44 protein-coding genes (2 of these 44 cut by a window edge) are annotated in these 57,671 nt (G+C 60.6%); 13 read left to right on the forward strand and 31 right to left on the reverse strand.

Annotated features, from left to right (window positions below):
* On the reverse strand, positions 1 to 186 hold the 5' end (the start) of the coding sequence (locus OOT43_RS03460; RefSeq protein ID WP_266023310.1) for a PEP-CTERM/exosortase system-associated acyltransferase. 663 nt of this gene lie to the left of the window's left edge; the window shows 186 of its 849 coding nt (coding positions 1-186); it begins with the start codon at positions 184 to 186; its stop codon lies off the left edge, out of view.
* Between the two features lie 470 nt (positions 187 to 656).
* On the reverse strand, positions 657 to 1,298 hold the full coding sequence (locus tag OOT43_RS03465) for a hypothetical protein (protein ID WP_266023311.1): 642 nt from the start codon (positions 1,296 to 1,298) through the stop codon (positions 657 to 659).
* 225 nt (positions 1,299 to 1,523) lie between these two features.
* Here OOT43_RS03465 and OOT43_RS03470 point away from each other — a divergent pair, with 225 nt between their 5' ends.
* From OOT43_RS03470 to OOT43_RS03495, 6 genes are all read left to right on the forward strand, one after another.
* Positions 1,524 to 2,543, forward strand: a complete 1,020-nt coding sequence (locus tag OOT43_RS03470) for a ribonuclease T2 family protein (RefSeq protein WP_266023312.1) — start codon at positions 1,524 to 1,526, stop codon at positions 2,541 to 2,543.
* 1 nt (position 2,544) lies between these two features.
* The gene (locus OOT43_RS03475; RefSeq protein ID WP_266023313.1) at positions 2,545 to 2,919 is read left to right on the forward strand and encodes a hypothetical protein; all 375 of its coding nucleotides are present in this window, start codon (positions 2,545 to 2,547) and stop codon (positions 2,917 to 2,919) included.
* An 86-nt stretch (positions 2,920 to 3,005) separates the two neighbouring features.
* Positions 3,006 to 3,515, forward strand: coding sequence for a DUF1269 domain-containing protein (locus OOT43_RS03480; RefSeq protein ID WP_266023314.1), 510 nt, complete (start codon positions 3,006 to 3,008; stop codon positions 3,513 to 3,515).
* A 72-nt stretch (positions 3,516 to 3,587) separates the two neighbouring features.
* Positions 3,588 to 4,064, forward strand: a complete 477-nt coding sequence (locus OOT43_RS03485) for a hypothetical protein (protein ID WP_266023315.1) — start codon at positions 3,588 to 3,590, stop codon at positions 4,062 to 4,064.
* A 193-nt stretch (positions 4,065 to 4,257) separates the two neighbouring features.
* Positions 4,258 to 5,514 carry a hypothetical protein gene (locus tag OOT43_RS03490; RefSeq protein ID WP_266023316.1) on the forward strand — a complete coding sequence of 419 codons (1,257 nt, stop codon included), beginning with the start codon at positions 4,258 to 4,260 and terminating at the stop codon, positions 5,512 to 5,514.
* A gap of 11 nt (positions 5,515 to 5,525) precedes the next feature.
* Positions 5,526 to 7,349 (forward strand): N-acetylmuramoyl-L-alanine amidase, encoded by a 1,824-nt coding sequence (locus OOT43_RS03495; protein WP_266023317.1) that lies wholly within the window; start codon positions 5,526 to 5,528, stop codon positions 7,347 to 7,349.
* 677 nt (positions 7,350 to 8,026) lie between these two features.
* Here the strand turns inward: OOT43_RS03495 and dnaE are convergent.
* The 9 genes from dnaE to OOT43_RS03540 form a co-directional block, all read right to left on the reverse strand.
* Positions 8,027 to 11,527 (reverse strand): DNA polymerase III subunit alpha, encoded by a 3,501-nt coding sequence (gene dnaE, locus OOT43_RS03500; protein WP_266023318.1) that lies wholly within the window; start codon positions 11,525 to 11,527, stop codon positions 8,027 to 8,029.
* Positions 11,528 to 11,878: 351 nt separating this feature from the next.
* Positions 11,879 to 12,781 (reverse strand): dTDP-4-dehydrorhamnose reductase, encoded by a 903-nt coding sequence (rfbD, locus tag OOT43_RS03505; RefSeq protein WP_266023319.1) that lies wholly within the window; start codon positions 12,779 to 12,781, stop codon positions 11,879 to 11,881.
* A complete protein-coding gene (gene rfbC / locus OOT43_RS03510) occupies positions 12,778 to 13,335 on the reverse strand; it encodes a dTDP-4-dehydrorhamnose 3,5-epimerase (protein WP_266023320.1) in 558 nt (185 codons plus the stop codon). Before rfbC ends, rfbD begins: the two co-directional genes overlap by 4 nt.
* Positions 13,332 to 14,219: a glucose-1-phosphate thymidylyltransferase RfbA gene (gene rfbA / locus OOT43_RS03515; RefSeq protein ID WP_266023321.1), complete on the reverse strand. Its 888-nt coding sequence runs from the start codon at positions 14,217 to 14,219 to the stop codon at positions 13,332 to 13,334. The genes rfbC and rfbA overlap by 4 nt, the downstream gene beginning before the upstream one ends.
* A complete protein-coding gene (rfbB, locus tag OOT43_RS03520) occupies positions 14,216 to 15,289 on the reverse strand; it encodes a dTDP-glucose 4,6-dehydratase (RefSeq protein ID WP_266023322.1) in 1,074 nt (357 codons plus the stop codon). Before rfbB ends, rfbA begins: the two co-directional genes overlap by 4 nt.
* A 5-nt stretch (positions 15,290 to 15,294) precedes the next feature.
* Positions 15,295 to 16,098 (reverse strand): ABC transporter permease, encoded by an 804-nt coding sequence (locus OOT43_RS03525; protein WP_266023323.1) that lies wholly within the window; start codon positions 16,096 to 16,098, stop codon positions 15,295 to 15,297.
* Positions 16,095 to 16,838: an ABC transporter ATP-binding protein gene (locus OOT43_RS03530; protein WP_266023324.1), complete on the reverse strand. Its 744-nt coding sequence runs from the start codon at positions 16,836 to 16,838 to the stop codon at positions 16,095 to 16,097. Before OOT43_RS03530 ends, OOT43_RS03525 begins: the two co-directional genes overlap by 4 nt.
* Positions 16,835 to 17,824 carry a YVTN family beta-propeller repeat protein gene (locus tag OOT43_RS03535; RefSeq protein WP_266023325.1) on the reverse strand — a complete coding sequence of 330 codons (990 nt, stop codon included), beginning with the start codon at positions 17,822 to 17,824 and terminating at the stop codon, positions 16,835 to 16,837. Before OOT43_RS03535 ends, OOT43_RS03530 begins: the two co-directional genes overlap by 4 nt.
* Positions 17,790 to 19,055 carry an ABC transporter substrate-binding protein gene (locus OOT43_RS03540; RefSeq protein WP_266023326.1) on the reverse strand — a complete coding sequence of 422 codons (1,266 nt, stop codon included), beginning with the start codon at positions 19,053 to 19,055 and terminating at the stop codon, positions 17,790 to 17,792. The genes OOT43_RS03535 and OOT43_RS03540 overlap by 35 nt, the downstream gene beginning before the upstream one ends.
* Positions 19,056 to 19,250: 195 nt before the next feature.
* Between OOT43_RS03540 and OOT43_RS03545 the strand changes: the two genes are divergently transcribed.
* The gene (locus OOT43_RS03545) at positions 19,251 to 20,651 is read left to right on the forward strand and encodes a TolC family outer membrane protein (RefSeq protein WP_266023327.1); all 1,401 of its coding nucleotides are present in this window, start codon (positions 19,251 to 19,253) and stop codon (positions 20,649 to 20,651) included.
* A 114-nt stretch (positions 20,652 to 20,765) separates the two neighbouring features.
* Here OOT43_RS03545 and murI read toward each other — a convergent pair whose 3' ends face one another.
* From murI to OOT43_RS03560, 3 genes are read right to left on the reverse strand one after another with little or no spacing between them, the layout of a single operon-like run.
* The gene (gene murI / locus OOT43_RS03550) at positions 20,766 to 21,581 is read right to left on the reverse strand and encodes a glutamate racemase (protein WP_266023328.1); all 816 of its coding nucleotides are present in this window, start codon (positions 21,579 to 21,581) and stop codon (positions 20,766 to 20,768) included.
* Between the two features lie 20 nt (positions 21,582 to 21,601).
* Complete coding sequence (locus tag OOT43_RS03555; protein ID WP_266023329.1) at positions 21,602 to 22,666, reverse strand: AI-2E family transporter; 1,065 nt, start codon at positions 22,664 to 22,666, stop codon at positions 21,602 to 21,604.
* A 26-nt stretch (positions 22,667 to 22,692) separates the two neighbouring features.
* The gene (locus OOT43_RS03560) at positions 22,693 to 23,868 is read right to left on the reverse strand and encodes a pyridoxal phosphate-dependent aminotransferase (protein ID WP_266023330.1); all 1,176 of its coding nucleotides are present in this window, start codon (positions 23,866 to 23,868) and stop codon (positions 22,693 to 22,695) included.
* A gap of 159 nt (positions 23,869 to 24,027) precedes the next feature.
* On the opposite strand from OOT43_RS03560, the gene OOT43_RS03565 reads away from it, so the two are divergent.
* Genes OOT43_RS03565 through OOT43_RS03585 form a run of 5 tightly spaced genes read left to right on the forward strand, consistent with a single transcriptional unit; the run spans position 24,028 to position 28,548 of the window.
* On the forward strand, positions 24,028 to 25,344 hold the full coding sequence (locus tag OOT43_RS03565; protein WP_266023331.1) for a TRZ/ATZ family hydrolase: 1,317 nt from the start codon (positions 24,028 to 24,030) through the stop codon (positions 25,342 to 25,344).
* A gap of 13 nt (positions 25,345 to 25,357) precedes the next feature.
* Positions 25,358 to 26,083, forward strand: a complete 726-nt coding sequence (gene ubiG / locus OOT43_RS03570; RefSeq protein ID WP_266023333.1) for a bifunctional 2-polyprenyl-6-hydroxyphenol methylase/3-demethylubiquinol 3-O-methyltransferase UbiG — start codon at positions 25,358 to 25,360, stop codon at positions 26,081 to 26,083.
* Between the two features lie 13 nt (positions 26,084 to 26,096).
* Positions 26,097 to 26,867, forward strand: coding sequence for an SDR family NAD(P)-dependent oxidoreductase (locus OOT43_RS03575; RefSeq protein ID WP_266023334.1), 771 nt, complete (start codon positions 26,097 to 26,099; stop codon positions 26,865 to 26,867).
* Positions 26,854 to 27,402 carry a putative Fe-S cluster assembly protein SufT gene (gene sufT, locus OOT43_RS03580; RefSeq protein WP_266023335.1) on the forward strand — a complete coding sequence of 183 codons (549 nt, stop codon included), beginning with the start codon at positions 26,854 to 26,856 and terminating at the stop codon, positions 27,400 to 27,402. The genes OOT43_RS03575 and sufT overlap by 14 nt, the downstream gene beginning before the upstream one ends.
* A 3-nt stretch (positions 27,403 to 27,405) precedes the next feature.
* On the forward strand, positions 27,406 to 28,548 hold the full coding sequence (locus OOT43_RS03585) for a D-alanine--D-alanine ligase family protein (protein WP_266023336.1): 1,143 nt from the start codon (positions 27,406 to 27,408) through the stop codon (positions 28,546 to 28,548).
* A gap of 226 nt (positions 28,549 to 28,774) precedes the next feature.
* Here OOT43_RS03585 and OOT43_RS03590 read toward each other — a convergent pair whose 3' ends face one another.
* Genes OOT43_RS03590 through OOT43_RS03615 form a run of 6 tightly spaced genes read right to left on the reverse strand, consistent with a single transcriptional unit; the run spans position 28,775 to position 36,187 of the window.
* On the reverse strand, positions 28,775 to 29,173 hold the full coding sequence (locus OOT43_RS03590; RefSeq protein ID WP_266023337.1) for a YkvA family protein: 399 nt from the start codon (positions 29,171 to 29,173) through the stop codon (positions 28,775 to 28,777).
* Between the two features lie 14 nt (positions 29,174 to 29,187).
* Positions 29,188 to 30,810: an ABC transporter ATP-binding protein gene (locus OOT43_RS03595; RefSeq protein ID WP_266023338.1), complete on the reverse strand. Its 1,623-nt coding sequence runs from the start codon at positions 30,808 to 30,810 to the stop codon at positions 29,188 to 29,190.
* The gene (gene serB / locus OOT43_RS03600) at positions 30,807 to 31,649 is read right to left on the reverse strand and encodes a phosphoserine phosphatase SerB (protein WP_266023339.1); all 843 of its coding nucleotides are present in this window, start codon (positions 31,647 to 31,649) and stop codon (positions 30,807 to 30,809) included. The genes OOT43_RS03595 and serB overlap by 4 nt, the downstream gene beginning before the upstream one ends.
* A gap of 10 nt (positions 31,650 to 31,659) precedes the next feature.
* Complete coding sequence (locus OOT43_RS03605; protein WP_266023340.1) at positions 31,660 to 33,048, reverse strand: ABC transporter permease; 1,389 nt, start codon at positions 33,046 to 33,048, stop codon at positions 31,660 to 31,662.
* Positions 33,048 to 34,025, reverse strand: a complete 978-nt coding sequence (locus tag OOT43_RS03610) for an ABC transporter permease (RefSeq protein WP_266023341.1) — start codon at positions 34,023 to 34,025, stop codon at positions 33,048 to 33,050. The genes OOT43_RS03605 and OOT43_RS03610 overlap by 1 nt, the downstream gene beginning before the upstream one ends.
* Positions 34,022 to 36,187 carry an ABC transporter substrate-binding protein gene (locus OOT43_RS03615; RefSeq protein WP_266023342.1) on the reverse strand — a complete coding sequence of 722 codons (2,166 nt, stop codon included), beginning with the start codon at positions 36,185 to 36,187 and terminating at the stop codon, positions 34,022 to 34,024. The genes OOT43_RS03610 and OOT43_RS03615 overlap by 4 nt, the downstream gene beginning before the upstream one ends.
* Positions 36,188 to 36,315: 128 nt before the next feature.
* On the opposite strand from OOT43_RS03615, the gene OOT43_RS03620 reads away from it, so the two are divergent.
* Positions 36,316 to 37,098 carry an enoyl-ACP reductase FabI gene (locus OOT43_RS03620; protein ID WP_266023343.1) on the forward strand — a complete coding sequence of 261 codons (783 nt, stop codon included), beginning with the start codon at positions 36,316 to 36,318 and terminating at the stop codon, positions 37,096 to 37,098.
* 92 nt (positions 37,099 to 37,190) lie between these two features.
* On the opposite strand, the gene OOT43_RS03625 is transcribed toward OOT43_RS03620, so the two are convergent.
* The 11 genes from OOT43_RS03625 to OOT43_RS03675 all read right to left on the reverse strand — a co-directional run.
* Positions 37,191 to 40,151 carry an RCC1 domain-containing protein gene (locus OOT43_RS03625; RefSeq protein WP_266023344.1) on the reverse strand — a complete coding sequence of 987 codons (2,961 nt, stop codon included), beginning with the start codon at positions 40,149 to 40,151 and terminating at the stop codon, positions 37,191 to 37,193.
* A gap of 38 nt (positions 40,152 to 40,189) precedes the next feature.
* Positions 40,190 to 41,266 carry a 3-oxoacyl-[acyl-carrier-protein] synthase III C-terminal domain-containing protein gene (locus tag OOT43_RS03630; protein ID WP_266023345.1) on the reverse strand — a complete coding sequence of 359 codons (1,077 nt, stop codon included), beginning with the start codon at positions 41,264 to 41,266 and terminating at the stop codon, positions 40,190 to 40,192.
* Between the two features lie 184 nt (positions 41,267 to 41,450).
* Complete coding sequence (locus tag OOT43_RS03635; protein WP_266023346.1) at positions 41,451 to 43,007, reverse strand: lactonase family protein; 1,557 nt, start codon at positions 43,005 to 43,007, stop codon at positions 41,451 to 41,453.
* Between the two features lie 337 nt (positions 43,008 to 43,344).
* Positions 43,345 to 44,754, reverse strand: coding sequence for a choice-of-anchor Q domain-containing protein (locus OOT43_RS03640; protein WP_266023347.1), 1,410 nt, complete (start codon positions 44,752 to 44,754; stop codon positions 43,345 to 43,347).
* Positions 44,755 to 45,149: 395 nt separating this feature from the next.
* Positions 45,150 to 45,854, reverse strand: coding sequence for a right-handed parallel beta-helix repeat-containing protein (locus tag OOT43_RS03645; protein WP_266023348.1), 705 nt, complete (start codon positions 45,852 to 45,854; stop codon positions 45,150 to 45,152).
* Between the two features lie 425 nt (positions 45,855 to 46,279).
* Positions 46,280 to 48,382, reverse strand: a complete 2,103-nt coding sequence (locus OOT43_RS03650) for an InlB B-repeat-containing protein (RefSeq protein ID WP_266023349.1) — start codon at positions 48,380 to 48,382, stop codon at positions 46,280 to 46,282.
* A gap of 446 nt (positions 48,383 to 48,828) precedes the next feature.
* Complete coding sequence (locus OOT43_RS03655) at positions 48,829 to 49,605, reverse strand: response regulator transcription factor (protein WP_266023350.1); 777 nt, start codon at positions 49,603 to 49,605, stop codon at positions 48,829 to 48,831.
* 218 nt (positions 49,606 to 49,823) lie between these two features.
* A complete protein-coding gene (locus OOT43_RS03660) occupies positions 49,824 to 51,377 on the reverse strand; it encodes a histidine phosphatase family protein (RefSeq protein WP_266023351.1) in 1,554 nt (517 codons plus the stop codon).
* Positions 51,378 to 51,611: 234 nt separating this feature from the next.
* The gene (locus OOT43_RS03665; protein ID WP_266023352.1) at positions 51,612 to 52,025 is read right to left on the reverse strand and encodes a hypothetical protein; all 414 of its coding nucleotides are present in this window, start codon (positions 52,023 to 52,025) and stop codon (positions 51,612 to 51,614) included.
* A 221-nt stretch (positions 52,026 to 52,246) separates the two neighbouring features.
* A complete protein-coding gene (locus OOT43_RS03670; RefSeq protein ID WP_266023353.1) occupies positions 52,247 to 55,348 on the reverse strand; it encodes a hypothetical protein in 3,102 nt (1,033 codons plus the stop codon).
* Positions 55,349 to 55,661: 313 nt separating this feature from the next.
* Positions 55,662 to 57,671, reverse strand: the 3' portion of a protein-coding gene (locus OOT43_RS03675; RefSeq protein WP_266023354.1) for a hypothetical protein. It continues 1,617 nt past the right edge of the window; the window shows 2,010 of its 3,627 coding nt (coding positions 1,618-3,627); its start codon lies beyond the right edge, outside the window; its stop codon occupies positions 55,662 to 55,664.

Raw genomic sequence — 57,671 nt, forward strand, 5'->3', positions numbered from 1 at the left:
ATTTTCGTACTCACACTCTTGACAGTATATCTGATATCTAAGAGACATTACCTCTCGAATCAGCTCCGGCGTGTCAGCCAATTCCACATAAAAATACTCGAAGAATCTTTCCCTCCAGCCATCCATACCATCCTCCCAGCCGCTGTCAAGACATTCGCCAAAACCAGGATTGCAGGCAATCCTCATTGCTGGCTCGGTTTAGTGCTTGTGATAAATCGAGAGAATGGCCGCTGTCCTCGCCATTCAGAGCAGAGCACTTACGATACTGCAACCCACAAGGAACGGGAAATCATTGCGTCACGGGCGTCAAATTAACAGATGCTTGTTACTCTTGAACGATAGCCGGGTTACCGTTTCATTGCGTTTTCCCGCAACCAGCGACTGGCGACTGACTGTACGCACCGTACTCTTGAGAGCATCGGGATGCACATGCTTCGATGTCAATGGCGACACCAGCGCCTCCTCCACGTAACTGGAGTCATATTTGAATAAGCCAAGACAGGTTACGTTGATAATATTCCAAGATCATTCAGATAACCCTTCGTAATTAACCAATACCTGGACATTAAACCAGTTCTTTTGAGATCAAACTCTAACCTGTAAAGTAGACGAAGGCGAGGCTACGAACGATCCGAAAACCTCGCCTTTTATATGCATCAATACTGGAATTCCCCTTGTAAAATAGGCGCGGAATCTACCGATACGGCGGCGACATCTCCGCCATTTACCACTGGCACGACCTTGGCGGCGCTGGTTCCTTCCGTGCATCTGCCAATCTTGGCCGTCACTTTTCCCGAACCGCCGGGCTGGAGTGGAACGTTCACCGTCCCGGACGCGGTGCCCGTCGAAGTATTACCTCCGGCACTCGCGCTGGAACCGGACCTATAGGATACGTCTTCGTCCCTATAGGACACGTCTACGGCGTAGCTCGCGTACTGTAGTCTCGTGCCGTCCGGCTGGTCCTTCCAGGAAATCGCGCTGATCGGGAGAGTGCAGGAAAATTTTCTCCCAACAGTTGACATTGTCAGCACGACGGAAGCACTCGTCGCCGCCATCTGGTCGGCCAATACCCGGCCGTCAAGCGGTAGCGTCACCGTGGCAACGAACGTGCTGGACGCGGTTACTCTCCTGCCGGTCTTGGAGTTCGTGAAGGTGGACGTAGCGCTCCCCGTCCCCACCTCACCCGTGAGGTCTGCGGTAAGTAATCTCGTTTGAGTCGCGGCAAGCGCGGATTCGCCCGCCATGAGCGCCAAAGCCATGGAAAATACGATCGCTTTGGAAGCAGATTTGGTGTTCATACAATATCTCCTTTTTTCGGTAAAATCGGATCAATTTTCAAACACGTCTTCTGGAAAGGGATTTCACTTGAGCGGAGCAAACCCTCGATATTCAGGCTAGTTTACAATCGGCACATGTCAAGGGAGGCAATTGAAGGCGGCAGACATTCTTTCCCGGACCGCCGGCGCCACTGCAGGGTTTATCGCCTTAAGAACCGGTCTAGAAAAAATTCAGGCGCATTTAGCTTGCTCAAACCTCCAATGATCTGCAGGTTCTGGTTCACCTTCGTCCTGTCCGTCGGACTTGCACACGCCGCTCGGCCCGCAACCGCTCAAGCCGCATTCATTGCTGACCGCAGTTGCCCTGCCTACGTCTCGAAGAACAAGCAGACCAACCCGGATGGCGCCCGCATCGCTGCGGGACAAGCTTATCCGGTGATCGAAGCCAACAGGCCGGATGGCGCCGACTGGTACAGGCTCCGACTGCCAGCGGCCAACCCGCCCGAGCGCTGGGTCAGCCGGGACTGCGGCCGGCTGGCGCCGGACGCGGCTGCCGAACCGGCCGGAAAGCGATGCGATCTTGCGGGACAAGCTGATGCTTACGTGCTGGCGCTGAGCTGGCAGCCGGCCTTCTGCCAGCTCAATCCCGACAAGCCGGAATGCCGCGTTGCCGATCCGGCGGGCTACCCCGCCCGCAATTTCAGCCTGCACGGGCTGTGGCCGAACAACGCGAACTGCGGGACGGACTACGGCTTTTGCGGGGAGGTGAAGCAGCCCAGACGCGACTTCTGCGACTATCCCCCCGTCGCCCTCGGACCCGCCGGGAAGGCCGCTCTGGCCGAGGTCATGCCCGGATCCGCATCCTGCCTGGAACGCCACGAATGGCATAAGCACGGCACCTGCCAGACCGTATGGTCGAGCGATGTCTATTTCGCCCTGGCCGCCGACCTGACCCGACAGTTCAACGGCTCCGGGATTGCCGAGTTTGCCGCGGCCGGTATCGGACGAACGGTGCGCACGGAAGATTTTCTCGCTAGACTGGATGCAGTCTTGGGCACGGGCACCCGCGACCGGATTTGGCTGAACTGTGAGCGCGGAATGCTGATCGAGGTACGCGTAAACCTGCCTCCCGAAATTGAACCCGGCGCCGGACTCGGATCCCTGCTTCCGCTCGCCGGCAAACGCGGCGGGTCGAGCTGCGGAAACAGCTTCCGGCTGGACCCGATGGGACGCCAGCCCCTATCCAGAATCGAAACAGGAGGCTGACATGATGCGTCTGGTCGTTGCGATGTTCGGCATGCTCATCGCCTCGTTCGGGGCTTTCGGGCTGATCAGGCCGGCGGATTTCGTCGGGCTCGCCCGGAATTTCTGGGCGACGCCGAAAGGCGTGCATTATGCCGCCGTGCTGCGCCTGGCACTCGGCATCGCCCTGCTCCTGGCTGCCGCCGATTCGGCCTACCCCCGCACGCTCGCCGCGCTCGGCTATCTGTCCCTGGCCGGTGCCGCGATCATCGCCTTCCTCGGCCACGCCCGGCTCGCGAAGGTCGTCGAATGGTGGGCCCAACAGCCGGAGACCGTCATCCGCCTCTGGGGGCTCATCGCCCTCGCCTTCGGAGTCTTTCTCGTTTCTGCAATACGCTGACGACTCCGATCCGGCTACTATAGCGGCGACGCGGAGCCCAGGGCGCGCTCGATCCCTACGACCATCATTCACCAAGGAGTCCACGAATGGCAGAACTGATCTCGATCGTCTACCCCGACGAATTCCGCGCGGCCGAAGTGATGGCCACGCTCAAGCGCCTACAGCGCGGCTACCTGGTCGATCTGGAAGACGCATGCGTCGTGGTACGCGACAAGGAATCGGGCAAGATCAAACTCCATCAGTCGGTGGACCTCACCACCATCGGCGCCACTTCCGGCGCGCTTTGGGGCGCGCTGATCGGCCTCATTTTCCTCTCGCCGCTGGCGGGCATGGCGGTCGGCGCCGCCGCGGGCGCGATCGGCGGTTCGTTGAGCGATTACGGCATCGATGACGGATTCATCAAGAACCTCAGCGAGAAGATGCGGCCCGGCACCTCCGCCATCTTCATGGCGCTCCGCAACATCACGCGGGACAAAGTCGAACCCGAACTGGCCCGGTTCGGGGGCGAGATTCTCTATACCAGCCTGCCCAAGGAAAGCGAGGAAGCGCTGCAGCAACTCCTCGCCGAACACCGCTCGGCCAATCTGTCCGCCTGAGCCCCGGCGGCGGACGGCCGCAGCTGCGGCCCCGCCCGCCTTTCCCGTTCATCCCGCAATTTTCGACCCGCCGTGCTGAAGCAGCTTTTCCTATCCGTCCTCGCCGTCCTGGTTCTGTTCGAGGAATGGCTCTGGGATCTCCTGACCGTTCTCGGCCAAGGGCTCTCCCGCCTGCTGCAATTGGAGCGCTTCGACGTCTGGCTTTCGCAGGCTTCTCCGAAGCAGGCGCTGACGGCCTTCGCCATCCCTCTGGCCGTGGTCGCGCCGCTCAACGTCGGCGCGGTGATCCTCATGGTTCACGGCGCGATGACCGCCGGCATCCTGGTGGAAATTGCCGCCAAACTGCTCGGAACGCTGCTGATCGCACGGGTCTTCAGGCTGACGCGACCAGCTCTTATGTCGTTCTCCTGGTTCGCCCGGCTATACGAATCCATCATGCGGCTGCTGCGTTGGGCGCACGCGCTGGTCCAGGAATCGCAGCTCTACCGCTCGGCGCTTGCCTTCAAGAAAGCCATGAAGCGCTACAGTCGGAAGGTGCTGGAAGGCTGACAAAACGCCGATACCCCCGTTGCGGCGGTTTCAACGACCGGGAACGAATCGAGGATATCGCCGTCGGCACATTTCCGGCTAAACTGCATTTGCGCCCATTCGGCAAGCGGCTCATCCAACAAGGAAAGTTCGGATATTTCAGCCGGGCCGCACAACCCAGCCCGGCATTTCCCGCCAATCGGAGGATTCGGCAATGCTGAAGACCATCGACATCCTGCTAGGGATTTCCGTCGTTATGCTCATCGCCAGCATGGCGGTGACCGTGCTGACGCAGCTCATCTCCGATTTAGCAAACACGCGGGGGAAGCATCTCTCACGCGGGCTGGCCGACCTGCTGCGGCAAATCGATCCCAGCCTGAGCCGCGAGATGGCGGAGCAGGTATCCCGCGCCGTGCTGACCCACCCCATGATCAGCCGCGCGGGACAGAGGCTGGGCGCCACCATACATCGCGAGGAACTCACCAAGCTGCTGCTGGACATAGCGAGCGGCCAGACGCCGAGGGACGACAGGAATCGCTTGTCCGACTCCGCCAGGCAGATTCTCGTCAAGACGCTGGAAAGGAACGGCATCGAGGACCCCGCCGCCACGCTCGAAAACGTCCGCGCCTATGCCCTGCAGCTCGAACTGAGCCGTCCCGAGCTCGCGACCAACGTGCGCCACAACATGGCGCTGCTGCAAGAGGCCAACAGCCGCCTGGTGGCCAAGATCAACGGCTGGTTCGACCAGACCATCGACCGGGTTTCCGAACGTTTTACCGCCAGTACGCGGCTGATTACGGTAGCCTGTTCGATCGTCGTGGTCTCCGCGATTCAGCTCGACACCATCGACATCATCAACCGGCTGTCCGTCGACGAAGGACTCAGGAACGCCTTGGTCCAAAAGGCTTTGGAGCTGGACCAGCGTCCGCGCGACGCCGGTAAACCGGGCGAGGCCGCCAGGCCAAAGACCCCGGCTCAGCCGCCCGGCAACACCGTTCCCGCCCCGAATCCGCACACAAAAGGACCCGATGGCACAACTGCCGTTGCGGCCCGGACAGAGGAGCCCAAAGGCAAACCCTCGGTCGCTCCGACCGCGCCGGCAGGCATGGCGGCACAGCCGTCCTCAGTTATCTCCCAGGTCGCCATGGCCACTCCGGTCGGCGTCAGAACCGACCTGGCGTATCTGCAAGATCTCGGCCTCATCAACGTCCTGGGCAGCAGCAAGGGATGGCTGGGACGATGGCGCGAGGTCAATCCGATCGGCATGATTCTCTCGGTGTTTCTCCTCAGCCTCGGGGCGCCTTTCTGGTACGCTGCGCTGCAGAACCTGCTCAAGCTTCGCGGCGTCCTGGCGGTGAAGGATGACGAACAGCGGCGCGAGCGGCAGAGCCCTCAGACGTCTGCAGACCAGTCCGCCGGGAGTACGCCGGCCGTACCGCCACTCACCGGCGAGCGCGGCATACTGGGATAGGAGAGCCTGCCATGCTCAAACAATGGATCGGCTGCCCGCCGGACAACTTCACCCGAGGCCGGCGCGGCCAGGAGCCCCAGGCCGTCGTCATCCACGCCTACCCCAGCCTGGAAGCCGCCGACGCCCTATTCGCCAACCCCAAGTCCAGCGAATCCTGTCACTACGTCGTGGCCCCCGGCGGCCTGATCCATCAGTACGTGGACGAAGCGGACACGGCCTATCACGCTGGCCTGGTCGTCAACCCGAGTTGGGCGCTGTATCGCCGGGGCATCAACCCCAACCTGATGACGATAGGCGTCGCCGCCGCCGTCGGGCCGGGCGAAAACTGGTCAGAGGAGATGTACGGCGCCACTGCGGAACTGATACGGGAGATAGCCGCGTACTGGGGTTTCCCGGCGGACGCGGAGCACGTCGTGCTGCACGCGGAGATACGGGCTTCGCGCGACTGCACCGGCCACGGATTCGACCGCGCCGAACTGCTGAAACGGGTCGCCTCCCAGCCCGCCCCGGCCCGGCCGGCGCCCGGTTCGACTCCGCCCACTACAAATTTGGAGCAGAGCTTCGTGCGGCTCCTCGGAGCCGCAAATCTCCGCGAAGGCGCGCCGAACACCCGCGCCCGCATCCTTCGCACCCTGCCGCCAGGCACCGACGTGGCGGTCACGGGCTTCACCGACCGCGGCGAACGGATCGAAGGGAACGCCGTCTGGTACGAAACGCAGGAAAACGCCTTTCTCTGGGCGGGCGCCACCGACACCCCGCAGCCACTGGCGCCGGCTCCACGGCCGGCGCCGGCCGCACCGCCGTCGCCGCTGCCGGAATCAGGCATCGAGTGCGGGATTCTCCGGATCGACACCCTGTTCCGAGGGCAAGGCGGCGCTGCCATCGGCAGCCCCGAGCCGGCGGGCGATGCCGTCGGCGCCATCCAGGATCTGCTGTCGGGCCACGGCCACACCGGCCTGCCCGGCCTCCTCTCCACCGCCTACGGACGGTTCGGCAGCAAGACCGCAGCAGCACTGCAAAGCTTCCAGACCCATCACGGGCTTCCCGCTTCGGGCGAAGTCGATACTGCGACCCTGCGGGCTCTGGCAAGAACACCCGCGAGCAAGCCCAGGATTTCCCAAGCCTACCTCAGTCTGGTTCTGGGCTTGCCTTATCGAGGCCTGCACAAGATTCTGAGTATCGTCGCGCAGATGGAAGGGGTGGGAAAATTCGGCGCGCTCAATCTCAACACCGACGCCGCCGGTCTGTCCTACGGCATCATCCAATGGGCCCAGCGTCCGGGCCGTCTGCCGGAATTGCTGCGGGCGTTTTCCGCCGCCGACCGGGAACGTTACATCGAAATCTTCGGCGACGGTAACGCCCGTCTGGCCGACGGTCTCATCGCTTATACCAGCAGGGCCAACGGCGGTGTAGATGCCCGAACCGGGCTCACTCTCGAACCGGCGTTCGATCTCATCCGTTCGCCCTGGACCGGACGCTTCGAAAAGGCCACGCTTCACCTACCCTTTCAACTGGCCCAGGTCCAAACCGCCGCCAACGCCTTCCGCCAGTCTCTCAAGAAGATGCAGGGCTACGCTCGGAACCTCCGCACGGAACGCGGCGTCGCCTTCATGCTGGATGTCGCCAACCAGTTTGGCGACGGCGGCCTGAAGAAGCTCTACCTGGCGGCTCAGCGCGAGGACATGTCCGAAATGGACCTTCTGGAAGCCATCGCCGACGAAAGCGTGGAGCGCATGCCGGACAAATTCAAACAAGGTGTCCGGGCCAGACGCGACGGCTTTCTCCAAACGGCTCGACTGTCCGACGACGCCGTCGACATGGATAGCATGGGATAAGTCTAGGGTCCGCCGCTGGGCCTTCGGACGGATTTCGCTAAGGGGTCGGCTCTTGATCTCGAATCCGCCAAGATAGCGCTCGAACCGGCGGCTTGCACTGCCTGTGATACATAACAGCTGTCGAATGCTGCTTTGTTTACCTAGAATAAACGTCAAGCATGGACGTCATAAGAAACTCTGATACTAAAATGGATTGGATTCGGTATAATTTATCCAACCTCAACGGAACGATGCGGTGCGGCTTAACCAGTGATGGTTGTTGCGCAGTTTTTGTTCTCCTCCTCCTGGGCGACTCCTAAGGTCGCCTTATCCACCCTCCCTGGCGGGCATAAGAAAGCCCGCCAGGGGCGGGCTTTTTTAGCGTTTTTTATTATTTTTGTTGTTTCAACGCTATCGCCGAGTTTACCTGCGAAGCGCATCGGTAGTTGCGTTATTGTTGTAATTATCAGCTGCCCCGAAGGGCTCTCCTCCTCATTGACGACTCTCTCTGAGGCCCCATCCCTGACGGCTGGGCAAAGTATAGCGGAAAAGTTCCCAGTGTCCAGATATTTTTACAAATTTGAAACAACCTCTTTCCTGAAGAATTTCACGCTTATAATTCAATACGTTGAGCCAGGACCAGGCATCGAAGAACGCCATTTCCCAGTCCGATACCGGGTAATTTTTCCGTCGACACATTACTTGTACACGACGTCGACCCGACCACTGCCGACGCATTTTCGCAGGCGACCGATCAACTCGTCCCGGGGTTGAACCCGCCAGCGCTCGCCGAGCCGAAGCAGGGTCCGAGCGCCTCTCCCCAAGTAGGCGATATGGACGGGACAGCCGCCTCCGGCGAACTGGTCCAGCAAGGTCTTTAATTCGGTCAGGAATGTCTGAGGGACGCCATCGGCTGCGCTCGCGGCGGGCCATTCGATCCGGAGACAGCGGGCATAATGCGCCCGTGCCTCCTCAATGCTGAAAATCCGTTCGGCGGTGATGCGGGTCTGCCCGGCATACTCGTCGAATCCCAGCGTCCCCTCGGCGACGACGAGGCCGTCTTTCGCCAGATGGTGCCCGTCGCGTTGGAAGGTCTCCGTGTAGACGGCCAGCTCCATACGCCCGGTGCGGTCGTCCAACGCGACGAAGCCCATCTTCTGGCCGTTGCGGGTGAGGCGGGTGCGGATGTCGACGATCAAACCCGCCACCACTACCCGAGTTTCCCCCCGGCTGCCCTCGCCCTCTCCCATGATCGGTCCGAGCCGGGTGGTGACGATCTGCTCAAGTTCGCGCTCGTGCGGCGTGATCGGATGGCCGGTGAGGTACAGCCCCAGGGTGGCTTTTTCCTGGGCCAGCCGCTCCGCTTCGGTCCAGGGCTCGACCTCGGCCGAAATCAGGCTTGCGCCCGCGGCCAAGGGATTTTCCGCCATGAAATCGCCGAAAAGATCGTCCTGACCGGCCGCACTCATGGCGCCGTGCTGTTCCGCAGCCTTCAGCGCATCCGGCAAAGCAGCGAACAAGGCAGCCCGGTTCCGGTCGAAACAATCGAGCACGCCAGCCCGGATCATCGCTTCCAGCACGCGCCGATTGGCTTTTCTGAGGTCGATGCGCCGGCACAGGTCGAGCAGATCGGCGAACGGCCCGTTTTTCCCCCGCTCCTGCAGGATGTCTTCGATCGCAGTCTCGCCCACGCCCTTGACCGCGCCCAGGCCATATAGGATCTCCCGCCGGCTCTGGACGGTGAAACGGTATTCGGAGAGATTGACGTTGGGCGGCTGGATGGCCAGCTTCATCCCGCGGCACTCGTCGATCAGCACCACGACCTTGTCGGTGTTATCCATGTCGGCGGACAGGACGGCGGCCATGAATTCGGCCGGATAATGCGACTTGAGCCACGCCGTCTGGTACGACACCAGGGCGTAGGCGGCTGAGTGGGATTTGTTGAAGCCGTAGCCGGCGAACTTCTCCATCAAGTCGAAGATGTACGAAGATATGGCCTGATCCACTCCCTGCTCGGTAGAGCCGGCGACGAAGATTTCGCGCTGCTTCGCCATCTCCTCCGGCTTCTTCTTGCCCATGGCGCGCCGCAGCAGGTCGGCGCCGCCCAGGGTGTAGCCGGCCATGTCGCGGGCGATTTGCATCACCTGCTCCTGGTACAGGATGACGCCGTTGGTCGGCTTGAGGATGGGCTCAAGCACCGGATGCGGATATTCCGCCTTGGTCCGGCCATGCTTGACGTTGATGTAATCGTCCACCATGCCCGATTGCAACGGGCCGGGGCGGAACAGCGCGACCAGGGCGATGATGTCTTCGAAGCAGTCCGGTTTTAGGCGCTTGATCAAGTCCTTCATCCCGCGCGATTCGAGCTGGAACACGGCGGTGGTCGCGCAGCGCCCCAGCAGCTCGTAGGCCTTGGGATCATCGAGCGGAATCCGGTTGATGTCGACCGGCTCCTCCCCAGCCGTTCGGCGCTTTCCGTTGATGTCGGCCAGCGCCCAATCGATGATGGTCAGCGTGCGCAACCCCAGGAAGTCGAACTTGACCAGGCCGACCGCTTCCACATCGTCCTTGTCGAACTGGGTCACCAGGTTGCCGCCGCCCGGCTCGCAGTACAGCGGGCTGAAATCGATCAGCCGGGACGGTGCGATCACCACGCCGCCCGCGTGCTTGCCCGGATTGCGGGTGATGCCTTCGAGCGACTGGGCCAGGTCGAGCAGGGCCTTGACCTCCTCGTCCTCCTGGTACAGCTTGCGCAGGTCTTCGCTGTCGTCCAGCGCCTTACTGAGGGTGATGCCGAGCTCGAACGGAATCAGCTTGGCGATGCGGTCGACGAAGCCGTACGGGTGGCCCAGCACGCGGCCGACGTCGCGCACCACGGCCTTGGCCGCCATGCTGCCGTAGGTGATGATCTGGGACACCTTGTCGCGGCCGTATTTGCGGGCGACGTAGTCGATCACCTCGTCGCGCCGCTCCATGCAGAAGTCGACGTCGAAGTCGGGCATGGAGACGCGCTCGGGATTCAGGAAGCGTTCGAACAGCAGCTCGAATTCGATCGGGTCGAGGTCGGTGATCTTGAGCGCATAGGCCACCAGCGACCCGGCGCCGGAACCGCGTCCCGGCCCCACCGGAATACCCTGGCTCTTGGCCCACTGGATGAAATCGGCAACGATCAGGAAGTAGCCCGGAAAGCCCATTTCCCTGATCACCGAGAGCTCCAGTTCGAGCCGTTGCCGGTAAGTTTCGGTCCGCGCCTCCAGCGGCCCTCGGCCGGACGGCGGACGCACGGCCAGCCGCTCCTTAAGCCCGTCGCGCGATTGCTGGATGAAGAAGTCGTCCGGCGTCATGCCTTCCGGCACCGGGAAATCCGGCAGGAAGTTCTTTCCCAGTGTCAGGCCGAGGTTGCAACGGCGCGCAATCTCGACGCTGTTTTCCAGTGCCTCGGGGAGATCGGCGAACAGCGCCAGCATCTCCTCCTCGCTGCGCAGATATTGCTGTTCGCTGTAATCGCGTGGCCGGCGCGGGTCGTCCAAGACCCGCCCCTGGTAGATGCAAACCCGGGCCTCGTGAGCCTCGAAATCCTTGGCCGAAATGAAGCGGACGTCGTTGGTCGCCACCACCGGCAGTTCGAACCGGGCAGCCAACTCCACCGCCGAGTCGATGTAGCGCTCCTCACTGGCGCGGCCGGTCCGGCACAGTTCCAGGTAGAAGCGGTTCCGGAACACCCCGCCCCAGTACTCCGCCAGCCGCTCGGCCTCCGCCGCATTGCCGCCGATCAAAGCCTGGCCGATGGCGCCTTCGCGCCCGCCGGAGAGCGCGATCAGGCCGGAATTCCGGTCCGCCAGCCATTCCGGCAACAGCATGGGAACGCCCTGGTGCTGGTTTTCCTGGTAACAGCGCGAGATCAGCTCGGTCAGCGCCAGATAGCCTTCCTCGTTCTGGACCAGCAGGGTGAGCCGGTGCGGAGCGCCGGCTTCCTGCGGATTCTGGACCCACACGTCGGCGCCCGCGATCGGCTTGATCCCGGCGCCCATGGCCGCCTTGTAGAACTTGACCAAGGAAAACAGGTTGGACTGGTCGGTCACCGCCACGGCCGGCATGCCGAGCTCGGCCAGCTTCTTGACCAGCGGCTTGATCCGGACCACCCCGTCGACCAGGGAATATTCAGTATGAACCCGGAGATGGACGAACTTAGGCTCCATGGAAGACTGCCGCCAAGTATTTCGATAGGAAAGATTGGTTAAGAAACGCTGCGCGAAGCTTGTTTAGATGTGGGTTTTCGGACCCACGGCCGACATACTTTCTTTTGTGCGGCCAAAAGAAAGTACGCAAAGAAAAGGCCGCCCGACTGCCGCGAAAGCCCTTGCGCTTCTCGCTTGCCAAGCGGGGTCGACAGAAGGGGCTTCCATGCCCCTCTGTCGACGCGCCGCCTCCTTGCGGCGCCCCTACGGGCTGATCCGCTCGGCAAGCTGCGATGCTCAGCGCGGCTGAATGGGATTTCAAGAGCAAGAGCGAAAACGGCCCCGCTTCGCGGGGCCTACGCTTAGCCGACTTTATCGACCGGCAAGATCAGCCAAACAAAGCTCCAGCGCCTGTTCCCAGCCCGGAGGCACAATGCCGAACCGCTCCTCAAGCTTCCCCAAATCCAGGACCGAATAAGCCGGCCGCTTGGCGGGAGTCGGATACTCCGAAGTCGGGATGGCCTCGACCCGGGCCGCGGTGCCGGGGAGCAATCCGGCGGCCACGGCCCGCTCCCGAATGGCGCAGGCGAAGCCGTACCAGCTCGTCTGGCCGCTGCAGGTGAGGTGGTAGATACCGCTATCCGCCAGATCAGGCACGCCGGACCGCATCGATTGAGCCACCAGAATCGCAGTCGCCTCGGCGATCATCCGCACCCAGGTCGGCGCGCCGAGCTGATCGTCGATTACCCGCACCAGCTCGCGTTCGGCCATGAGCCGCAGCATGGTCTTCATGAAGTTCTGACCGCGTACGCCGTAGACCCAAGCGGTGCGGAGGATGACATGGGTGGCGCCGGATGCGGCGATGGCCTGCTCCCCGGCGAGCTTGCTGCGGCCGTAGACGTTCTGCGGGCCGACCGGATCGTCCTCCCGATACGGCACGGCGCCGTCGCCGGGAAAGACGTAGTCGGTCGAATAATGTATCAGGCCTACGCCCAAACGCGCCGCTTCCGCCGCCAGCAACGCCGGCGCCTCGGCGTTCGCCTTCCAGACCAGCTCCGGCTCCTGCTCGGCCCGATCGACCGCGGTATAGGCTGCTGCGTTGACGATCAGATCGGGCCGGACGGCTCGTACCACGGCGGCAACGGCACCGGGCTCGGCCAGATCGATAGCCGGTTCCGAATGGCGATCGAGCGCGACGACCTCGCCGAAACAGGCGAGCGTTCGCCGGAGTTCCCAGGCCAGCTGCCCGGCTCTGCCTACGATCAATACCTTCATGGATAAACCGGCAGCCTGTCCTGCGGGACGTCCCGGAGCAGCAAGGCGTCCCGATCCTTGACCGAGAGCTCGGGCGCGAACGCCAGCGGCCAGGCAATGCCAATGTCGGGATCATCCCAGCGCAGCGAACAATCCGCGGACGGATCGTAATACTCGGTGCACTTGTAGGCGAACATGGCGGCCTCGCTCAGCACGCAGAAACCATGGGCGAAACCTTCCGGCACGTACATCTGCAGATGGTTTTCCGCCGACAGCACCGTGCCGAACCAGCGGCCGAATTGGGGCGATCCGCGCCGGATGTCCACCGCCACGTCGAATACTTCGCCCTGCAGCACTTGCACGAGCTTGCCCTGGGGGCGGGGATTCTGGAAATGCAGGCCCCGCAGGATGCCCTTGCGCGAACAGGACAGATTGTCCTGTACGAAGTCGCCGGGCAATCCTGCGTCCTGGTAACGCTGGCGACTCCAGGTTTCCTTGAAATAGCCGCGGGCATCGCCGAACACCTTGGGCGAAATCAGCACCACGCCCGGCAAGGAGGTCTGTTCGACTTTCAAACCGGCATCCCCCCTTCGATCAGCCGGCGCAGATAGGCACCATAGCCGCTCTTGCCCAGATTGTCGGCCAGCCGGCCGACTTCTTCCGCATTGATCCAACCCTTGTTCAGCGCGATTTCCTCGGGACAGCAAATCTTAAGGCCCTGCCGCTCCTCGATGGTCTGGATGAAATTGGAGGCCTGCAGGAGCGAGTCGTGGGTGCCTGTATCCAGCCAGGCGACACCGCGCCCCATCTTCTGGATGTGCAACTGGCCTTGCTCCAGGTAAAGCCGGTTGATGTCGGTGATTTCCAGTTCGCCACGCGCCGAGGGCTGGAGCGTCGCCGCCATGTCCGCGACCTGTCGGTCGTAGAAATAAAGTCCGGTGACGGCATAATTCGACTTGGGTCGGGCGGGCTTTTCCTCGACACCGATCACCCGGCCGGTCGCGTCGAATTCGGCGACGCCATAGCGCTCGGGATCGCGCACCCAGTACCCGAACACCGTGGCCCCTTCTTCCCGTGCCGTGGCGTCGGACAGGAACTCCTGAAAATCGTGGCCGTAAAAGATATTGTCGCCGAGAATCAGACAACTGCGGCGGCCGTCGATGAAATGGCGGCCGATGAGAAAAGCCTGCGCGAGGCCTTCCGGCTTCGGCTGGGCGGCGTAGGTGATGCTGACGCCCCACTGCGCTCCATCGCCGAGCAGGGCCTGGAACAGCGCGGCATCATGCGGCGTGGTGATCACCAGGATTTCCCGGATACCGGCCAGCATCAGCACCGACAAGGGGTAGTAGATCATCGGCTTGTCGTAGACCGGCAGCAACTGCTTGCTGACTACATGGGTCAGCGGATACAGCCGGGTGCCGGAGCCGCCGGCCAGGATGATGCCGCGGATACTGCTCATTCCGACTCCTTGGCGCTCTCGACGCCCAGACGCTCGCCGCCGTAGCTGCCGGATTTGACGTGCTCCACCCAGTCGCCGTTGTCGAGATACCAGCGCACCGTCTTGCGCAGGCCGGTCTCGAAGGTTTCTTCGGGCTGCCAGCCCAGTTCGCGGCCGATCTTGCTAGCATCGATGGCGTAGCGCAGATCGTGGCCGGGCCGGTCCTGCACGAACTGGATCAGCCGGCGGTGCGGTTTGTGGGGCGAAGCTGGCAGGAATTCGTCGAGCAGGGCGCAGATCGTCTCAACCACCTCGATGTTGGTCTTTTCATTGTTGCCGCCGACGTTGTAGACCTCGCCCGGCCGGCCGCCGGCCAGGACAGTTTCGATCGCCCGGCAATGGTCTTCCACGTAGAGCCAGTCGCGGACGTTGGTACCCGCGCCGTATACCGGCAGCGGCAGGCCCTGGAGCGCGTGATCGATCATCAGGGGAATCAGTTTCTCCGGGAACTGGTACGGCCCGTAGTTGTTCGAGCAGTTGGTGGTCAGCACCGGCAGGCCGTAGGTGTGGAAATAGGCTCGCACCAAGTGGTCGGAACCGGCCTTGGACGCCGAATACGGGGAGTTGGGCCGGTACGGCGTCTCCTCCGTGAATTTGCCGGTCGCGCCCAGCGTACCGTAGACCTCGTCGGTGGAGACATGCAGGAACCGGAACGCTTTCCGGCGCTCGTCGTCCAGCTGGCGCCAGTACCAGCGCGTGGCCTCCAGCAGCTCGAAAGTGCCGGTGACGTTGGTGTGGACGAAAGCGTCCGGGCCGTCGATCGAGCGGTCGACGTGGGTCTCTGCGGCGAAATTGACGATCGCATCGGGCTGATAGCGCTCCAGCAGGTATTCGACCAGCTCGCGGTCGCCGATCGAGCCCAGCACGAAGTCGTGGTTCGGATTGTCCTCGACTTCGGCGAGGGTACGCAGATTGCCGGAATAGGTCAGCGCATCCAGGTTGACGACCTCGACGCCGCCCCGCTGCATCTGCCTGAGCACGAAATTGCCGCCGATGAATCCGGCTCCGCCGGTAACGAGTAAGGTTTTCACTGGGTTCAAGCGCCGCCTTTACGCTGCATCATGCCTTTGGAAGGGTTGTAGCCGACGATCGCCACGGCGAGAAACAGCGCCGTGGCCCCGGCCGTGTAGCCGCATGCCAACCCGTTGAACTGTCCGTACAGCGCGAAGCGGATCAGCTCCACCGCCTGTGAGAAGGGATTCCATTGAGCCAGCGCATGCAGCAGCTCGCTGGACTCCTGGATCTTCCAGAGCGGGTACAGCGCCGTGGACATAAAAAACATCGGGAATATTACGAAATTCATCACGCCGGCGAAATTCTCCAACTGGCGGATGAAAGATGATAATAGCAGGCCGAGAGCGCCCAGCATCACGCCGGAGAGCAGCAACGCCGGCAGCACCGCCAGGTAGCCTTGGGCCGGCGCCTCGATACCATAGGCCCAGGCGACACCCAAGAACACATACACCTGCAGAATCGACACGGCGACGCCTGCGACCAGCTTGGCGGTCAGCAGGAACCAGCGCGGCAAGGGGCTGACCAGGAGCGTCCGCATGCTGCCCATTTCACGGTCGTACACCATCGACAGCGAACTCTGCATGCCGTTGAACAGCTGGATCATCCCCAGGAGCCCCGGCGTGATGTACACCTCGTACAGGATATAGGTCTCGTAGGGCGGGCTGATGGCCAAACCTAAGGTCGAACGGAAGCCGGCGGCGAACACAAACAGCCAGACCAGCGGCCGCACCAGGGCGGAGATGAAGCGCTCGCGCTGATGAATAAAGCGGTACAGCTCGCGGGCGACGATGCCGCGCAGCGCACGCAGATAATGCATGGGCCTCATGCCTCGCCCTCCGCCGTCAGCCGGTGGAACGCCGCGCTCACCGTGTCCGCGCCCGCCGCGGCCAAGACCTCGCCGACCGTGCCCAGAGCTCTAACCCGCCCCTGGTGCAGCACGATCAGGCTATCGTCCTCGCCGATCTCGTCGATCAGGTGCGTCGCCCACAGCACCGCCAGACCGCGGCTGCGGCACAGCTCGTGGATGTAGTCGACCAAGGCCTTGCGGCTGGGCACGTCCAGCCCCACGCTGGGCTCGTCCAGCAGCAGCAGGGCCGGGCGGTGCAGCAGGGCGCGGGCGATCTCCACCCGCCGCCGGTGGCCGCCGTTCAACTGCCGGACCTTCTCGTCGCGCCGGCCGTACATGCCCTGCCGCTCCAGCTCTTCCCGGGTACGAAACTCTGCCTCCTTGCGGCTCAGGCCGTGCAGGGCAGCGTGATAACGCAGATTCTGAGCGACGCTCAGGTCCAGGTCCAGGGTCGGCTGCTGGAACACGACGCCGAGCCGGGACAGCGCGGCACAGGAGTCCTGGCGCAAAGAACGGCCGGCGATGCGGATTTGCCCGGCGGGCGCATCGTAAAGCCGGGTGACCAGCGAGAACAGCGTACTCTTGCCCGCCCCGTTGGGGCCGAGCAGGATGGCGCACTCGCCCTGGTGGACGCGGAAGCCCACGCCGTCCAACGCCTTGCGCGGCCCGTAGGCGAACGAAAGATGCTCGACCTCGAGCGCCGGAACCGCAGTGCTCATGGCCGGACCGCGGCGCCCCAGGGATAATTACCCACCGCCACCGACTTGGTCACTTTGTGCGATTCCAGGTCGACGACGGAAATGTCGTTGCTGAGGCCGTTGGTGGTGTACAGCCGCTTGAAATCGGGCGAGAACTCCAGATTCCACACCCGCTGGCCGACCAGCAGGTAATCCTTCACTTCCAGCCTTTGCGCATCGAGCACCGCGACCCGGTTGGCCGGTCCCAGCGCCACATAGGCATAGCGCCGCTCGGGATCGATGCGGATGCCGACCGGCTGGACTTTCTCCTGAGTCACGCCGGGGACCTTGAACGGAATCGTCTTGACGGGCTGGCGGGTTTCCGTGTCGATCACCGTGACGGTGCCGGCGATCTCGGAACTGACCCAGAGCTGCCTGCTGTCGGCGGTGAAGGCCGCGGCGCGGGGACGCGGATCGACCAGGGTGTTGTCCACGACTTCCAGTTTGGCCCGGTCGATCCAGTGTGCCATGTTGGTGGTCTCGCTGGTGCTCACCACCCAGCGCCCGTCCGGGCTGACGGCGATGCCCTCCGGCTCCACGCCCACCGGAATCGTCTTGACCGCCTTGCGGGCGGCGATGTCGATCACCGTCACTCGGTTGTCGTCCTCGTTGGAGACGTAAAGGAACTTGCCGTACGGGTCCATGGCGAAGGTCTCCGGGTCCTCGCCGGAAGGCAGCGTGCCGGCGACTTTCAGCGTGTCCGCGTCGACCACCTGGATGGCGTCGCTGTCGCTGGCGGCGATGTAGAGGCTCTTGCCGTCCTTCGCCAGCAGGATGCCGCGCGGACGCTTGCCGATCTTGGCCGTCTTGATCCGGGTCCCGGTGGCGCCGTCGACGACGGCGATGGCGTCGTCCTTCTCCAGCGTGACGTAGACGGTATCGGCCACCGCGGCGCCGCAGGCCAGGGCGAGGACGGCGCCGATCAAGTGGCGGTTATTTCTTGGCACGGCACAGAGTTTCCGGTTCATCGTATCCCAAACTGTCCAATTCGTTCTTCGGATGGGCAAAGCCCTCCACCGGCGCGACCGCGACCAGGGAACGCTCCTGCGCCAGCAGCACCGGCTGCCGCAACTGGCCGTCCCAGCAGCGGAACGACAGCGGCACGCCTTTGAAGCCGGCCAACGCGAAATTATCGCCCAGCATATAGGCCCTGATCGCATCGAACTCCAGCGACCGGGTCCGGGTCGCAGCCTCGCCGATCGCCCGCACCGCCAGCCAGGCGCCATAATCGACCTCGGTCATCCGCCGCCCGGCCTGCTCGCGGAAGCGGTTCTGCAACTGGATAGCCCCCCAGGCCTCCAGGGTATGGTGCCAGGCGCTGGCGACCAGTCCCTGGGTGCCCGCAACCAGCCGCGGCTGCCAAGTCCGGTACAACAGGGCGTCGCCGAACAATCCGGCCTCGTCGGCCACCAGCAGCACATCGTAATCGCTGCCCTGGGTGAACACCGGCACTTCCGACTCCGGCGTCCGCCGGTCGTCGAAGCTGTGCTCCCAGTTCTTCTCGGCGACGATCTTCATGCCGAAACGCTTGGCCGCGCGCTTCAGCGCCCCGGCGAACAAGCGGTCCTCCGGCGTCGGCCCCACGGCCACGAACCAGCGCGTCCATTTCTTCTTCGCCAGATACTGGGATAGCGCATCCGCCCGCATGGCCCGGCTCGGCAGCAGGTGCAGCACGTTGGGCGCGCAGGCCTCCCCGCGCAGGGCATCGTCGCGGCTGGAGACGTCCAGCAGCAGGATGTCGCGCGCCTCCGGCAGGGCGGACAGGCGCTGCAATACTTCCGGCTTCAGGTCGGCCAGGATGAAACGGCGGCCCGCTGAGACCAACTGCTTGAACGCCGCCTCGGCGTCGTCCCCCGTTGCGAGCAAGGTTTCGGCGATGGCGAATTCCTGACGGGTGAAACGGCCGGTGGTATTGTCGTCCGCCAGCCCCAGCCGCGCGCCTTGAATACCGCGATCGGTCACCAAGGGATCGAAATACGGCGGAACGACGACCGTGTCAGCGGGCTGGCTGAGGTAGGCCAGCGTCAGGATTTGTGCTGGCCGGGGCGTGGCCGCCGGCACCGCGGTGTGCTGCGGGACTGGGGGCGGCGCGCGCCTGGCCGCCGTAGCGCCATCGGCCTGAAGGAGCACCAATGCGGCAATGACGGACCTGAGCACAGCTCGGCCGGAAAAGGCAGTGAGACGAATGACGCGGTTCAACGGCTGAATTCTGACTTGCGATTAAGGTGGAGCGGCTACCCGGCTTGGGCGCGGGTGGAATTCTATGGGATTTGTAAGGAACACACCATGACGTAACGAGATGGTAGATAATCCTAGCCCACGCTTGCCGAACCCGTCCGTTTGGCCAACCGTTCAAGTACGAGCCGCGCACTTCCCCTCCTGCTTTCAAGCTGCATGAATAGACCCGCGTTTGCCGCTTTGATTTTCTCTTTGTTCGCTCCCCCGGCTTCCGCCGTCGATCTGCTCGGCGCATTCGACCTGGCGCTGCAGTACGATCCCCGCCTGCACGCAGCCCAGGCCCAACGCGACGCAGCCTTGGAGAACAAGCCCCAGGCCGTGGCCCGGCTGTTGCCGACGGTGTCCGCCACCACCGGCCTGACCCGCCAGATGGTGCAGACCGGCGACTCGCCCATCCTGGTGTTCAACACCAAGAAGAACGTGGGCTTCTGGCTGGCGACCGGCATCGTGCAACTGGTGCAGCCGATCTACCAGCACGACCTGTGGGTGCGGCTGGCCCAGGCCGACAATGCGGTGGCCGAGGCCGAGGCGCTATACGCGGCGGAGCTGCAGAACGTGATGCTGCGGGTGACCCAGACCTATTTCGACGTACTGTACAAGGAAGCATCCCTTGAATTCGCCAGAGCCGAGTTGGAGTCGATCAACCGGGAGCTGGAGCAGGCCAACGCCCGCTTCGAGGTGGGGCTGTCGGCGGTGACCGACGTGAACGAGGCGCAGGCCGCGGCGGACCGGGCGCGGGCGGGCGTCATCATCGCCGAGAACGAGCTGAACAACGCCCGGGAGTACCTGCGCCAGATCGTGGGCGACGATCCCGGCGAACTGGAACCCCTGAAGCTCGAAGTGCCTCTGGAGGACCCGATGCCGGACGACATCGAGCGCTGGAACGATACCGCCCAGCAGAGTGCGCTGACGATTATCGCGGCGACCAACCGGGCCGACCGCGCCAAACAGGAAATCGAGGTGCAGTTCGCCGGCCACTACCCGTCGATCAACCTGATCGCCGACGCCCAGTTCTACGACAACGACCGCCCCCCCCGCCCCAACCGCTACCAGCAGCAGGACGTGGGCATGCAGATCAACGTGCCGCTGTTCGCGGGCGGCGGGGTCAATTCCAAGGTCCGGCAGGCGCGCTTCAGCTTCGAATCCGCCACCCAGCAGGTCGATCAGGAGCGCCGGGCGGTCCGCACCAAGGTGAAGAACGCCTACCGCGCGGTCCGCTCGGCCATCGGTCAGGCCAAGGCCTTCAAGACCGCGATCAAGTCCTCGGAAAGTGCGCTGGAGGCGGCCATCGCCGGCATGGAGGTGGGCACCCGCACCATGACGGACGTGCTGTTCGTGCAGCGCCAGTATTACGAAAACAAGCGCGACTTCGCCCTGGCTCTGCGCGACTACATCGTCAACAGCGTCGCGCTCAAGGAAGCCGCCAGCGTCATGCAGCGCGAGGACCTGGACCGCGTCAACGGCTGGCTGCAGGCACAATCCGCCGCACCGGCGCAGGATAAGTCCGACGCCCCCGCCGCTAGGCCGCAACTCAAGGCAAGCCGCAAGGCCGGCTAGAGCGCGGCTGCCGGTTCCCAAGCTCGAGCTTGGGAACAAAACGGGTGGGAGAAACCCGCACTAAGCGAAAAACCGCCTTCTCGAGGTTCTGCCCGATCTTCGGCGCAGGCTTTCCTACCCTCCGGCGGCAAAGCTGACCGGTAGCGGCTGGACACGATGTGCGGCGGCCCAAAGCAAAGCAATCGAACGCCCCGTCACGTCTTCCGGACCGCTGCTCCAGAACTGCTCGGCACCCGGGCCGGTCCGCCGCGACAACAGCCGGTCTACTTCAAGGCGGCACCGGAGCTGGCGTGCGACGGCGGTGCCGGTTTCGACGATGCACACTTCGGGCCCGGCGATGTCGGCGATAAGATCGCAGAGGAAAGGATAATGCGTACAGCCCAGCACCAGAGTGTCGGCGCCGCGCTCCAGCACCGGCTGCGTATACCTGTAGACCAGCGCCCGCGTCGCGGGGCTTGCCAGTTCGCCCCGCTCGACCTGCTCGACCCAGCCGGGGCAGGCTTGGGCGATCACCTCCACCGCCTCGCCGGTCCGGCCCACCAGGTCGCGGAATTTGGCGCTCTTCAACGTGCCCTCGGTCGCCAGCACGCCGACGATGCGCGACTTCGACAGCGTTATAGCGGGTTTGATGCCCGGCTCCATGCCGATGACGGGGATGCGGAATTCTGCCCGCAGCGCCGCGATCGCCGCCGCCGTCGCAGTGTTGCAGGCCACGACGATGGCTTTCGCGCCGCGGCTCAGCAGAAACCGTCCGATCGCCAGCGCGCGCTGTTCGATATATTCCGCGGGCTTGCTGCCGTAGGGCAGATGCCCCGAGTCCGCGACATACAGCAAGTTTTCATGCGGAAGCGCGGCCCGGATCTCGCGCAGTACGGAAAGCCCGCCCACACCCGAGTCGAAGACACCGATGGGATCGTCGTTGCCGGTCAAGCCTGGGAGTCCCTTCGCAATCAGGCCGCGGGCAGGCGCGTCTCGTCGTTCCAGTCGCGCCACAGCGAAATGAGGATGGCCATGACGGTGGGGCCGATGAACAGGCCGACGAACCCCATGGCCTCGACGCCGCCGAAGATGCCCAACAAGGTGGGCAGGAAGGGAATGTTGGCGGCACCGCCGATCAGCGTCGGGCGCACGTAGTTGTCTGCGATGAGGGTGATGATGAAGCCATACACCGCGAGTACGATGCCGGCCACGGCGTGGCCTTGCACGATCAGATAGATCGAGGCGGCACCGAACACCAGCTTGGCGGCGAAAGGCACCAGCGCGACGACTGCCGTCAGCGTGCCGAGCAAAACCGGCTGACTGAGCCCCACGGCCCAGTAGCCGATCCCGAGAATGACCCCTTTGCCGATGCCGACCAGCAGCATGCCGTTGACCGTACCGCGCACGGCGGTGACGGCATGCCGGGCATAGCGGGCACCGGCTGAGCCGAACAGGCTCACGGAACGGCCGAGAATCTGTTGTCCCAAACCGTGCCCGTCGCGGAAGATGAAGAACAGGGCGAGCAGGGTGATGAAACCCGACATGAAGCGGTGCAGCACCTGCGCCGCCAGATCGCGGGTATAGGTGAACACCGTCCCCATCCCCAGCGCATTGAGCGCGTTCTTGATCGTTTCCGGGTTGCCGAAAGTCTCGCTCCAGGTTTCCTGTACCCAGTCGCCGACCCAGGGCAACTGAATCAGCCAGTCCGGCGCACCGATGCCGGAACTCTGTACCTTGACCAGCAGGTGGTGGAGCATCTGCACCTCGTGGCCGAGGACGACGACACCGAAGGTGGCCGGAATCATCAGCAGCACCATCATCAGCAGGGTCATGCCCAGGGGCAGCCAGCCGCTGCGCATGCCGCAAGGCGTCCTCTGGTACAGATGCTCGTACAAGGGCCAGACGGCAAAGGCCAGCACCACCGCCCAGGCGATGGGCATGATGAAGCCGTGAAGCACCCAAAGGCCCGCCGCCAGCAACAGCAAGATCGCTAGGCCGGCCGGTTTGAAAACTGTGAAGAAATAGGAAGACATCATCGTGAATGCAGGTTTCTTATGTTTTGTTATCGACCGTCCATGATTGTTCGCAGGCCGTGCACCAGGCGGCCTATGCCTTCCTCCGCGGTCGCGGGTCCGAGCGCGCCGTAGGCGATCCGGAGGTAGCAACCGTCGCCGAGCCCGAAGGCGTTGCCGGGGATCACCGCCACGCCGAACTCCCGGATCAACCGCTCGGCCACGGCAAAGGCATCGCCGCCGCGCTCGATGCGGATGAGCACGTAAAACGCCCCTTGCGCTTCCGGAACACGGCAGCGTTCGTCCAGTCCCGACAGCGTGTCGAGAACGATGCGCCGCACGCGCGCAGTCGTCTGCAGTTTTTCCCGGCAGTACGCCGATCCGATTTCCATGGCTCCGACTGCCGCGTGCTGGGAAACCAGGGGCGCGCAGATCAGGTTGGTGTCCTGAACCTTGAGCACGGCCTGTTCCAGCGCCTGCGGGATCAGCATGTAACCGATGCGCCAGCTGGCGAATCCGTAGGCCTTGGACAGAGAATACAGGGAAATCGTATGCCCGGCGGAATCCGGCAGGGAGGCCGGCGAGAAATGGCGCGCATCATCGTAGACGAAGTACTCGTAGGTTTCGTCGGTGATGTGGAACAGCCCCCGCTCCCGGCACAGCGCGTTGACCGCCCGCAAAGCGGCTTCCGGGTAGACCGCGCCGGACGGATTATTGGGCGAGATGGTGACGACGGCACGGGTGCGCGGCGTGATGGCGCGTTCCAGGCGGTCCAGATCGAGCTGAAATTCGCCGTCGGTGGGCAGGGGGACCGGCGTGCAACCCAGCATGCGGACTGCCATTTCCTGGTTGAAATAGTAAGGGCTCGGCAGAACGATCTCGTCGCCCGCATCGGCGATGGCGAACAGCGCGTTCAGAAATCCCATGTTGGCGCCCGCAGTCACCAGCACCGAGCGGCCCGAGAGGGAAATCCCGTTCTCCCGCCCGAGCTTGTCGCCCATCAGCGCCCGCAGCTCCGGCAGCCCTTCCACCGGGCCGTAGCGGTGCTGGTCCGGCCCCTCGCCGAACTCCCGCATCCGCTCCAGCGCCCGCTGCGGCGGCCCGTACCAGGCCACGCCCTGCCCCAGCGAAATGACGCCGGGGTGCTCGCGGATCATCGCGGCGATGACCGGAATGATAGGCGCCTGCACCGCGCGCATCCGCCCGCTTACGGGGTTGTTCATCATGGAAAATCCATCGAACCGAAAAAATCTTCCCATTTTAGCGCCCCGCGGCACATTTACCCTCACGCCGTGAGCCGCTGAAGTCTCTCCGCGCCGAACCGGCACGCCACTCCGCCGGCGATACGGCGTGACAAAGCCAAGCGAAATGGTCAGAATTATCCGATGATTATCGACACTTTGATCACCGCGCGCTGGATCATCCCGGTCGAGCCCGACGGCGTCACTCTCGAACACCATGCCCTGGCCATCGACCGCGGCCGCATCGCCGACCTCCTCCCCACCACCGAAGCGCTGGTCAAATACCAGCCGCGGCGGATCGAACGGCTGGAACACCACGCCCTGATCCCCGGCCTGGTCAACGCCCACACCCATGCCGCCATGACGCTGCTGCGCGGCGTCGCCGACGACCTGCCGCTGATGCAATGGCTGCAGGAGCACATCTGGCCGCTGGAGCAGAAGTGGATCGGCGAAGCCTTCGTCCGCGACGGCGTGCAACTGGCGATGGCGGAGATGATCCGGGGCGGCGTCACCTGCTTCAACGACATGTACTTCTTCCCTGAGGTGGTGGCGCGCGAAGCGGTCCGGGCCGGCATGCGGGCGGCGGTGGGCATGATCGTGGTGGACTTTCCCACCGCCTGGGCCGGCGACGCGGATGAATATCTCCGAAAAGGCCTGGCCCTGCGCGACGACTACCGCCACGAACCGCTGATCGCCACGGTGTTCGCGCCGCACGCGCCCTACACCGTGAGCGACGAGCCGCTGGCCCGTATCCGCACCTGGTCCGAGGAGCTGGACTGCCCGGTGCACATCCATCTCCACGAGACCGCCGACGAAATCCACCGGAGCGGCCAGCAGTACGGCATGCGCCCGCTCAAACGCCTGGATCAGCTCGGTCTGGTCGGGCCGCACCTGATCGGCGTCCACATGACCCAGCTGGAAGACGGCGAGATCGCACGCCTGGCCGAAACCGGCGCCAGCGTGGTGCACTGCCCCGAATCCAACCTGAAGCTGGCCAGCGGCTTCTGCCCCGCCGCCAAGCTGCTGGCGGCGGGCATCAACGTCGCGCTCGGCACCGATGGCGCGGCCAGCAACAACGACCTCGACCTGCTCGGTGAAACCCGCACCGCAGCGCTGCTGGCCAAGGCGGTAGCCAACGACGCCGCCGCCCTCCCCGCCCATCAGGCCCTGCGGATGGCGACGCTGAACGGCGCGGCGGCCTTAGGACTGGCGGCGGAAACCGGCTCGCTGGCAGTCGGCAAATCCGCCGACGTGGTCGCCATTGGCCTGGAACATATCGAATCACTGCCGATCTACAACCCGGTGTCCGACCTGGTCTACGCCGCCGGCCGCCAGCAGGTCACCGACGTCTGGGTGGCGGGGCGCCAGGTGCTGAAAAGGCGCGAGCTGCTGACGCTGGACGCCGCGGAAATCCGCGAGAAGACGCTGATCTGGCGCGACAAACTGATCCATCATTCCTGACCGGTCGAGACCCATGGCAACCGACAACGTCCATATCGGCGAAATCGAGAAATTCGGCTCCCACGCCCACCGCTGGTGGGACCCGGACGGCGAACTGAAGACCCTGCACGCCGTCAATCCCCTGCGGATGCAGTTCATCCAGGCGCACACTTCACTGGCCGGCCGCAAGGCGGTAGACGTAGGGTGCGGCGGCGGCATCCTCACCGAAGCCCTCGCCAAGGCTGGCGCGACTGCCTTGGGCATCGACCTCAGCGAAGACCTTCTGGGTACCGCAGAAGAGCACTGCCGGGAGTCCGGCCTGACCGTGGCCTACCGGCAGATCAGCGCCGAAGCGCTGGCGGACTCGCAGCCCGGTGAATTCGACGTGGTGACCTGCATGGAAATGCTGGAGCACGTGCCGGATCCAGCGTCGGTGGTCGCCGCCTGCGCGAGGCTGGCCAAGCCCGGCGGCACCGTGTTCTTTTCGACCCTGAACCGGAACCTCAAGGCCTATCTCCTGGCCATCGTCGGCGCGGAATACCTGCTGCGCATGATCCCCCGGGGCACCCATGACTTCGGCAGCTTCATCCGTCCTTCCGAGCTAAGCCGCTGGGCGCGCGACCGCGGCCTGGACCTCGCCGGCATGGAAGGCATCGGCTACAACCCCATCACCGGCCAGTTCCACTTGACGTCCGACATCGGCGTCAATTACCTGGCCGCATTCCGCAAGCCCGGTGCGGAGAACGCCGGGGGCTGTTGAACGGCTGCCCGCGATGACTACCACTGCCCCCACACTCGAAGGCCGCATCGTCCTGATCACCGGCGCCGGAGGGGATCTCGGCGCCGTCGCCGCCGAAGCCTGTGCCGATGCCGGCGCGACGGTGATCCTGCTGGGCCGCACCCTCGCCAGGCTGGAAGCCACCTACGACCGCATCGTCCGGCAGGGCGACCCGGAACCGCTCCTGGCTCCGCTGGACCTGGCCACCGCTACAGCCGAAGAACTGTCGGCCATCGCCGGCTCGATCGAATCCCAGTTCGGCGCGTTGCACGGGCTGATCCATTGCGCCGCGCACATGGATTATCTGGGCCCGCTGCGGGACGTCACCGATACCCAGTGGAGCCAAGCGCTCGATGTCAACCTGACCGGAGCCTTCCGCCTGACCCGGACCCTGCTGCCCCTGCTGACGCGATCGGAAGCCGCCGCCGTGGTCTTCGTCAGCGACAGCGAAGCCGAGCGCCGGCGCGGCTACTGGGGACCTTACGCCGTCGCCAAGGCCGGGCTGGAAGCTTTTGCGCTTGTCCTTGCGGACGAATACGACGGCGCCGGCACGCTCAGAGTCAACCTGTTCACGCCCGGCGCGGTCCGTACGCGCCTGCGGCGCAAAGCTTTCCCAGCCGAAGCCACCACGGAACCCGCCGCCCTGGCGCCTTATTTCATCGACTTGATGCGCAGCGACAGCCCCTACGCCAACTGCGAACGGGTTGCCGCCGCCGCGCTCGAACCATCCATCATCGAGGAGGAAATTCAGCATGTACGGACGTGAAGACATCGTCCTGCGGCGGGATGTCAATGCGGTCCAGATTCCCGACGGCACCCCTTGTGTGCTGCCGCAAGGCCAGGTCGTCAGCCTGTTCCAATCGCTGGGCGGCAACTTCACGGTCACCACCGAGCGCGGCTACATGGCGCGGATTGCCGGCGCCGACGCCGACGCGCTAGGCAAGGAACCGCCCATCCTGCCCGGCATCAGCCCCGATGCCGACGCCGAATCGGTGGAAAAGAACGTGTGGGAAGTCCTGCGTACCGTGTACGACCCGGAGATTCCGGTCAACATCGTCGACCTGGGGCTGGTCTATGCCTGCCGCGTCATACCGGACGGCGCGGACGGCTTCAAGGTCGAAATCATCATGACCCTGACCGCACCCGGCTGCGGCATGGGCCCCGTGCTGCAAAGCGACGTCGAAAGCCTGGTGAAAAACCTGCCGTCGGTGTCCGCGGTCGAAGTCAGCGTCGTGTTCGACCCGCCCTGGGGCCGCGACATGATGTCGGAAGTCGCAAAACTGCAGCTCGGGATGCTTTGATCGATGGGCGAGCCCTCCTCCTCTCCAGACAGCGCCCGCAAACTACGCATCGCTGTGATTTTCGGTGGCCGCAGCTCCGAGCATGGAATTTCTGTGATCACCGCCGGCAGCGTGTTGCGTGCAATCGACCGGGAGCGCTTCGAGGTGCTGCCTATCGGCATCACCGCCGATGGCCGCTGGACGCTTACCGCCGATGAACCTTCCCGCATGGCCATTTCCGGCGCCACGCTGCCCGCAGTGGCGCAGCTCACCGAGACCGCCGACGGCCAAGTCAACCTGCCCGTCAGTCCGGTAAGCCGCGAGGTCGTCCACACCGCACCCGGCGCTCTGCCGAAAGACTTGGGCGAGATCGACGTGGTGCTGCCGCTGCTGCACGGTCCGTGGGGCGAGGACGGTACGTTGCAGGGAATGCTGGAGCTTTCCGGCATACCTTACGTCGGCTCCGGCGTGCTCTCGAGCGCCGTGGGTATGGACAAGGAATACACCAAGCGGGTGCTTCAGTCTTTCGGCCTCCCGATCGGCTCGTATACAGTCGTCCGACCGCGCGACTGGGAGACCGAAGCAGGGCGCGCCTCTGCCCGCGAGCGCATTGCCCGGCTTGGCTTCCCGGTCTTCGTAAAGCCCGCCCGAGCCGGCTCCAGCATAGGTATCACCAAGGTTGACACCCCTGCCGAACTGGAGAGCGCCATCCAGTTGGCCCGCGAGCACGATCCCAAGGTGATCGTCGAAGCAGCCTTGAAAGGGCGCGAACTGGAATGCGGCGTCCTGGAGTTCGAGGACGGTCCGCGCGCCAGCCTGCCCGCCGAAATTCTGGTCGCCGACGGCTACGCCTTCTACGACTTCGAGGCCAAGTACATCGACGCCAGCGAAGTGCAGATTCCGGCGCGGCTGAGCGAGGAAGAGACCGAGCGGCTGCGCAAGCTCGCCGTCGAAGTCTTCGAAGCGCTATCCTGCGAAGGGCTGGCTAGGGTGGACGTCTTCCTGTTGGAAAATGGCAGCTTCGTGGTCAACGAAATCAACACCATGCCCGGCTTCACGCCGATCTCGGCATTCCCTCGCATGTGGGAAGCCACCGGTGTCGGCTACCCCGAGCTGGTCGTCCGGCTGATCGACGCCGCGCTGCGCCGCTCAACGGGGTTGCGCTAGCGTTGGCGGAAACGGCTAGGTACAAATCCGCTCAGCCCATGGGCTTCTGCCGTTTGACAAGCGCCAGACTTGGCCCCCTCCGCTCAGGAACCACCCTCTGCATCGGACGACCATTCCCTGAGCGGAGTCGAAGGGAACCCGCCGAATCCGCTATCCCCAAATGCAAAAAGCAAATAGCTCCGTGCAATATCAGGGCAATAGATGATCGGCTGAGCCTCGCCAAGATTCACCGATCCGAAAGCGGCCAGGCCATCTCGTAAGCCCACAGCAAACCCAGCACCACCAGCGCCACCCAGATGCCCACGATCGCGAATCCGGCGGTACGGCTCACCGGCCTGCCGTTCGCCGCCATTTCCTCCGCCTCGGCCCGGCATTCGGCCAGCACCGGCGGCGGCACCAGCCTCACCGCCAACAGGATTCCCAAAGGAATCAGCACCAGGTCATCCAGATAGCCGAGGACTGGCACGAAATCCGGAATCAGGTCGATCGGGCTGAATGCATAGGCCACGATGAATGCGACCAGGAGCTTCGCGTACCAGGGCGTCGCCGGATGACGCGACGCGAGGTAGAGCGCGAAGGTTTCCGCCTTGAGTCGGCGGGCTTGGGATTTGAGGCGGGCCAACATGGATGAGAGCTGCGCTAAGAGGCTTTGCGCAGCACCGGCAACGCGTCGAGCAAGGATTGGGTATAAGGGTGCTCGGGCCGCAGCAGCACCTGTTCGGTCGGCCCGGTTTCGACGATTTGGCCGCCGTACATGACGGCGACCCGGTGGGCGATGTCGGCGACTACGCCGAGGTCGTGGGTGATGAATAGATAGCTGAGCTTCTCCCTCTCCCGCAGTTCCTTGAGCAGCGCCAAAATCTGCACCTGGACCGAGACGTCCAGCGCGCTGGTCGGCTCGTCGCAGACGATGAGGCGGGGCTCGACCGCCAGCGCGCGGGCGATGCAGATGCGCTGGCGCTGGCCGCCGGAGAATTCGTGCGGATAGCGCAGCCGGCTTTCCGGGTTCAGTCCGACCGACTCCAGCAGGGATTCGACGCGGGCGCGGCGCTGCCCGGCGCTCAGGCCCAGGTTTACCGCCTGCATGCCCTCTTCGATGATGTCGCCCACGATCATGCGGGGATTCATTGCGGCATAAGGGTCCTGAAACACGATCTGCATGGCCCGGCACAGCGCCCGGCGCTGCTCGCCGCGGGCGGCGGTGATGTCGGCGCCGTCGAATGTCACCCGGCCGCCGGAGGACTCGATCAGGTTGAGGATGCCCTTGCCCAGGGTGGTCTTGCCGCAGCCGGATTCGCCGACCAGGGCCAGGGTTTCCCCCGGCTGCAGACTGAAGGACACGCCGTCCACCGCCCGCACATGGTCGACCACGCGCTGAAATAAACCCTTGCGGACCGGGTAGTGCACCTTGAAATCACTGACCTCCAGCAAGGGACGCCCGTCGTGCGGCACCGGTTCGCGCCCGATGCAATGGCTCAGTCTGGGCAGGGCTTCAAGCAACTGGCGGCTGTAGGAATGCTGGGGCTGTTTGAAGAAATCGTCGCGGCTGGCCTCTTCGACGATCAAGCCGTTGCGCATCACCGCGATGCGGTCGGCCATGTTGTGGACGATGCCGAGATCGTGGGTGATCAGCCACAGCGCCATGCCGGTCTCCCGCTGCAGGCGCTTGAGCAGCTCGAGGATCTGCGCCTGTACCGTGACGTCCAACGCCGTGGTCGGTTCGTCGGCGATCAGGAGGTCCGGTTCGCCCGCCAACGCGATAGCGATCATCACGCGCTGGCGCATGCCGCCGGAAAGCTGGTGCGGATATTCGCCGAAATGCCGTTCGGGCCGGGGCAGGCCGACCAGGCCCAGCAATTCGATCACCCTGGCTTTCAGGGCGCCGCCGTTGAGCCCTTTGTGCAGCCGCAGCACTTCGCCGACCTGCTGGCCGACGCTCATGACCGGATTGAGCGAACTCTGCGGGTCCTGGAAGACGATGCCGATGCGGCGCCCGCGCACCGAACTCATCATCATCTCCGGCAGGGCAAACAGGTTGCGGCCTCTGAGGCTGACTTTGCCGTCGATGATCCTGCCGTTCTGCGGCAGCAGGCGCAGCACCGAGAGCGCCGTCACCGACTTGCCGGAACCGGATTCGCCGACCAGGGCGAAGGTTTCGCCGCGTTCGATGGCGAAGGACACGCCGCCGACGGCCTTGGTCAACGCCCCGCCCTGGACAAAGCCGGCCTTGAGATTCTCGACCTGCAGCAAGGGGCCGCTCATCGCGTGTCTTCCAGAAAATCGGCGACGGCGGCCAGATCGGCGTGTTCGATCACCGCATCGGCGATGGCCCGCAGGGCGGGCTTGGGCCGGAAACCGACGCCCAGGCCCGCGACGCCGAGCAGTTTGGCATCGTTGGCGCCGTCGCCCAGGCCGATGCAGGTTTCCGGCACGAGGCCGAGCCGGCCGCACAAGCTGAGGAGGAAGCCGGCTTTCTCCGCCCCGCCGCAGATCGGCCCTTCGATGCGTCCGGTCAGGAAGCCGCCGCGCGACTCCAGCCGGTTGGCGAGGGCGAAGTCCAGCCCGAGCCTGTCCTTCAGCCGGTCGACGAAGAAGTCGAAGCCGCCCGACACCAGAGCGATGCGGACGCCGCGCCGGCGGCAGGCGGCGACCAGCGCCTCCGCGCCCGGATTCAGCGCGACCTTCTCATCGTAGACCGCCTCCAGCACCGAGACCGGCAGGCCTTCCAGCAGGGCTACCCGGCGCTGCAGGGCCTGGGCGAAATCCAGCTCGCCGTTCATCGCGGCTTCGGTGATCGCCGCCACCGCCTGGCGCTGACCGGCGCGGTCGGCGATTTCGTCGATGCACTCGATGGCGATCAGGGTGGAATCCATGTCGGTGACCAGCAAGCCGACGGCAGCGCCGTCGAAGCCTGGCGGCAGCGGATTGATGTCCAGCCGGAGCGATGTGCGCAGAGCCTCTACGGCTTCGCGTTCCGCCGGCCGGTCATGGCGCAGCAGCCAGTGGGTATGCCGCGGTTCGAGCCGGCCGGGAATGGCGGCCAGGATTCGCTCGGCCTGCGCATCGGCAAGGCAGGCGCTATGGATCAGGGTTCGGTACACCAGGACTCCTTCAGTCGGCGCGGCGTGGATCGAAGGCGTCGCGCACTGCATCGGCGAACAGATTGGCCGCCAGCACCAAGGCGAACATGAGGGTGAAAGCGGCGGTGAGCGACCACCACACCGGCGGCTCGCGGGCCAATTCCAAACGGGCGCTGTTGATCATGTTGCCCCAGGAATCGGTGGTGGGATCGACGCCGATGTTGACATAGGACAGGACGGCCTCGGCCAGCACCAGCGAGCTGAAATCGAGCGCCACCGAGATCAGCACGATGTGGAACACGTTGGGCAGGATGTGGCGCAGCAGGATCGTCCCCCGCCGCACGCCCAGTGCCTGCGCGGCCTGGACGTATTCCATCTCGCGCAGCTTCAGGGTTTCGGCCCGCAGCAGCCGGCACAGCCCGGTCCAGCTCGTGATCCCGAGGATCAGGCACAGGAACAGCAGGCGCAAATCGGCGCGCAAGGCGAGACTGGCGAATTCCTCCTCGTGCTTGGCCATGTAGACCTGGGTGAGCAGGATCACCGCCGCGATCAGCAACACGCCCGGAATCGAGTTCAGGGTGGTGTAGACATACTGGATCACGTCGTCCACCCAGCCGCGGAAATAGCCGGCGAGGATACCGAGCAGCAGCGACAGCGGCAGGGTCACGAAGGTGGTCAGCGTGCCGATCAAAATGCCTGTGCGGATGCTCTTGAGGCTTTGGTAAAGCACGTCTTCGCCGACTTTATCGGTGCCGAACACGTGGTATTTCAGGCCCAACTCGCCCAGCACCCCGCCGACGACACACAACGCGATGACGGTGCCCAGCATGGCACGCCAGGGGATCTCGCTCTGGCCCGACAGCACCTCGCCGCCGACCAGGGAAAACGGCAGGCCCCGCACACGGGCGATCAGCGCCACGATCCCTAAGCCGAGGATCGCCCCTAAGCCGAAGCCGCCGGCCGCGCCCTTGAACCCGGTCCGCAGCACGTCGCCCAGCCAAGCCCGTTCGGGATCTTTGAGATGAGCGCCGCCGTGTTTGAGGCGCGGATAATCCCAGCGGGTGCTGCCGTCGGCCTCGCGCAGGTTTTCCCTGGCATAGCCTTGCGTCGCCAGCGGGGCCGAGTAAGTCTTCTCCACCCGCGTACGCAGCGGCATCAGACACCAGTCCAGCACGCTGACCGGTTCGGTCTTGAACTGGGCTCCGCCCTCCCCGTCCCGCGGCAAAAAATGGATGGAGTCGAGCACGGCGATCAGCAGATAGGCGATCAGGATCACCGCCGAGATCATCGCGCTGCGGCTGCGGGCGACCTTGCGCCAGGGCCGGCGCAGATGCTCGTGCCTGCGGGTCTGCCAAATGAGTCCGCTCAGCATGACGAGCAGCAGCAGGAATAAGGCATCGGTCCAGAACAGGGTCAGCATCAGTCGAGGCGCACGCGCGGATCGGCGAGGGTGTAGGAGATGTCGGTCAGCACCAACCCTAAGATGTACAGCACCGAGCCCAGGAATACCATGGCGCGGACGATGGCGAAATCCTGCTGGCCGATGGCGTCGATGGTGTAGCTGCCCAGGCCCGGAATGGCGAAGAACGATTCGGTGATGAGGCTGCCGATGAACAGCGAAGGCAGGATGACCACGACGCCGGTGAGAATCGGGATCAGCGCGTTGCGCAGCACATGGGTGAACAGCACCCGAGTTTCCGAGAGCCCCTTGGCCCGGGCGGTGCGGACGTAATCGCGCTCGACCTCCTCCAGAAACAGGGTACGGTACCAGCGCACGCCGGGGCCGATACCCGCTACTACGCTGATGAGTACGGGCAGGATCAGGAATTTGACGGCGTTCCAGCCGCCGTCATAGCCGGAAATCGGCACCAGCAGCAGAAGCTTCCCCAGCAGGAACTGGCCGCCGATGATGTAGAACAGCGAGGAGATCGACAGCAGCGCCACGCAGGCCGCAACGCCCCAGAATTCCAGATAGGTCAGCCGGAAAAACACCAACCCCACGGCCATCGTGATGTGCACCAGTAGCCCTACGATCAGGGCGGGCACGGCAAAGGCCAACGAAGGCCAGGCCCGCTGGGCGATGTCCGCGCCGATGTCGCGCCCGCTGTCGGAGCGGCCGAAGCGGAACAGAAACAGCCCCACCGATTTTTGGTAGAAGATGGTTTCGGTCAATTTGGCCGTACCTTCGGCCTCGCCGTTCCAGAGCTGCGGCAGATCGTAGCCGCGCTCGTGCTTCCACAGATCGACCGCTTCCTGGGTCACGTGCTTCTGGCCCAGATGCATGCGGGCCATGTCGTCGGGACTGTTGACCACGAAGAACAGCACGAAGGTGAGGACATTCACCCCGAGCAGCAAGGGCAGCGCGTACAGCGCACGCCGGATCAAATAGGCCGTCATAGCGCGGCAGCCCTCTGTCGCCGGCGGTAAGTGAGGTAGGCCGGAACGACCGCCGCGAGCAGCAGCGCAAGCCCCGCCAACAGCGGCCACCACACCGGCCGGTTCCACTCGGCGCGCCGGGCCGCGCGCTGCCGTGCGTCGATCTTCATATACTTGAGCTTGTTGTTGGCCATCAGGTTGGGCTTGAGATTGCCGTACCAGGCATGATGCAGCGAAAAGCCCTTGGGATGCAGCCCGAAGATCCAGGGGGCATCGTGCCGGACTTTTTCCTGCAGGGCTTCGATCAGCCTTAAGCGCTCCGGACCGTCGTCCAGATTGCGCATCCGCTCGAACAGCCGGTCGAAATCCTCGCTGACATAGTTGGAGGCGTTCTCCCCGCCGTTCGGCACCTTGGCGTTGCGCCCGTAGAGCAGGAAGAAGAAGTTCTCCGGATCGGGATAATCGGCGTTCCAGCCCCACTGGTAGATCTGGGCGTTGCCCGTGGCCATCTTCTGCTGGAACTGGTTATAGTCGGTGGCACGGAACACCAGTTGCACGCCGAGCTTTTCCAGTTGCTTGCGGTACCAGGCCAGCAACGGCTTGTCGTCCGCCCCATGGGTGGAAAGATCGAGATACAGCACCAGGGGCTTGCCGGTCGCGGCGTCGATACCGTTGGGATAGCCCGCCTCGGCGAGCAGGCGGCGGGCCGCTTCGATGCTCTTGCGCTGTGGAGCCCCGTCCACCCAGTCGTAGACGTAGGAATTGATTCCCTGCCGCCCCTCCCGGTAGCCATAGATGCCCGGCGGCAGCACCCCCTGAGCCGCCACGCCCCGCCCATTCATGAAGATCGAGATGAATTCCTCGTAGTCCATGGCGATGCTGAGCGCCTGGCGCAGCTTGCAGTGCGCCTCGTCCAGCCCGCCGACCACCGGGTCGCGCAGATTGAACCCCAGGTAATAATCGGTAGCCGCCACGGACGTTTCCAGCCGGATACCCCTCTCCAGCATCTCCGGCGTCAGTTCCGGACTGCCCGAGCTGCCGAACTGCACCGCCTGATCGAAGTTGTCCGAAGCGATGCCGGAATAATCGTAATAGCCCTGCAGAAACTTGTTCCAATAGGGGATGGTTTCCTTCTCCAGGTTCATCACCAGCCGGTCCACCAGCGGCAGCAGCCTGCCGGCATCGGCCAACAGGCCATTCGGCCCGTCCGCGGGATCGCCTTCAGCCGGATAGCGGTCCTCGTGGAAGACCGGATTGCGCTCCAGCACCATGCGCCGGTTGGGGTTGTTCTCCGCCAGAAGATAAGGACCCGAGCCCACCGGATACCAGTCCAGGGTGATGTTCTTCTCGATCAACCCCGGCTGGGCATAGAAGGCGTCGGCCTCCCAAGGCATGGGGACGAAGAAGGTCATCGCCAGCCAGAAGCGGAACTGCGGGTATTTGCCGTTCAGACGGATGACCAGCCTGTGCGGGTCGGGAACCCGGACGCCCTCCAGGGCATAAGGCCGCAGGTCGAAGAATTGCCCCTTGGGGGCGGCGAAATAATCGCGCTCGAGGGTGTCGCCCAGCGCCTTGAATCCGACGATGTGCTCTTTCATCAATTCGGCGATCGGCGAATGCAGCGCCGGATGCAGCAGCCGCTTGATCTGATAGGCGTAATCCTCCGCCGTCAGCTCGCGCGTCCCGGCTTCACTGAAATCCGCCAAGGTGCGAATGCCGGCGAGCTGCTCAGGGTTCAGATGCTGATAGAGATACGTTCCCCCCACACCACGCGCGAAAGCCGGATGCGGCTGGAAACGGATGCCCGGCTTCAGGCGGAAATCGTACTCACTGTAAGCGATGGCCGAATCGAACGCCCCGGCCGGCAGCACCTTGCCGTCGGCATCGAGATAGCGGATCTCTGGCAGGGCTTCGGCGGTCGCCGGCTCCAGGACATAAGGGCGCTTGAGGTAGTGGTATTGCAGCAGCGGCTCGTAGATCTGGCCGAGGATGAGGCTCTCGTCGGAACTGTAGGCGCGGGCCGGATCGAGGTGCTTGGGGCGTTCGGAAAACGAGGAATACAGGATGTTGCGCTCGGCATCGGCCGCAGGGTACGGACTGTTGAGCGGCCCCTCGCAGCCCGCCAGCCCCAAGGCCGCGAACAGCGTCAGGTAAAGCCCGAGTTGGTTCGATCCGGTACTCACTAATCCGAGCCCATGAAAAAGGTGGGCAATTATACGCGAACCCTACGGACACGATAGCGCTGGACAGCCCTTGGACCCTTGGCGATACTCTGCGCCTTTCCAAAGACCCCATCCCGAAGGAGCATCCCATGGGCTTCATGCAAGACAAGCGCGTACTCATCGTCGGCGTCGCCAGCAACCGTTCGATCGCCTGGGGCATCGCCGAAGCGATGAAGGCGCAAGGCGCGGAGATCGCTTTCACCTACCAGAACGAGAAGCTCAAGGAACGCGTGGAAAAACTGGCCGCCGAATGCGGCTCAGCCATCGTCCTGCCTTGCGATGTCTCCGATGACGCAGAAATCGAGCAGTTGTTCACCGATCTCGGCAAGCACTGGGACGGGCTAGACTGCATCGTCCACTCGGTAGCCTTCGCCCCACGCGAAGCCCTGGAAGGCTCTTACGTCGACTCGGTGACCCGCGAAAACTTCCGCATCGCCCACGACGTCAGCTCCTACAGCTTCGCCGCCCTGGCCAAGGCCGGCCGGGCGATGATGGCCGGGCGCAACGGCTCCCTCCTCACCCTGTCCTATCTGGGTGCCGAACGCGCCGTCCCCAACTACAACGTGATGGGCGTCGCCAAGGCCAGCCTGGAAGCCAACGTCCGCTACTTGGCCTATTCGCTGGGACCCGAAGGCACCCGGGTGAACGCCGTCTCCGCCGGCGCCATCCGGACGCTGGCCGCCTCAGGCATCGCCAATTTCAGGGAAATGCTGGCGAAGGCCGAACAGGCCTCGCCCCTGCGCAAGAACGTCACCATCGAAGAAGTCGGCAACGCCGCCGCCTTCCTCTGCTCGGACCTCGCCTCCGGCATCACCGGCGAAATTCTCTATGTAGACGCCGGCTACAACTTCGTCGGCTTGTCGAGTTTTTGAGCCCCAGGGGTGGGGCCGCAAAGCGGCTCCACCGGGTTCCCTGGCCCTCAGAGCGTCTTTCCTGCCCAGATAGGTTTCGACAATCGTAGGCGCTACAACTGGCTCTCCAGTGCTGCCCCTGCCGCCTGCTTATTGAGCGAATCCGGCCGTGGCACCAAAGCGTTGATGACGCGATCGAGATCATCGCCGCAGCGGGTAAGCGCGCCGCCAGGGGTAGTCTTGTTACGTTTAACCCCCTCATTCACCATCGAACCGGTGCACTGCGACTTTTCCAAATCTATGACGGGCCAGCGGTATAGCTCCTTGTCTTCATTAGGAAAATACGCCGTTTTGGACTTAAAGCCACGCCAGTCACAATGGGTAACCATTCGGCCATTAACGTAACTAGCGCTATCAGGAACCCAACAATACCAATAACCGTAAGCAGCGCCAAGCAGATTTCTATATTGTTGATATCGGTTATCTTCCCAGGAACGAGTCCCCACTTCAAAATTAACTTTATCCATTTTGTTTTTCCCCCAAGCCAAACCAAGCCTCCCAGCGATTTGCTTCACTTCAGCCTCACCACAAACCAGCCCCTGAACCCCTTTATCCACCGCGTACTTCGGCCCAATTCCGCTACCCACAAAACATTTCATATCGCGTATGGTCACGTCATCAACGTTAATCGGGGGGGGATCGAATATGCTAGATTGGCGACGATCATGGAAGTCCGCAACATTGTTCCATCTAACGTAGAATGTCTTTCCTGATGCCCACATGAGCCTATCGGTGATATTCTTGAAACCCGCGCGATCCTTCATGAGAACTGGCAAGTCGACCGCAGTTTTGGCGGCAAGCTGCTTAAGGAGGACGTGCTTGACATCCAACCAAGCTTGACCTGCCGGCTCCCAATTCCGGTAGAGCGTATATTCCTTCTCCTGATTGATTTGAGGCTGCGGTATCCCGGCCTTGAAAAGCCCCCGCGTATCGCCATAGGCATCCACATCGCGCACCCACAGCCAGGAGTCTTTGCCCCAGGGCACATTCTGTCCGATAAGTCTTGCCCCCAATGACAGCATTGTATCATCATCCGCATAGGGTGCGCCGGCCCGTTCGACCTGCTGCACCATTCGCTTATAGGTTCTCTCGGTAAGATTGGTAGTGTCATCACAGTATGCCTGGGCCTGCTGCCAAACTGCGGCTTGCGGACCGCCCGCTTTTCCGTTTTCTCGGATGACGGCGCAGAAGCCGAGCAGATCTTCCGCCTTATTTTCAACCTTCCCCCCACGCAATTTCTGTTCGGCGTGCCAAAGATTACTGTCTTGCAGCATGAGCAGCGCCATGCCTTGGTAAGCGAGGGCATATCCCAAGATTTCATAAATGGGCTGGTAGTAAACACGGTCGTCCACGAAAGGAATATTCGCCTGCGCTTTCCATTGCGATAAACTCTTTTCCATGCAGTCGTCGAACGCGCTGGATTTCGTCGAGAGCGCCGGCACTAGAGCCTCATGAACCGCATTCAGCGCCAGTCGCAATTTATTTTCGTATTCACCAACAAAACTCGCCATGTCCGGAGTGGGATCGGGCACGGCCACGGTAGGGTCATGCGCCCTCGCCGCATAGGCCTGGAGGACGATCTGAGCCTCAGTCATGCGTTGCAGATAGCTTTCCTGCGCGGTTTCGATCATCAATCCCGCATTAACCAAGGGCTGCAAGCTCACGTTGCAGGCCAGGGTGTTGAGCTTGGCCTGGATCTGTGCCATTTGAGCCTCGATGCGCCCTACGGCGGCTTTGAGTTCTTGAATGTCCGCCTCTATACGCTTCAATGCTTCCGCCACTGGATCGGGTGGCTGGGGCATGGATGTTTGCACTATGGCCAATACGAGTCCTGCAACCATGCAGATTGTCCGTATAACGGCGGCTTTTCCCTCCCAGGTATTAGTTTTGGTATCAATCGCTTTGCCCGTAGCAACCAACGAGGTTCCAAGAAAGCCGGCAATCTGCAGCAAGACGGGAATGACAGCGGCAAATTGGGGTTGGGCCGAACCGAGGACTTGCGCCCGCATTCCTTGCGATCTATCAGTCGCCTCATTCCCACCCCAGCATTGCCAGGAATCGTCCGAACGGATGCCACAACTGGTCATGCCGCCGGCGCTCAAAACCTTGAATCCCTCACCCACCGGGACGTTGCTCTGGCCTGCATCATCGCGCCCCCAACAGACCGAGACACCGTCGAAACGCAACCCGCAGGTGTGGAAACCGCCGGCGGTGAGGGTCTTAAAGGCGCCTTCCGGCGCTTTGATCTGGCCGTAGCCGTCATTACCCCAGCAAACCACGCTATCATCCTCGCGAATCGCGCAGGCATGGCTTTCTCCAGTGACGACTGCCTGAAAACGGCCTGCCGGCGCCGGATACGCGGTAAACGATTGCTCACCCCAGCAAACCAAACGGCCATCCCCCAGGAGTGCACAGGCATGGTTCCCTCCCGCGCTGACCGCTTCAAACTGGCCTTCCGGCGCATCGGTTTGCTGAAACGTATCGGCGCCCCAGCATTGCACCCAGCCATCATGACGAATGGCGCATGTATGGCTATTGCCCACGCTTACGGATTTGAATGTACCCTCCGCAGGTTCTTTCGGCCGCGCCCGCTCGCTCCCCCAACACAGCAGTTGCCCATCGAGACGGATCCCGCAGCTTTGCAGCATACCGGCCGCAACCCAAACGAATTGCCCCTCCGGCGGATTCGCCTGGCCAAACGTGTTGTCCCCCCAGCACAGCAAGGTGTCGTCATTGCGGATGGCGCAGCTATGGCCTTTGCCGACGCTAATGGCTTTCCAGCTCGCACCGCCATTCTCCGGCGGATTAACAAAGGCGGCGCGATTATTTTCGGTGACTACGTCCGGCAAAACGGTAAACTCGCCTGGCCCTCCAAAAATATTCGAACCCTGAGCCGCCAGCAACGGAGACATCACCGCTGGAGTAATCCCATTCGCATTGCCGGCCGAGAAACCCAAACACCCCACGAATATTACCAATACAGCGCTTACAATGGAGGGCTTTACCAAATTCATATACCGCCTCTCGTTGATTGAAATTGCAGGACTGGACCTCATCCCCATTGATAATACATAGCACCCAAGTAATATCCAGCGCCGAAACCAACGACCATTCCTTGGGTTCCTCGCTTTGACAATTTTTCCTCTGAGAAATAGCTATTAAGAACGAACAGGCAACTTGGTGCACTGAAGTTCCCGTATTGCTGAAAAAGTTCGTGAGACCTATCCAACTGCCCATCTGCCAATCCCAGCACACCTTTTTTAGAAAACTCATTCAATACAGCCGGGCCGCCTTGATGTATTGACCATTCGGCGATATCGTCCTTGTCCACCTGCAGTCTCTCGATAAAAGGCCTTACCAGTCGCCTAGAAACTAGCTTGGGCATTATCTCCTTAACCCCCTCTTTTGTCAGAAACCTCCCATTTACCATACCAACGTGACTCCCGGGATGGAACACTCGTTCAAAATCTTTAATTTCCATGAGAGGGTATTCGTATACGTCTCTAAGACTCTCTGGAATCAGGAGAAATCCGATGGCTCCGTCGCCGAACAGAAGAGCAGATCTCAAAAACGACTTAAAGTGCTTTTCGTCCGGATCGTATATCGGGTCAGCATAAGCCGCCGAGCACTGGTCGAATACAAAAACAATGGCAGCCTTTTCTGTCTCAGCACAGAAATCATACGCTGATTTCAGGGCATACAGCCCTCCAGCACAGCCATAGTTGGTCCACTCGATGGGGATCTGATCTAGGCGTAACTTAGCTCCCAATACAATTCGACTTGCAAGATTCGGCAATGTGTTCACGTTAAACGATGAATTGTACGCCAGGCTGAGGAACCCAACCCGTTCCAGACCAACGACATTCGACAGGCTTGTGGCAATTTTCGTCCCCCATTGCTTCGGATGATCCTTCTTGCGAGCAAGCCTCAATTTCGGCAGTTTGTCTACATCCAGTACGGATGGACGATATTGAATGTCCAGCGCCTTTTGGCTCTTTACCGCAAGCTTGTGAACTTTACGCGAACACACTTCTTCACTATAAAGCTTACCTATAACCTTTGCCGGATCATGCAGCTTAGGAAGTATCGTCTCTATAGCCGCCAAATATACCTTATGCTTTCCACTCATTTTATCAGTGACTCCGAGACGAACATTCTTCAAGGACAGGTCAAAGCCGAATGGCAATTCATTGGCCTTCAGAACGTTATATCGGAGACATGACAAGACTTCGGTCGCATCTGTTATGTTATGGTTAATTTGGCAGATAGAGAGTTCGCTACTGAGAATTTCAAATTATTTCTTTAATCAACGATTACCATGGGTAGATATGGGCGTTGACCTCAACTGTTCCTTGATTGGTTCCTGGGAATAATTGCACGGTCACCGGGTTTTTCGTACCGGCAAGGTCCACCCCGCGTCCCCAACCATTGGCCCGGAACCAATATCTGCGCTCACTCAACCTCGTAATGCTTACATCCATCTGTACATCGCCGATTTTTCCCCGATACACGAACTCCCCGAGTGGTTTTCTGCGGAAGAAACCGGCGGGTATCGTTATCGTGTATCGGCCAATCAATAGCGTTACCGATTCTACGAGAGGGTCGAAACCATGGCTCTCCCTGGCTAAAGTAAACGTCGATGTCATTGTGAATGCATGGCGATATATTGCAAGCTGCTGAACTTCGAAGGACCCAAAAGGTACCCAGCAGGCTTTTCCAGGGAAAGCCACCAGCGAATTCAGACCCCACGTTTCTGTGTCCACCGGAAACGGAGAGCCCGCAACTGAGGTCAAGGCACCATCGCCGGCGATACCGAACACATCAAGCTCTTTGGAACTATCTGCGACGAACAGAAATTTTCCTGCCTGGTCCAGCGCCATCCCGCCCGGTTTATAGCTCCCGCCAGATGGAAACGGCGAGCCCGGCACCAAGGCAAGGTCGCCGGCGGCGTCGACGCCAAAAACAGCGATCGTATTACTGTCCTGGTTACTGACAAACAAAGTCTTGTCATCCGGGCTTAGCGCCACGACACTCGAATTCTCCCCGAGCTCTGGAAACTCGAAGGGGGACGACGAAATCGGCGTCAGAACGCCATCAGACGCAAGTGCGAAAACGTTTACTCCGGTTCCGTCGGCATTTGCCACGCCAGCGAAAAGGCGCGTGCCTGCGCAGTTGATGTCCAGCCCCGTGAGCGCGCCTTCGTCTAGACTCGACGCGCCAAGAAACGGCGAGCCAGTAACCTGAGCAAGGGTGCCTTCGGCCCCGATGCTCCACATACCCACCGCTCCCGCAATCCCGACGTCCGGGAGTCCCGCCGCGAGGAACTTGCCGTTGGGGGAGATCTTTATGGAATAGACAACGCTTGGAGCGAGAAAAGGCGAGCCGTCGACAGGCGTTAACTGCCCGCTGTCGGCGATTGCGTAAACGTGGACAGAAGACCCGGCTGCCGCAATGAGAAACTTAGCATCCGGGGTAATTGCTACGGAGATAGCCCTCCCTCCCGGAGCGGGAAACGGCGAACCCGGAATGGGTACCAGCACCCCGGTGGCAGCGTCGACGGAAAAAACCGTGACATCTTGGCTAGCGCCGTTCGAGACAAATAGCAAATTCCGTACGGCGGTGCCCACGATACGGTTTGCCGAATAAAATCCCCCGCATGTGCCTTGCCCAGCCGTCGGGAACGGTGAGCCGAGAATGGGCGTCATTTCGCCTGCGACTCCCACGGAAAACCCAGAAACGGTATTACCTAGGCAGCCATCGTTATTCGTGTAAACAAAGCTCTCTGCAGAACTCGCGTCTGCCACCGGCGCGAAATATAGCAACCGCCCCCACAGCACGACAATAATCCATATAGTTCTTGAGGTTAACATTGCACCTTTCCTTATGAGTGTCCAACATACGAGATCGGTGAACCTCTCGTCGGCTTGCCGTCCTGCCGTCAGAGATCGCCGTCATATGGGGCAACACAATATGCAACCTCCTCCAACCGTCAATGGCACCCAATCTGTGCGGGTCCCTTGTCAACGAATGTTTACGGCAGACCAAACTCTCTCGTTGAACCGGCATCCCAGGCGAAACTGGACGAGCATCCGCTCGGGGAAGGTCGCGGAAGTTCATAGCCGGTGTGCTTCCTGACAACCAACACCGGGAGTCCCCTCTCGAGCAAGTCGCAGGATGTTCTACACCGAACGCCGGCGACTTATAAGATCAGCGCTTAGGGCAACCGAACTTCTCAATCAATACCTGAATCTGCGCAGCAAGAACCCCGGCATTCTTCCCCGTCACGAGTTGAAGGATCGTGAAATCCATAGGACCGCCGAAATGGATTTCCCGAAAGGTCTTGTCGAGCCCCGAACAGGCGCGAGCTTTCGCATTAGCCCGGATGTAGGCCTCATCCGAAACCAATTCCCGGCGAAACTCCTTGAGGGCGAACTCCGCAACAATCGCAGAGCCGATACCCTTTAGCGAGCCGTCAGCCACGCTCTTATCGAAGAAACCAACGATCGAAGAAGCCAGGCCCTCGGAAGACTGTACCGCTTCGACAGCCCCGATATCGCAGTGGGTACCCTGCGGCCGCGGTATTCCGCGCTGATCCAGATTGTTGGCCCCATATTCCTTCGCGCAAACCTCGTCATCGCCTGCATCTATAGCCGGGCTTCCCTCCAACAAGGCGAAAGTCTGCGTTGGCCCGCCGTTGTTGGCGAGCGGACGCAGCTTGGGGTCGCCAGTCAAGTTCGGGCTGGCCGCTTCGCAGGAACCATCTTCGATAAGATTGACGCCGCCAAGATATACGACACTGCCGTCCGCATTGTAGCAATCTCCACCCGCGTCATTGGCTAAGATCGAGTTGAATATCCTCGCATGACTCGATGTATAGTTATAAAGCCCACCTCCGGCCTCCGCGCTGTTGCCGTAAATCGTACTATTGAAAATATCAACTTTGCCATTCCAGCTGAATATAGCCCCACCGAAACCATCTTCTGCCGTATTATCTGAGAATGTGCTGTTGATCAAGGCGATCTCGCCGCCGCTGGAATAGACGCCACCACCGGACTTCGCGTGATTTCCAGATAACGTACTGCCGATGATCATGGCATAACCACTCGAGTTTGAAATAGCGCCACCGAATAAATCTTCATTAGTGTTTTGCGAGAGAGTACAATATCTTACTGTGAGCATGCCTCCGTTTCGGATGGCGCCGTCCTCGCTCTTAGCATGAACGACCGTCAAGTACTCGAGAGCAAGCTTAGTGTCGCCACTCACAGAAATAACGCCAATTTTATCGTTACCGCTTATAGTGATTTTTCGCCCTCTTCCGTCGATGGTAAGCCCCTTGGAATCAAAGATTTCCAATGCACCGAGTCCTTCGTTCAGGACGATCGTGCCGTCTAAGAGAAACCTGATGGTATCGGACCCAGCCCCCTTTGCACATTCCGGAAAAGTTCTCTCGTCACCCTTGGCATTAGCAATCGCTTCTCGCAAACTGCAGCGAAGATCGCTCTGGAGCGTATCGCGGAGCGTGTTCACGGTAATCGTGGCGGCTCCGGCGTTCGACCCGATCAGCACCGGAAGCAGAAGCACAGGGCTCAACACGAATCTACAAATTGATTTTGTCATGTTATTAACTCCAGTTAATCATCAAACGACGTTGAACATCTTCTGATCTTTGACTTGATTACTTGTCACAGCCTCAGATGCCCCGTAGATTCGTCCTAAATTGGGCCATCATTAATATGTCGCTCGCAAATCACGTTAAAGCGCGTGTTTGAGTCGACATTGCGCTCTGGCGCCACTGTAGAACACGCTCTTGCCAAAATGTCCAGAAGCACCCACCTAAATGTTGTACACGTCGGCCGATGGCGTGACAAAACCGCTTTAGAGCATTCGTACAGCAGCCGTGGGCGGATCGATTTGCTCTGCACCAGGGCACGATTTGAGCGATAATATTAAAATTTGCTATGCATCTCATCAAAGCGCAAGCCATAACCACAATCCATTAATTTCAAACATCATTAACGACACAATTTCGCTGCGTCGTTGCGCTTTATCTTATTAGATAATCCGGAATCTATAATATCGCAAGTTTTGTTGAATTCGGTAATATTGTCAATCACTTGAGCAAATTGCGAAGTAGGAGAAAGATTGATACCATACATTAAGTTATGCACCACAGTGTTCCCCCTTATTACCGTTCCTTTAGAATTGCCGTGTACCGCAAGGCCCTCCAATTCAAAACCATCTATATAGTTACCGGAGATTTTACATCTGATACAGACAGCCAACCCAATACCACGAACCGCGCCAGTGTCACTCGGATATATAATGTTGTTTGTTAATTCGATTTCTTCCTGCGGCAGATAATCGGTACCCGTGAGAGCAATACCTACTACCGCTTCCTCAGTAACCTTTATATCAATCTCGTGAATTTTCACACCATCTGATTCTACGACAAACCCTCCTTCCACAACTGGATGCTCACCCGGGTGACCATAAATCAGTACGTTTAAGGTTCGAACTCTTACGATTTCATTATACGTTCCAGGGCGAACAAGAATCCATCCGCCCGCTTTAACATGATCCACCGCATCTTGAATGGTTGGATAATGCTTAGGAACTTCGATAATATCGTAACCTAAAGCTATGCGGCTGGTCGACACTGTCCCGATAGCCAGAATCCAAACGAAAGCAAAGTGTATATTACGCCACATTTTATTCATAATAATTTTCCTCGAACAAAGCGAAGAGCAAACTGGCGACCTGGTTGCGGCGAGGGGATGAAGAAACCCAACGTCTCCACTCCCTCGACCACACGTATCGATATTTCTACCAGAGAATATCCAGGTTCATCGTCGTTCCGGTGAGCGGTTCCAGCGCATATCCCAGTTGCACTTTGACATTTTTGAAATTCGGGTCGGCAATCGCCAACCCCGGTTCCTTCATAGCCGCCGGCGGCGGCTTATCCTCCGGCTCGTAGGTCCCAAAACCGATGCTGCTGCAAAAGCCAAAGCGCTGTTCCTAGTTTCCTGTGCCTTCTTGAGCAACACTGTCAGTTGGCCGAAATGAGTCTGGTCGCTCGCGCTAGTTACCGAAGTCCTTAAACCCCTGAAAAGCCGCTTTCATCCATCTCCTTCTCCCAGGCAAACTAGTGTTTCCACATGATCTTGGGAATCTTGATGAACTTAGCGGTAACGGTCCGGTCTCTGTCCAGCAACAACCAGCATGTCCCATGGCCATAACAGTCGAGCCCGCCGCCGTTGATCCAATGAGAGAACATGTATCCGTCTTCGGGTTCCGCCGTCAAATTGACCCCGGTGCCATAGGAAAAATCGAAGCTGCACACACTGTCACAGTTGTCGATTCCCCTCGGATCACTTGTCACCGTGCCCTGGCCTTTAACGATCACACTCAATTTTTTGCGCTGCGCGCCTGGGGGGACCGGTGGAACTTGGGCCGGCGAAGTGTGCAATCTATATACATATGCGCGTTCGCTGCACGAAACTACCGCGGAATCGCCGGCGATTGCAGCCGACATCCCGAAGAAGCAATTTCCTTTGTTCAGTTCCTTAATCGTCTCGGTGCTGTCTACCCAACCGCCGGAAGGTTTAGTGTAAAAATAAGCCGCACCCCATGCCTCATTGATCGATGCAGAGGTCGTGGCAACGACCGTGTCGCCGGAAATCGCCACTGCCTGGCCGAGTTGCCCCGAATCCTTCCTGTCCGACATAGTCAGTTTTGCAGTTTGAGTCGCATCCACCCAGCCGCCAGCCGGTTTCTCAAAGACGTACACTGCGCCTTCGTGCCTGTCGCCCTCAAAAGTCGCCCCGGTGACTATGGTGTTCGCGGAAATCCCAATGTCGATGCCAAAGTATCCGAAAATACCATCCGATAGATCCGCGGCCCTGAGCACAGCCGGCACAACATCGTCCGTCCAGCCCCCTTCCGGCTTCACATACACCCGGATAGCACCTTCATCCGGAATCCCCACGGCTAAAGTATCTCCGGAAAGCGCGACAGCCCTTCCGCCGCTGAACTTGGCCGTTTCGGACTGATCCGTCCAGTCTTGTCCCTCATGCTTGACGAAAACATAGGTGGCATTCCCTCTTCTACCCCATGCCACCGTCGCTACGGTATCTCCACTGATACTCACAGAGCGGCCGAAACCGCTGTCGCGCACGCGGTTCCAAGCAATGAGTTTGCCCTTCTGCAACCATCGGGTGCCGATACGTTTGAAAACGTAGGCTGCCCCGAATGGCTTGTTTTCTGGCATGCTCCCCGGGTAGTTTCCCGGGGCTCCTACGACCAGGGTGTCACCGTCGATTGCAACCGCCCCGCCAAAAAAGGTTTCCGTGTCGTCTCCCGAGGTCAGCTTGCCCTGCAGTGACCACACCGCCCCTTTGCGTATGAAGACATAGGCTGAACCGGCTTGCTTCTTTCCGAGAATAGTATCGAAAGGAGCGCCGACCACCGCCGTGTCGCCGGAAACCGCCACACTTTGTCCAAAATTCCGTTTTTGCACGGAATCCGGTGCGGTAAGGGTGGTCTCCAGCCTCACGATCAACGGATCTACTACGATCGGCCAAGCGGCGTCACGGGTATCCACTGCAATGGTGAGCTGGCTTCCATCCGCCTTCAGATAGGCCGGCAACGCTTTTCCGTGCGCGTCCACAACGCTCAGATCCCGATAATCCAGCACGCTCCTGCCGCTGGCATCCCGGAATTCGGCGCTCTTGCCGTCCTTCCCGAGGACGGCCTGGAGTCCGCCGCGGGTGCCCAGCCGCAGTTCGATCGCGGCCTCGCCACTCCGGGGTGGCCGCGCCAGGGTGAAGCCCTGTTCAACGCCCACATCCCGGTTCTCATACCATTCGGTTACCGCCCCGCGTCGGTATTCCAGCCGCCGGCCGTTCGCCGCCACGTCTGCCCTACCTACGGGTTCGATCCGCCCGGCTATGCCGTAGCCCTCAAGCCACAATCCCAAGCGCCAACCGGGTTGTCCCCCGCTCGGCACCAGATCGATACTCTGACCATCGAACGCCAGCGCCAGTTGGTTCTGCTGGTTCACCGCCGCGTACTGTCCACCCTCGAATTGAATGTCGTGCTGCGCCTCCCTGACTGCTGCTCCGAGACCGGCCGGCACCACTCCGGACGCCGCCGAACCGGCGATGCCGATCACTGGCACGGAAACGCTGGCCAATAACACAAAACCTGAAATGATCGTGGCCAAACCACGTAATGAGCAGATCCCCATATTCACTCTCCCAATATCGAAAAATCTAAGCTGTTATAGAATGCAAGATAAACAATAAGCTTGCCGCGTGAAACTCGCTGTATTATTCCTCGCTTTCGAATCAACAAGTTAAACGAGGCACGGAACGTAAAATCCGGACATCGTTACTACCCATGCCAAAATTAGAGGTTGGTTGCTTTCTTTTTGTTCCCGGCTTCCGACAGTATTTTGTTCGGCACCCGACTTCTGTCAACATGACGCGCCGCATCACGCACGACGACGCATACACAGAAGCTACGGGAGATAGCGTTAACGTAAACATTGGAAGTTTACTTAATGATTTCGATATGCCACATCCCCTAATCAGTAGGGGTATTACTCTTTGTCCCTTCCGCCGAATCGGAGATATCGGTCACAGCGTGCCAGACGCCTTTCCTTGTTTAAAGGGGGTCAGGAGGCGGAATCGTTCAACCGCCGCGATTCAGCCACAGACTCATGAGCCCCGCCCGGCTGCGGACGCCGAATTTTCGGAAGATGGCGATGACATGCTGGTGAGTGGTGGAAACGGCGAGGCCGACTTGGTCCGCTATGTGCTTTTCCGAAGCTTCGGTCAACAGCAGGTGAAGTACTCTGCGCTCGGTCGGCGTCAGAGGGGTGGAAGCCATCAATAGGCCGTGACTCAACATGAGGTGACGGTGAAACCACTTGATGCCCCGCACCGCGTAGGTCAGCAGAGCGATTTCTTCGTCACTGAACACTTTGCGGGAATAAAATCCAAAATGGGATTCGGCATCCTGGTTGAGGGGAAATCCTATGAAGACCGAGTCGCAGGTGCCGGCGGAGCCGTAATAGGCCTTGTAAAACGGCGACTCGAACCATTCCGGCGGCAGTTCCCTCCGGAATGAGTACGTCCTGAACGTCCCCACACCGCGCATAGGGAGGAGGAAGGACGGATCGATGTCCCGCCGGTCCCAGAGCTTCAGGATTTCCTTGAAAGGCCCTTCGTTCGGATGAGGGGCAACGGGTTGAAGCAGCTTCATCGCAGATACGCGCCAGCCCCGCAGCGGATCCTCTTGAAAATCCCCGTCCATGCGAGTCGCCCCACCCCAAGTTGCATTCCAGGCATCTGCCAGATTGCAAAGGGATTCCATCAGATGGGTGGCCGCCTGGTCGGATTGCCCGGCTTCGAAGTCCGACAGTTCGTCCCAAATGCGGTGTATTTTTTCCTGGACTTCGGTGTTCATGGTTTCTCGATCGCTAAACAGCCAAGCCTATGGCAGAACACCGAGTGGCGCAGCGATCCTAATTCCGCAGCCAGGGTAGGCGCTGCGTTGTTCGAATCTGGTTTCGCCACGTCGGAGGTTATCCGAGCGCACGTCCGCCAGCTCTTCGACAAGAGTTCAATCTGCCTTAGTCAGAGGGATATCGCCCGGTCGGTCGGACGCCAGAAAAAATTAACCGGCTAAAACTCCTTACCGTAGCAGGCTTTTAGCTTCTTGTAGTCATAATAATGGCTGGCCGGAGAAACCCTCGCGTCCTTACAGCCGGGTTTGAAATCGGTTTCTTTCTCGTTATACAACATCTTTACAAGCAGCTTTCCCTTGCCGTTACCGTAGACATCCCATTGAATGTTCGCCGCCATAGGGGAAACATATTCGCCCCGCCATGAACTGTTGTCGTAGGTGTACATATCCGCCTGGGGAAGCTGTTCCCGCACCCGCTTCAAACCCAGCTTGGAGGCAAATGGGATAACGATCTCTGCATGCGCAAAACGAAGCTTCGCTGCATGGGAGAAATCCCCCCTTGCTATAGCGTCGATCTCCTCGAAGAAATCGTTCTCCAGAATCTCGGCCATTCCGTAAGTGACGTCTCCCTTCTCGGTCATACCGGGACCTTTGTCATAGAAATCCGACGCATCGTTGAGATAGGAAAAATATTTTGCCTGCCTGACCGGCATATAACGCTTGAAAGCGACCCCGGCTTCATTCTTCATTCCTGGTGCGATCGCATAGAGTTCGTAAATCAGCGAACCAGCGTCCGCGAGGCTCTTGATGGTGGTCTTGCCGTCGCCCTTCAGGGTGTTGGTGAACTTGCCATCGCTGCTGGTAAAGGTCCAGGTACCCGTGTTGGCAAAGCTGTAAACGCCTGCGTCAATCTTGTCGACGAAGTCCTGGGTAAACAGACGGCTAAGGACTGCACGACCGGCCCGAACCGAATCCGGATCACCCCAGATAGCCTCCTGTTTAGCCGCCAGGTCCGCGTCTTGCTCCTTATAGTGTTGATAGGCTTGGCTTTGCCGATAGGTGGTATACAGCGGGTCGCCGGGGTCGGTCACCAAGTCGGTTTTAGGCACCAGCTTGTGGAAATAGAGCAGGAAGCGGTTGGTGCCATCGGGCTGGGGCACCGGGGCATCCGCCGGATATGGCCCGGGTGCCGGCGGATAGGTAATGAGTCCACCGAGATTGGGTTGCCGGGAGATCAGAGACTCCACGAAAAAGGCGCCACTATCCACCGCCCGGTCTACACCGGAAGTCACCACGACAATTTGGCGCGGGGCCGTCGCCGCGGCACTGCCGATCGTTCGCCAATATCCCGGCAGGCGCTTGAGCAACCGTGCAGCGAGCCGAGTGTGCTCCATGATGCCCACGGCCGTCTCGTTGCCATAGCCGGGATTGCTGATCCCCGGCACACCATAGCCCATCAGGAAGTTGGCTTCCATGATCTTGAGAACGTCCGGCCCCAATCTTTTTCCCAAGGGCGTCAGCGCACCCTCATCTGAGGCCTGTTTCCACATGTTGTAGACAGCCAAGTCCGCCTTCATGCCTGAAAGACCGCGCGAACCGTGACGCGCGACCAGTTCGGTGAACACGGGCCGGAAACCGGGAGGCGGCGTCTCGTAGCTCGATATTTCCTGTCTCGGCTTGTAGGGCGTTTTGGTCTGATAGTACGCGGGTTGAGCTATCGCAGGGACGACCGCCAACACACCCAGCAAAATCGACTTCGAGAGCGCGACCATCGCGGCGTTCCTCTTTGATCTATTATGGGGCTGCACTCCACAATATTGAGCCCCCAAAAGAAAAGGGGGGCATATTGGCACCCCCCCACGAAATAGCCAGTAATATTACTCCTGGCCTCTTGGTCCTTCTATGGAAAGGCATTTCCGCCACCGGCGAGCGGCGTCGGAATAGGCTCATTCACCTCTGCTCATATGAGTCTGCGAAACCAAGAACATCATATCTGATGATATCTGTTACTTGAGAATGAGCTTGTTCGAAACGCGGTGACTGGTGCCGGCAATGACGCCATCCCCTGAGGTCAGAATATAGGTCATGCTATCGCCGTTGGGGCTGACATAGATGTTATAGACGCTGCCGGAGTTATAGGTAACGGTGCCATGACAATCCTCGCCAATTACATAGGTCGCGGTATCGCCTGCATTCGCACGGCCCAAGCTATCGGTATATGTATTGACGACGTTACCAGCGCCATTATAGGACTCCATACCGCTTTCGGCATACGGATTGCCAACATAATAGCCCTGAGTCGAATAGCTATAGGTGCCTTTGAGGGTCTTGACCGAGCAGTACTCCTTGCCGGCTGCCTCCATAGAAACAGCCAGGGTCAAGACGGAAACACTTGTGCATAACATCAATTTGGTTTTCATAGTCTTCTCTCTGCAAATATTATAATTTTTGGTGTCGTATTCTCAATCTCCGCGCGCCGCTGTGCGCGCTACGTCTACCTCACGGAAAGCGCCGTGGCTTGATGCTGAGCAACGTACTCCCATCAAACCACGACATCATTACAGCGTATCCCTTTGTGTCTGAGCGTTATGGCATGATGCCCGGGACGAGCCTTTATATCCTCACGACTCGTCCGGCATCCTCACGGAGCAGGGCTGTTGGTGTAATCATATTTCAGCGGACCCGCCTGAGGCTTTGGAACCTTATTCGAGTGGATATTGATAACAACCACCTCCATATGTACTTTACCGGAAGGCACATCCGACAATTTGATGTCGCAATAATTCCTCGGATTATGATCGCCTCCTTGGTTACAGACTCCCTGGAACGCAAGGTTTAAGGACAGGCGGTAGTCCATGTCCGTTGCCTTCTTTCCGTCACCCGTGACAGCGTCGTCCCAACTCACGTGTAGCTTTTTCTCCCCTCCATTGGTGATGACCTCTGCCCTGATCCTAGCCGTCTCAGGAAAGAAAAGTGCGTCCGGGTCGGGTCCATCTTTCGGCGGCTGAGCGACGGAGACATTGACCCGCGGCATATTCACATAGTCGAGTCCCATGTATACCACGTCGCGTGCCAACGGGGCGCCGGCCCAAACGGCCGAGACGTTCACGTTGTTGCAAAAGCCGGAGACACCGAAATAAGGGCTGGATTTTTCCTTGCAATACTGCAGGTCTTTTGCATTCAGATCCGATGTCACCGGGGGCTTACCGCTAGGCTGCTTTCCGGTCGGGAAACCCCACAGCGTGGTCCAGTCCGTCACCTTCGACCCTGTGTAAATATCGATGATACCGGTCTTCTTTTCCGGCGCCATGCTCAACTTCAGTTCGTCGCCAAATTTATCCTTCGCTACGATTTCGCACGGCAGATAGCCTTTTGTGTTGTCGTACGCCAGGGGAAGCGTCTGGGCCCCCGGACCCCGTATCGGGACCTGATGGCCGCAAGTCGTCAGGCTGACCCAGTTATTAGCCTGCGGAACATCTGCTTTCTTCAGGGCGATCTGATCGTACAGTCGCGCTTCGCCGGCGGGCCAGCCCGTGTCCACGTCGAAGTTCAAGATTCCGATAGCCTGTTCGTTGACTGCATCGACGTTCAAGGCCTGAGGGGGGAACACGTCCGCCGGCTTCTTGAGGAAAACGCGGTCGATCAAATCCTGATAGGTGTGGTTCTTGCCCTTGCTGTTCTCCTTTTCCTGGGCCGCCAGAGCTTCCAGATCGGACTTCGTGGTCAGCGGATTGGTCAGCTGCCACCCACCGTTGGCGTCGTGTCCCAGCACGGCCAGCTTATCGCCCTCCCTGAGCAGGAACGGACGCTTGCCATGGTTCTCGGCGATCTGCTCCAGCTTGGCCTTTATGCCCTCGATGCTGGTACCGGTATCCAGCCAAGCCAGGCTGAACTGATCCCTGTTATACCCCCAGGTCACTGTGTATTGCTGGTAAGGGTCGTAAGGGCGCTTGTTCTCCAGTGCGGTAACGCCGCCGGCATCGATGGTGAAGCCGGACGCCGCGTCACGGAAATTGCCGTATTTGTCGTCGATCGAGAACGCATAGGACACCGAGCCTATCCCGTCCTTTACGTTATGTACCAAGCGAGTATAGGGGTTCAGATTGAACTGGCTCTCGTACGGCGCCGCAAACGTCAAGAACGGATCAAACTGCCACTGCTGGACGTCCGCCTTGGGAACGCTCGGATTATTGGGATCGTAGGGATCATTTGGGTCAAAGGCCACTCCACGCAGAATGGCTTGCACCCGCCCTGGCAGGTCGCCGCCGAGAACTTTTGAATCGTAACCTACAATCTGATGGATGATGCAGGCGTTCTTGCTATTTTCGTCCGTAGGGACTTGTTTATGTACCCCGTCATATCCACATTTCGCCCACACTTTTGCCTTATTGGGGTCGAATCCATCGACAGGGTCATTCAGGAAATGATCCCAAACAACTTTGACGCTTTCTCGAAATTTATCGCAGAAATTCTGATGCCTGAAAGTGCACGCCTGAACGGCCTTCTTGCTGTCGAATTTGCAAACATTATCGGGCCACTGCAGCTTTTCCAAATTCGTCTTGTCCGCGCAAAAACCCGGGTTGTCCTTCTGCTTTACCCAGAACATCCAACGATCGACATAGGGCTGAACTTGACTTGGATTGCAGAAAATCAGCCTTTGCTTATCGCATCCTTCCATCCCGGTAATAAAATAACCTTTATCCTGCACATAGTCAGTCCCGGTATAGTAAATAGTCGAATTAGCTCGTGTCAGCGTCATATCTACACTGTTATAGCCACCGGGAAAATGCGGGATGATGGTGTTCCCACCGTTCTTACCCAATTCCTTCGGCAACAGATCGCTGAAGGTATTTATTTCCTTCTTCGGAGAATTAAAATATTGGCTCGTGTAAGCCGCGAATACGGGCCATACCTTTTTCCTTCCACCGTGGCCGTCCGGCTCGGTAAGAAAACCATCGATCCGCTTCTTGAATTGACCCAGATCATTGACGCCATTTGTCGTGACGGTCGCGGCGGAGCCGCCCATGTAGCCCGTAGCGCCATGATTGGCGACGGAGCCGGCCACGGGAATATACAATTCGTCGACCATGGACACGTCGATATCCGCCATCGGATCGCCGGTATCCATATTTTGATCTGAGGCGTTGTCCGCGTCGAAGGTAAATTCAGCCAACTGTGCAGGCGCATCGACAGAATAGCTGGCGTCGGCCGTGCCCGTCTTGCAGGCGCCCTTCGCCGCTTCGCTATCAGCGTTACTATCGCCCTTATAACAGTCGACAGCCTCTGAGGGGTGTGTCGGGTCGTTAAAATTGGTGACTACTGTTTTCTGTAATGGGTCAAAATTGACTATATTGGCCTCGTACGCTGTTAGAGCCACGGGGAAAACATAGACACGCCCGCTCTGATACCAGCAGTTCTTGTCGACCTTCTTCCCGTCGACATTCACTTGCTTTTGCTCGCGCGGAATCCAGACGGTGATTTTCTTGCCGATGGGCAGCCCTTCCGTTTTCGCGTCATAGTTAATGATAATCCGCCTAACTGGATTAACTGCAGGTTTCGCGCCATCGCAAATATCGGCGGGAACCTGGATGACAGGATAGACCGTAAATGGAAAATCGTTCTGGAACGTGATATAGCGATTGTACTTGTCGTCCGCCTTCTTGGCTTCCGCCGGCGGAACCGCCAGCGACAGCAGGCACAAGGCGGGGACCGCCAAGCGCAGATAGCTTATTAGCTGCTTCATTGTTCTCATCTCCTCAATAGACAATGCGTCGTAAAACTGACCGACTCCACTTCTTTTTACCTTTCGTATCTTGCCCCCTACAGTGCGCCCTATTCTATAGGCACGCCCCTTGACACCTTTTTTTGGCACCATGGATCGTGATTAGTTCCCGACTTCCGCACTTACGGCCCCTACGGCTCTATCGCCCCAAGGCCAAAAATTTGCCGAAGATATACCGCATGCGCGGGCAGTGAACATCCTCTATTCAGAGGTGCCCGGGAGTCTTGGGCTCGACGGCCCAGCTCGGCCGCGCTCAGGCTGGTGCACCTCCCATTCATCTGCAAAGGACGTTGAAGCTGGTCTTCGCCCTGATGTTCCGATCCGGCACCGTCGCGTATAGCACCGTCTTGCCGCACCGGCTGGGGGTGTATGGTACTGCGACGCTGATCCGTTCGTTAGCGGGCAGGTGGGAAATTTGGTCGATGTCGAAAGGCGAATCCGCTTCTTCCGGCCCCTTGTTGCCGGGGTTGTAGTCGTAGAACTGCACCGCTGTCATTTGTGGCACGGGAACATCGAGGTTTTTCAAGACCAACTCGACGGTGACCGTCTCGCCCTCAACCACATTGTGCCGAGGCGTTACTCGGAATTTGAGTACCCGCGTCTTGTCGCGAGGTTTCTGACCGCCGGGTTGCGATGGCGTCCCCTTCGGAGGCGGGATCTGGAAGACATGGAACGCATGCTTGTACAGCCCCACGTTGTTGCTATGGTTTTCAATCGGTACGTCTTGGATGGAGCTGAGTGCGCCCGGAGCGGCAGCTCCGCTCAAGCCGTGGTCCGTCACCTCGCCCACCTTCTGCCCGAAGCCGTCCTCCATCCACACCAGCACCCAGAAGACGATATCCTTGTTCGCGTAGGGACTTGGGTCGAATTGGGTCTCCGCCATGATCCAATTGAACTCGTTGCTCGGCGACCGGCCGAACCCGGGAATGGGAGAATAAGCCTTCTCGTCAATCAGAAAACTCTGCCCGGACGGCGTGTTGGTGGCGATATTCCAGAGTTGGCCGTAAAAGCGCACTTTGACCTCGCTACCCGCCGGCATATTGGCCAAACTGTAGTTGTAGACCCGAGCATGAAGCCGGACAGCTTCTCCCTCCGTCAGTTGCGACATCTGGGACGAAGTATCGCTGTTCGCGGCGGGGGTCACGTAGAAGCCCCGCATCCAGTGGAACGGACTCAGCCACACGTCCGACGGTTTGGCATCGTTGAAAACCGCGCAGGATTTCCCCAAGCAAGCCAGACTGCCATCGGCCTTGTCGACGATGCGCCAACGGGAAGGATGGTTCAAGGCCACGTCGGGCAAGGCATACGCTTCACGCTGCCACCATGCCCCGCCTTGTGCCACATCCACGGAGAAGGCGACCTGCAAAGGGCCGGCGGTCTGGATTTCACCGTTCGGGGTACCGAAATCGGGCCAGTTCCGATCCCGCTTCCGACCCAGTACATAGGGTTGGACGTCGTAGCGATACAGGTTCGGATCGGCGAACAAACCCGGCTTCTTGATGCCGATGCCGGCGGACTGGCTCAGTGTTGTGGAATCCGTGTTCGCCGACTTGCTTGCCCCGTCGTAAGAAAAGCCAACGTCAAATTCGCCTTCGGCATGCACTACCGTTTTATAGGTCTTTCCCTTCATGCCGACCGACCAGTCCCCCGAAAAACTATTGCCCGTGCTCACGGTATGATCCCGGTTTTCACCCCGGTCCCAGCGGAAGTTCTGCTCTACCGCGATATCGTCGGTAGCAAACGCAACGGGTGAGGTGGCCGTCAGCGGATCGATGTCCGGGTAAAGCTGCTGCAGCTGCTCATAGTCGTAGGGGTACGAAAACACATTGCCCGGTTCCGTGACGGGCTGAAACCATTCCAGGTTATTACTGGCCAGCAGCCGGCGGTTGACTCGATCATCGGCTACGAAATGCACGAACACAGGTCCTTTCTCGCCTTCGCCGCAATCGGGCTTGGAGGCGGGGCAGGCGCTGCGGCCCAGTACAGGATAAACGTACACGTTGCGGCGGCGTTCCGTGTACAAGACCAAATCGCTGAAACCTGTCTGTGACGTGACATCGATGCTTTGTTTGTCCAGACGGCCAGTGTTCCAGTCCTCCAGGTTATCGAGCTTCTCCTTCATCGAGGTTTTCAAGGTAGCGCCCATAGTATTATCTTTATCTATTCCACCTCCCAGATACAGGCTCCCCTTGGCATAGATCGACCAAGTAACACCAAAGCTGCTTTTGCTGGCGGCCGATACGGTTTTGCTGCTCTCCGCCCGGAATTTTGTGAAGTAATCGCT

The organism is Methylococcus mesophilus, from assembly GCF_026247885.1.
GTDB classification, from domain to species: domain Bacteria; phylum Pseudomonadota; class Gammaproteobacteria; order Methylococcales; family Methylococcaceae; genus Methylococcus; species Methylococcus mesophilus.

Coding starts and splice junctions, on each gene's coding strand:
- OOT43_RS03465 (WP_266023311.1), bottom strand. CDS start 1,298: ATGAACACCAAATCTGCTTCCAAAGCGATCGTATTTTCCATGGCTTTG.
- OOT43_RS03475 (WP_266023313.1), top strand. CDS start 2,545: ATGATGCGTCTGGTCGTTGCGATGTTCGGCATGCTCATCGCCTCGTTC.
- OOT43_RS03480 (WP_266023314.1), top strand. CDS start 3,006: ATGGCAGAACTGATCTCGATCGTCTACCCCGACGAATTCCGCGCGGCC.
- OOT43_RS03490 (WP_266023316.1), top strand. CDS start 4,258: ATGCTGAAGACCATCGACATCCTGCTAGGGATTTCCGTCGTTATGCTC.
- OOT43_RS03495 (WP_266023317.1), top strand. CDS start 5,526: ATGCTCAAACAATGGATCGGCTGCCCGCCGGACAACTTCACCCGAGGC.
- dnaE (WP_266023318.1), bottom strand. CDS start 11,527: ATGGAGCCTAAGTTCGTCCATCTCCGGGTTCATACTGAATATTCCCTG.
- rfbD (WP_266023319.1), bottom strand. CDS start 12,781: ATGAAGGTATTGATCGTAGGCAGAGCCGGGCAGCTGGCCTGGGAACTC.
- rfbA (WP_266023321.1), bottom strand. CDS start 14,219: ATGAGCAGTATCCGCGGCATCATCCTGGCCGGCGGCTCCGGCACCCGG.
- OOT43_RS03525 (WP_266023323.1), bottom strand. CDS start 16,098: ATGAGGCCCATGCATTATCTGCGTGCGCTGCGCGGCATCGTCGCCCGC.
- OOT43_RS03530 (WP_266023324.1), bottom strand. CDS start 16,838: ATGAGCACTGCGGTTCCGGCGCTCGAGGTCGAGCATCTTTCGTTCGCC.
- OOT43_RS03535 (WP_266023325.1), bottom strand. CDS start 17,824: ATGAACCGGAAACTCTGTGCCGTGCCAAGAAATAACCGCCACTTGATC.
- OOT43_RS03545 (WP_266023327.1), top strand. CDS start 19,251: ATGAATAGACCCGCGTTTGCCGCTTTGATTTTCTCTTTGTTCGCTCCC.
- OOT43_RS03555 (WP_266023329.1), bottom strand. CDS start 22,666: ATGATGTCTTCCTATTTCTTCACAGTTTTCAAACCGGCCGGCCTAGCG.
- OOT43_RS03560 (WP_266023330.1), bottom strand. CDS start 23,868: ATGATGAACAACCCCGTAAGCGGGCGGATGCGCGCGGTGCAGGCGCCT.
- OOT43_RS03565 (WP_266023331.1), top strand. CDS start 24,028: ATGATTATCGACACTTTGATCACCGCGCGCTGGATCATCCCGGTCGAG.
- ubiG (WP_266023333.1), top strand. CDS start 25,358: ATGGCAACCGACAACGTCCATATCGGCGAAATCGAGAAATTCGGCTCC.
- OOT43_RS03575 (WP_266023334.1), top strand. CDS start 26,097: ATGACTACCACTGCCCCCACACTCGAAGGCCGCATCGTCCTGATCACC.
- sufT (WP_266023335.1), top strand. CDS start 26,854: ATGTACGGACGTGAAGACATCGTCCTGCGGCGGGATGTCAATGCGGTC.
- OOT43_RS03585 (WP_266023336.1), top strand. CDS start 27,406: ATGGGCGAGCCCTCCTCCTCTCCAGACAGCGCCCGCAAACTACGCATC.
- OOT43_RS03590 (WP_266023337.1), bottom strand. CDS start 29,173: ATGTTGGCCCGCCTCAAATCCCAAGCCCGCCGACTCAAGGCGGAAACC.
- OOT43_RS03595 (WP_266023338.1), bottom strand. CDS start 30,810: ATGAGCGGCCCCTTGCTGCAGGTCGAGAATCTCAAGGCCGGCTTTGTC.
- OOT43_RS03605 (WP_266023340.1), bottom strand. CDS start 33,048: ATGCTGACCCTGTTCTGGACCGATGCCTTATTCCTGCTGCTGCTCGTC.
- OOT43_RS03610 (WP_266023341.1), bottom strand. CDS start 34,025: ATGACGGCCTATTTGATCCGGCGTGCGCTGTACGCGCTGCCCTTGCTG.
- OOT43_RS03620 (WP_266023343.1), top strand. CDS start 36,316: ATGGGCTTCATGCAAGACAAGCGCGTACTCATCGTCGGCGTCGCCAGC.
- OOT43_RS03625 (WP_266023344.1), bottom strand. CDS start 40,151: ATGAATTTGGTAAAGCCCTCCATTGTAAGCGCTGTATTGGTAATATTC.
- OOT43_RS03630 (WP_266023345.1), bottom strand. CDS start 41,266: ATGAGTGGAAAGCATAAGGTATATTTGGCGGCTATAGAGACGATACTT.
- OOT43_RS03635 (WP_266023346.1), bottom strand. CDS start 43,007: ATGTTAACCTCAAGAACTATATGGATTATTGTCGTGCTGTGGGGGCGG.
- OOT43_RS03640 (WP_266023347.1), bottom strand. CDS start 44,754: ATGACAAAATCAATTTGTAGATTCGTGTTGAGCCCTGTGCTTCTGCTT.
- OOT43_RS03645 (WP_266023348.1), bottom strand. CDS start 45,854: ATGAATAAAATGTGGCGTAATATACACTTTGCTTTCGTTTGGATTCTG.
- OOT43_RS03650 (WP_266023349.1), bottom strand. CDS start 48,382: ATGGGGATCTGCTCATTACGTGGTTTGGCCACGATCATTTCAGGTTTT.
- OOT43_RS03655 (WP_266023350.1), bottom strand. CDS start 49,605: ATGAACACCGAAGTCCAGGAAAAAATACACCGCATTTGGGACGAACTG.
- OOT43_RS03660 (WP_266023351.1), bottom strand. CDS start 51,377: ATGGTCGCGCTCTCGAAGTCGATTTTGCTGGGTGTGTTGGCGGTCGTC.
- OOT43_RS03665 (WP_266023352.1), bottom strand. CDS start 52,025: ATGAAAACCAAATTGATGTTATGCACAAGTGTTTCCGTCTTGACCCTG.
- OOT43_RS03670 (WP_266023353.1), bottom strand. CDS start 55,348: ATGAAGCAGCTAATAAGCTATCTGCGCTTGGCGGTCCCCGCCTTGTGC.